The organism is Streptomyces lucensis JCM 4490 (assembly GCF_014650035.1).
In the GTDB taxonomy this organism is placed as follows: Bacteria; Actinomycetota; Actinomycetes; order Streptomycetales; family Streptomycetaceae; genus Streptomyces; species Streptomyces lucensis.
On record NZ_BMUE01000011.1, the window covers coordinates 166,053 to 222,960 of the forward strand.

General features: G+C 73.0%; 51 protein-coding genes (2 of these 51 only partly in view). 34 read left to right on the forward strand and 17 right to left on the reverse strand.

Annotated elements, in window-relative coordinates; all coding sequences use genetic code 11:
* On the reverse strand, positions 1-741 hold the start of the coding sequence (locus IE177_RS24210; protein ID WP_190017508.1) for an alkaline phosphatase D family protein. The gene continues 921 nt to the left of window position 1, outside the view; 741 of the gene's 1,662 nt are visible here — the first part of the coding sequence; it begins with the start codon at positions 739-741; its stop codon lies off the left edge, out of view.
* A 211-nt stretch (positions 742-952) separates the two neighbouring features.
* On the opposite strand from IE177_RS24210, the gene ppk2 reads away from it, so the two are divergent.
* Positions 953-1,960 carry a polyphosphate kinase 2 gene (gene ppk2 / locus IE177_RS24215; protein WP_190017594.1) on the forward strand — a complete coding sequence of 336 codons (1,008 nt, stop codon included), beginning with the start codon at positions 953-955 and terminating at the stop codon, positions 1,958-1,960.
* A gap of 87 nt (positions 1,961-2,047) precedes the next feature.
* On the opposite strand, the gene IE177_RS24220 is transcribed toward ppk2, so the two are convergent.
* A complete protein-coding gene (locus IE177_RS24220; protein ID WP_190017509.1) occupies positions 2,048-2,539 on the reverse strand; it encodes a hemerythrin domain-containing protein in 492 nt (163 codons plus the stop codon).
* A gap of 156 nt (positions 2,540-2,695) precedes the next feature.
* Between IE177_RS24220 and IE177_RS24225 the strand changes: the two genes are divergently transcribed.
* The 3 genes from IE177_RS24225 (at position 2,696) to IE177_RS24235 (ending at position 7,762) form a co-directional block, all read left to right on the forward strand.
* Positions 2,696-5,854, forward strand: coding sequence for a sacsin N-terminal ATP-binding-like domain-containing protein (locus tag IE177_RS24225; RefSeq protein ID WP_190017510.1), 3,159 nt, complete (start codon positions 2,696-2,698; stop codon positions 5,852-5,854).
* Between the two features lie 118 nt (positions 5,855-5,972).
* Entirely contained in the window at positions 5,973-6,731 is a 759-nt protein-coding gene (locus tag IE177_RS24230) for a calcium-binding protein (RefSeq protein WP_190017511.1), read from the forward strand.
* 200 nt (positions 6,732-6,931) lie between these two features.
* Positions 6,932-7,762, forward strand: coding sequence for a hypothetical protein (locus tag IE177_RS24235; protein ID WP_190017512.1), 831 nt, complete (start codon positions 6,932-6,934; stop codon positions 7,760-7,762).
* Positions 7,763-7,771: 9 nt separating this feature from the next.
* On the opposite strand, the gene IE177_RS24240 is transcribed toward IE177_RS24235, so the two are convergent.
* A complete protein-coding gene (locus IE177_RS24240; protein WP_190017513.1) occupies positions 7,772-10,168 on the reverse strand; it encodes an HAD-IC family P-type ATPase in 2,397 nt (798 codons plus the stop codon).
* A gap of 106 nt (positions 10,169-10,274) precedes the next feature.
* On the reverse strand, positions 10,275-10,541 hold the full coding sequence (locus tag IE177_RS24245; protein ID WP_190017514.1) for a DUF2530 domain-containing protein: 267 nt from the start codon (positions 10,539-10,541) through the stop codon (positions 10,275-10,277).
* Positions 10,542-10,688: 147 nt separating this feature from the next.
* Between IE177_RS24245 and IE177_RS24250 the strand changes: the two genes are divergently transcribed.
* A complete protein-coding gene (locus IE177_RS24250; RefSeq protein WP_190017515.1) occupies positions 10,689-12,140 on the forward strand; it encodes an NCS2 family permease in 1,452 nt (483 codons plus the stop codon).
* Between the two features lie 51 nt (positions 12,141-12,191).
* Here IE177_RS24250 and IE177_RS24255 read toward each other — a convergent pair whose 3' ends face one another.
* The gene (locus tag IE177_RS24255; protein WP_189985510.1) at positions 12,192-12,374 is read right to left on the reverse strand and encodes a ribbon-helix-helix protein, CopG family; all 183 of its coding nucleotides are present in this window, start codon (positions 12,372-12,374) and stop codon (positions 12,192-12,194) included.
* A 154-nt stretch (positions 12,375-12,528) separates the two neighbouring features.
* Between IE177_RS24255 and IE177_RS24260 the strand changes: the two genes are divergently transcribed.
* Complete coding sequence (locus tag IE177_RS24260; RefSeq protein WP_030642980.1) at positions 12,529-12,966, forward strand: MarR family winged helix-turn-helix transcriptional regulator; 438 nt, start codon at positions 12,529-12,531, stop codon at positions 12,964-12,966.
* 28 nt (positions 12,967-12,994) lie between these two features.
* Positions 12,995-14,329, forward strand: a complete 1,335-nt coding sequence (locus tag IE177_RS24265) for an MFS transporter (protein ID WP_229816241.1) — start codon at positions 12,995-12,997, stop codon at positions 14,327-14,329.
* 20 nt (positions 14,330-14,349) lie between these two features.
* On the opposite strand, the gene IE177_RS24270 is transcribed toward IE177_RS24265, so the two are convergent.
* Together IE177_RS24270 and IE177_RS24275 are read right to left on the reverse strand one after the other, a co-directional pair.
* Positions 14,350-14,865, reverse strand: coding sequence for a GNAT family N-acetyltransferase (locus IE177_RS24270; RefSeq protein WP_190017517.1), 516 nt, complete (start codon positions 14,863-14,865; stop codon positions 14,350-14,352).
* Between the two features lie 66 nt (positions 14,866-14,931).
* Positions 14,932-15,516, reverse strand: a complete 585-nt coding sequence (locus IE177_RS24275; RefSeq protein ID WP_190017518.1) for a Uma2 family endonuclease — start codon at positions 15,514-15,516, stop codon at positions 14,932-14,934.
* A 105-nt stretch (positions 15,517-15,621) separates the two neighbouring features.
* On the opposite strand from IE177_RS24275, the gene thpR reads away from it, so the two are divergent.
* On the forward strand, positions 15,622-16,194 hold the full coding sequence (thpR, locus tag IE177_RS24280) for an RNA 2',3'-cyclic phosphodiesterase (RefSeq protein WP_190017519.1): 573 nt from the start codon (positions 15,622-15,624) through the stop codon (positions 16,192-16,194).
* Between the two features lie 122 nt (positions 16,195-16,316).
* Here thpR and IE177_RS24285 read toward each other — a convergent pair whose 3' ends face one another.
* Both IE177_RS24285 and IE177_RS24290 read right to left on the reverse strand, forming a co-directional pair.
* Positions 16,317-17,309: an aldo/keto reductase gene (locus tag IE177_RS24285; RefSeq protein ID WP_190017520.1), complete on the reverse strand. Its 993-nt coding sequence runs from the start codon at positions 17,307-17,309 to the stop codon at positions 16,317-16,319.
* A 127-nt stretch (positions 17,310-17,436) separates the two neighbouring features.
* Positions 17,437-17,922 (reverse strand): carboxymuconolactone decarboxylase family protein, encoded by a 486-nt coding sequence (locus IE177_RS24290; protein ID WP_190017521.1) that lies wholly within the window; start codon positions 17,920-17,922, stop codon positions 17,437-17,439.
* Between the two features lie 173 nt (positions 17,923-18,095).
* Between IE177_RS24290 and IE177_RS24295 the strand changes: the two genes are divergently transcribed.
* Complete coding sequence (locus tag IE177_RS24295) at positions 18,096-19,034, forward strand: RNA polymerase sigma-70 factor (RefSeq protein WP_190017522.1); 939 nt, start codon at positions 18,096-18,098, stop codon at positions 19,032-19,034.
* Between the two features lie 12 nt (positions 19,035-19,046).
* Here the strand turns inward: IE177_RS24295 and IE177_RS24300 are convergent, their stop codons facing one another.
* The gene (locus IE177_RS24300) at positions 19,047-19,637 is read right to left on the reverse strand and encodes a Uma2 family endonuclease (RefSeq protein WP_190017523.1); all 591 of its coding nucleotides are present in this window, start codon (positions 19,635-19,637) and stop codon (positions 19,047-19,049) included.
* A gap of 88 nt (positions 19,638-19,725) precedes the next feature.
* Positions 19,726-20,409: a GDSL-type esterase/lipase family protein gene (locus IE177_RS24305; protein ID WP_190017524.1), complete on the reverse strand. Its 684-nt coding sequence runs from the start codon at positions 20,407-20,409 to the stop codon at positions 19,726-19,728.
* Positions 20,410-20,497: 88 nt separating this feature from the next.
* On the opposite strand from IE177_RS24305, the gene IE177_RS24310 reads away from it, so the two are divergent.
* Entirely contained in the window at positions 20,498-21,481 is a 984-nt protein-coding gene (locus IE177_RS24310) for a TolB-like translocation protein (protein WP_190017525.1), read from the forward strand.
* 142 nt (positions 21,482-21,623) lie between these two features.
* Here IE177_RS24310 and serC read toward each other — a convergent pair whose 3' ends face one another.
* On the reverse strand, positions 21,624-22,742 hold the full coding sequence (gene serC, locus IE177_RS24315) for a phosphoserine transaminase (RefSeq protein WP_190017526.1): 1,119 nt from the start codon (positions 22,740-22,742) through the stop codon (positions 21,624-21,626).
* Between the two features lie 157 nt (positions 22,743-22,899).
* Between serC and IE177_RS24320 the strand changes: the two genes are divergently transcribed.
* From IE177_RS24320 to IE177_RS24370, 11 genes are all read left to right on the forward strand, one after another.
* Positions 22,900-25,794, forward strand: coding sequence for an FAD-binding and (Fe-S)-binding domain-containing protein (locus IE177_RS24320; RefSeq protein ID WP_190017527.1), 2,895 nt, complete (start codon positions 22,900-22,902; stop codon positions 25,792-25,794).
* 192 nt (positions 25,795-25,986) lie between these two features.
* On the forward strand, positions 25,987-26,925 hold the full coding sequence (locus tag IE177_RS24325) for an EamA family transporter (protein ID WP_190017528.1): 939 nt from the start codon (positions 25,987-25,989) through the stop codon (positions 26,923-26,925).
* A gap of 321 nt (positions 26,926-27,246) precedes the next feature.
* Complete coding sequence (locus tag IE177_RS24330) at positions 27,247-28,041, forward strand: TIGR03084 family metal-binding protein (protein ID WP_190017529.1); 795 nt, start codon at positions 27,247-27,249, stop codon at positions 28,039-28,041.
* Positions 28,038-29,714 carry an acyclic terpene utilization AtuA family protein gene (locus IE177_RS24335; RefSeq protein ID WP_190017530.1) on the forward strand — a complete coding sequence of 559 codons (1,677 nt, stop codon included), beginning with the start codon at positions 28,038-28,040 and terminating at the stop codon, positions 29,712-29,714. Before IE177_RS24330 ends, IE177_RS24335 begins: the two co-directional genes overlap by 4 nt.
* Positions 29,711-31,309 carry an acyl-CoA carboxylase subunit beta gene (locus tag IE177_RS24340; RefSeq protein ID WP_190017531.1) on the forward strand — a complete coding sequence of 533 codons (1,599 nt, stop codon included), beginning with the start codon at positions 29,711-29,713 and terminating at the stop codon, positions 31,307-31,309. Before IE177_RS24335 ends, IE177_RS24340 begins: the two co-directional genes overlap by 4 nt.
* A gap of 8 nt (positions 31,310-31,317) precedes the next feature.
* Positions 31,318-33,177, forward strand: a complete 1,860-nt coding sequence (locus IE177_RS24345; protein WP_190017532.1) for an acetyl/propionyl/methylcrotonyl-CoA carboxylase subunit alpha — start codon at positions 31,318-31,320, stop codon at positions 33,175-33,177.
* Positions 33,174-34,364 carry an acyl-CoA dehydrogenase family protein gene (locus tag IE177_RS24350; protein ID WP_190017533.1) on the forward strand — a complete coding sequence of 397 codons (1,191 nt, stop codon included), beginning with the start codon at positions 33,174-33,176 and terminating at the stop codon, positions 34,362-34,364. The genes IE177_RS24345 and IE177_RS24350 overlap by 4 nt, the downstream gene beginning before the upstream one ends.
* A gap of 60 nt (positions 34,365-34,424) precedes the next feature.
* Entirely contained in the window at positions 34,425-35,993 is a 1,569-nt protein-coding gene (locus IE177_RS24355; protein ID WP_190017534.1) for a 4-coumarate--CoA ligase family protein, read from the forward strand.
* Complete coding sequence (locus IE177_RS24360) at positions 35,990-36,727, forward strand: enoyl-CoA hydratase family protein (protein WP_190017535.1); 738 nt, start codon at positions 35,990-35,992, stop codon at positions 36,725-36,727. The genes IE177_RS24355 and IE177_RS24360 overlap by 4 nt, the downstream gene beginning before the upstream one ends.
* A 4-nt stretch (positions 36,728-36,731) precedes the next feature.
* Positions 36,732-37,331 carry a TetR/AcrR family transcriptional regulator gene (locus IE177_RS24365; RefSeq protein WP_190017536.1) on the forward strand — a complete coding sequence of 200 codons (600 nt, stop codon included), beginning with the start codon at positions 36,732-36,734 and terminating at the stop codon, positions 37,329-37,331.
* Between the two features lie 281 nt (positions 37,332-37,612).
* A complete protein-coding gene (locus IE177_RS24370; RefSeq protein WP_190017537.1) occupies positions 37,613-38,644 on the forward strand; it encodes an isopenicillin N synthase family dioxygenase in 1,032 nt (343 codons plus the stop codon).
* 136 nt (positions 38,645-38,780) lie between these two features.
* Here IE177_RS24370 and IE177_RS24375 read toward each other — a convergent pair whose 3' ends face one another.
* Positions 38,781-39,881, reverse strand: coding sequence for a citrate synthase 2 (locus IE177_RS24375; protein ID WP_190017538.1), 1,101 nt, complete (start codon positions 39,879-39,881; stop codon positions 38,781-38,783).
* 166 nt (positions 39,882-40,047) lie between these two features.
* Between IE177_RS24375 and pdxH the strand changes: the two genes are divergently transcribed.
* Positions 40,048-40,734, forward strand: a complete 687-nt coding sequence (pdxH, locus tag IE177_RS24380) for a pyridoxamine 5'-phosphate oxidase (protein WP_190017539.1) — start codon at positions 40,048-40,050, stop codon at positions 40,732-40,734.
* 9 nt (positions 40,735-40,743) lie between these two features.
* Here the strand turns inward: pdxH and IE177_RS24385 are convergent, their stop codons facing one another.
* On the reverse strand, positions 40,744-41,616 hold the full coding sequence (locus IE177_RS24385) for a winged helix-turn-helix transcriptional regulator (RefSeq protein WP_190017540.1): 873 nt from the start codon (positions 41,614-41,616) through the stop codon (positions 40,744-40,746).
* Between the two features lie 175 nt (positions 41,617-41,791).
* On the opposite strand from IE177_RS24385, the gene IE177_RS24390 reads away from it, so the two are divergent.
* The 5 genes from IE177_RS24390 (at position 41,792) to IE177_RS24410 (ending at position 46,677) form a co-directional block, all read left to right on the forward strand.
* Complete coding sequence (locus tag IE177_RS24390; protein ID WP_190017541.1) at positions 41,792-42,601, forward strand: ABC transporter permease; 810 nt, start codon at positions 41,792-41,794, stop codon at positions 42,599-42,601.
* A 2-nt stretch (positions 42,602-42,603) separates the two neighbouring features.
* Complete coding sequence (locus IE177_RS24395) at positions 42,604-43,590, forward strand: ABC transporter ATP-binding protein (RefSeq protein WP_190017542.1); 987 nt, start codon at positions 42,604-42,606, stop codon at positions 43,588-43,590.
* Positions 43,587-44,417, forward strand: coding sequence for an ABC transporter permease (locus IE177_RS24400; RefSeq protein ID WP_190017543.1), 831 nt, complete (start codon positions 43,587-43,589; stop codon positions 44,415-44,417). Before IE177_RS24395 ends, IE177_RS24400 begins: the two co-directional genes overlap by 4 nt.
* 312 nt (positions 44,418-44,729) lie before the next feature.
* Positions 44,730-45,182 carry a GNAT family N-acetyltransferase gene (locus IE177_RS24405; protein ID WP_190017544.1) on the forward strand — a complete coding sequence of 151 codons (453 nt, stop codon included), beginning with the start codon at positions 44,730-44,732 and terminating at the stop codon, positions 45,180-45,182.
* Between the two features lie 112 nt (positions 45,183-45,294).
* Entirely contained in the window at positions 45,295-46,677 is a 1,383-nt protein-coding gene (locus tag IE177_RS24410; protein WP_190017545.1) for a PAS domain-containing protein, read from the forward strand.
* 78 nt (positions 46,678-46,755) lie between these two features.
* Here IE177_RS24410 and IE177_RS24415 read toward each other — a convergent pair whose 3' ends face one another.
* The gene (locus tag IE177_RS24415; protein ID WP_190017546.1) at positions 46,756-47,511 is read right to left on the reverse strand and encodes an SIS domain-containing protein; all 756 of its coding nucleotides are present in this window, start codon (positions 47,509-47,511) and stop codon (positions 46,756-46,758) included.
* A 231-nt stretch (positions 47,512-47,742) separates the two neighbouring features.
* Here IE177_RS24415 and IE177_RS24420 point away from each other — a divergent pair, with 231 nt between their 5' ends.
* The 3 genes from IE177_RS24420 (at position 47,743) to IE177_RS24430 (ending at position 50,484) form a co-directional block, all read left to right on the forward strand.
* Complete coding sequence (locus IE177_RS24420) at positions 47,743-48,435, forward strand: iron-dependent transcriptional repressor DtxR (protein WP_190017547.1); 693 nt, start codon at positions 47,743-47,745, stop codon at positions 48,433-48,435.
* Positions 48,436-48,724: 289 nt separating this feature from the next.
* Positions 48,725-49,594: an alpha/beta fold hydrolase gene (locus IE177_RS24425; protein WP_190017548.1), complete on the forward strand. Its 870-nt coding sequence runs from the start codon at positions 48,725-48,727 to the stop codon at positions 49,592-49,594.
* The gene (locus IE177_RS24430; protein WP_190017549.1) at positions 49,591-50,484 is read left to right on the forward strand and encodes a class I SAM-dependent methyltransferase; all 894 of its coding nucleotides are present in this window, start codon (positions 49,591-49,593) and stop codon (positions 50,482-50,484) included. Before IE177_RS24425 ends, IE177_RS24430 begins: the two co-directional genes overlap by 4 nt.
* Positions 50,485-50,541: 57 nt before the next feature.
* On the opposite strand, the gene IE177_RS24435 is transcribed toward IE177_RS24430, so the two are convergent.
* Positions 50,542-51,207, reverse strand: a complete 666-nt coding sequence (locus tag IE177_RS24435; protein ID WP_190017550.1) for a bifunctional DNA primase/polymerase — start codon at positions 51,205-51,207, stop codon at positions 50,542-50,544.
* Positions 51,208-51,464: 257 nt separating this feature from the next.
* On the opposite strand from IE177_RS24435, the gene IE177_RS24440 reads away from it, so the two are divergent.
* Both IE177_RS24440 and IE177_RS24445 read left to right on the forward strand, forming a co-directional pair.
* Positions 51,465-52,850: an NsdA family TPR-like regulatory protein gene (locus IE177_RS24440; protein WP_190017551.1), complete on the forward strand. Its 1,386-nt coding sequence runs from the start codon at positions 51,465-51,467 to the stop codon at positions 52,848-52,850.
* A gap of 201 nt (positions 52,851-53,051) precedes the next feature.
* A complete protein-coding gene (locus IE177_RS24445; RefSeq protein ID WP_190017552.1) occupies positions 53,052-54,665 on the forward strand; it encodes a hypothetical protein in 1,614 nt (537 codons plus the stop codon).
* A gap of 37 nt (positions 54,666-54,702) precedes the next feature.
* Here the strand turns inward: IE177_RS24445 and IE177_RS24450 are convergent, their stop codons facing one another.
* Positions 54,703-56,025, reverse strand: a complete 1,323-nt coding sequence (locus IE177_RS24450) for an ABC transporter substrate-binding protein (protein WP_190017553.1) — start codon at positions 56,023-56,025, stop codon at positions 54,703-54,705.
* Between the two features lie 117 nt (positions 56,026-56,142).
* On the opposite strand from IE177_RS24450, the gene IE177_RS24455 reads away from it, so the two are divergent.
* Both IE177_RS24455 and purU read left to right on the forward strand, forming a co-directional pair.
* Positions 56,143-56,643 (forward strand): SCO4402 family protein, encoded by a 501-nt coding sequence (locus IE177_RS24455; protein ID WP_190017554.1) that lies wholly within the window; start codon positions 56,143-56,145, stop codon positions 56,641-56,643.
* Between the two features lie 63 nt (positions 56,644-56,706).
* A protein-coding gene (gene purU / locus IE177_RS24460) for a formyltetrahydrofolate deformylase (protein WP_190017555.1) crosses the window boundary here: on the forward strand, positions 56,707-56,908 show its 5' portion. 677 nt of this gene lie beyond the right edge of the window; 202 of the gene's 879 nt are visible here — the first part of the coding sequence; it begins with the start codon at positions 56,707-56,709; its stop codon lies off the right edge, out of view.

Genomic DNA, 56,908 nt, shown 5'->3' on the forward strand with positions numbered 1-56,908 from the left:
GACCCAGTAGGACATCAGGCCGCTCAGCAGCCGTTCCTGCCACCAGCCGGTGGCGCGCATGTCGGCGAGCCAGGAGGCGGAGGTGTTCCAGTCGTCCACGATGTCGTGGTCGTCGAAGATCATGAAGCTGGGCACGGTGGACAGCAGCCAGCGGATCTCGGGGTCCAGCCAGGACTCGTAGTAGAGGTGGCTGTACTCCTCGTAGTCGGCGACCTGGCCGCCGGGCGCCTCGTCGAGATCGCGGCGGCCGGCGAGCCAGCGCCGGGTCTCCTCGGAGGTCTCGTCGGCGTAGACCTGGTCGCCCAGGAGCAGCAGGACGTCGGGGCGCCCGGCCTCCGGGCCGGCCGCCAGCCGGGTGGCGAGGCTGTCGAGGGCGTCGGGGCCCACGCGGTCCTTGCCGTCGGCCGGGGGCGCGGCCCAGCGGCAGGAGCCGAAGGTGACACGCACGGTGTCGCCGGCGGCCGGTGTCCGGATGACCGACGGCGGGAAGGGGGAGCCGGGCAGGGGCCAAACCGTGGTGTCGTCGAGGAGCACCTCGTACGACGGCGCGGTGCCCGGCCGCAGCCCGGTGACCGTGACCAGCGCGTAGTGGTGCCCGGCCACCAGGAAGGTGGGGGCCTCGCCCCCCGCACCGTCCGAGCAGCGCACCCGTGCCGTGCAGGGCGCGCTCGTCTCGACCCAGACGGTCGCGCACGAGCCGTCGGTGTACCTCAGCAGTGGTCCCAGACGCAGTTCGGCCATGTGATCGCTCCTGCCTCGCACCGCGGAAAGGAAACGACCGTAGACCGTGGAAGGCGCGGGCGGCAGACCTCGTCCGCGGCCGGTTCGTGCGTCTGGGAGGGCCCCGGGTGGGCACGCGGAGGGCGAGCGTGATCGTGGCCCGGTGGGTGACCAGGCCGGAGAGGCGGTGGGTGTGGTGGCCGAGCACGAGCAGGCGGCCGAGGAGGACGGGATGCAGGCGCGTGGGAACGACCTGCTGCGAGGGCTCGAGGTGGACGACCGGCAGCCGGAGCGGCCGGTGCTCCTCGACGCCGACGGCCGGCCGATCGAGACCTGGCGGGAGAACCACCCCTACGACCGCAGGGTCGGACGGCGCGAGTACGAGCGGACGAAGCGTGTCCTGCAGGTCGAACTGCTCAAACTGCAGCGCTGGGTGAAGGACACCGGCCAGCGGATCGTGGTGGTCTGCGAGGGACGGGACGCGGCCGGCAAGGGGGGCACCATCCAGCGGTTCACCGAGCGGCTCAACCCCCGCGGGGCCCGGGTGGTGGCGCTGGAGAAGCCGACAGAGCGGGAGGCGGGGCAGTGGTACTTCCAGCGGTACGTGACCCATCTGCCGGCCCGCGGCGAGATCGTCTTCTTCGACCGCTCCTGGTACAACCGGGCGGGAGTCGAACGGGTCATGGGCTTCTGCACGGAGGCCGAGTACCGGCAGTTCCTCGGCCAGGCCCCGATGTTCGAACGGCTGCTCACCGAGGACGGCATCTCGCTGGTGAAGTTCTGGTTCTCGGTGTCCCGGGCCGAGCAGCGCACCCGGTTCGCGATCCGCCAGGTCGACCCGGTGCGCCGCTGGAAGCTCTCTCCCACCGACCTCGCCTCGCTCGACCGCTGGGACGACTACACGACGGCCAAGGTCGCCATGTTCCGGGCGACCGACACGCCGTACGCGCCCTGGACGGTCGTGAAGAACAACGACAAGCGGCGCGGCCGGCTGGAGGCGATGCGCAGCCTCCTCGACCGCTTCGACTACCCGGCCAAGGACCGCGAGGCGGTGGGCACCCCGGACCCGCTGATCGTCGGTGCGGCGGCCACCCTGCTGGAGCCGGGCGAGGAGCCCGCGGCCCTGTCACCGACGCCGCTGGCCGGCCCGGGCGGCGGGCCCGGGAGCCATCCGGGCGGCGGACCCGGCACCAGGGAACCGTCCGGGCCGGCGGCGACGGCCGGCCGCGGCCACGCGTGAGGAGGAGGGATCCCGGCACCGCCTTCGCCGCCGGCCGCCCCGTCCGGGCGGCCGGCGGCGCGCGTCCGGCGGGTGGGCGGCCTGCGGTCAGGAGCCGACGAGGCGGCGCACGTTGTCGGCGGAACCGCAGCCGGCCTTCAGCTGACGCTCACGTTCCTCCAGGAACGCCGCGCCCAGTTCCTCGCGCCGCCGCATCGCCACGTTCTCCCGCGCTCCGTTGAGGATGGTCCGTTCCTCCTCGTCGGCGTGGTGGGTGACGGCCTCCACCAGTGCCTCCAGCTTCTCGTCCCAGTCCCCGGAACCGGGCTCCCCCACCTCGAGGAGGTCCAGCAGGGCCTTGTTGCCCTCGTCGTGCTCGTGCTCGCCGTGCTCCACCTCCTCGTCGTCGATGTTCTTGTACCGCTTCAGGGCGGGATAGACCTCGGCCTCCTCGGCCAGCGCGTGCGCGATCAGCAGGTCGGCGAACTCCCGCAGTGCGGCCGCTCGGTCGGCCTCGACGCTGCGCATCCGGCGGAAGAGCTCCTCCATGCGCCGGTGGTCTTCGAGGATCAGCTCGACCACGTCCTGTGTCCGGGCCATCAGACAGCACCACTTTCGAGCGAAGGGATCGGTCCAGCACCGCATACCCCCACCGCCCCCGCTGATGACCTCCCGCACGGGCGCCCACCCCCGCGCCTGCGGCCGTTCACCCGCCCGCGCTGTACCTTCGTCCTCACGTCGACGAGGAGAGTGAACGTGAGCAAGTACGTGCGGCCGGCGGCCGAGGGCGCCGACCCCTTCGGCACCGCCCGTCTGCGTCGCGGTGTCCTCGACGCCTGGGCGACCAGCCCCGCCCGCTTCCGCGAGGACGCCAACGCCGAGGAGGACCTCGTCCTCGGTGGGTACCGGGACCGGCTCGTCGTCGAGCTGGCCCAGAACGCCGCCGACGCCGCGGCCCGCGCGAAGGCCCCGGGCCGGCTCCGCCTCACCCTCCGCGACGGCGTCCTCGTGGCCGCCAACACCGGCGCCCCACTGGACGCGGCCGGGGTCGAGTCGCTGTCCACCCTGCGGGCCTCCGCCAAGCGGGACGTCCAGGAAGGGCACGGCGCCGTCGGCCGGTTCGGCGTCGGCTTCGCCGCCGTGCTCGCCGTCACCGACGAACCGGCGGTCGTCGGGCGGCACGGCGGCGTCCGCTGGTCCCTCGCCGAGGCGCGGGAGCTGGCCGCCGGCACCGCCCGGCACAGCCCGGGCCTCGGCGACGAGATCCGCCGCAGGGACGGTCACGTGCCGCTGCTGAGGCTGCCGCTCGCCGCCGAGGGCTCCGCCCCCGACCCGTACGACACCGCTGTGATCCTGCCGCTGCGGGACACGGCCGCCACCGACCTCGCCGAGCGCCTGCTGCACGCCGTCGACGACGCCCTGCTGCTCGCCCTGCCGGGCCTGGAGGAGGTCGTCGTGGAGGTCGGCGGCGAGGCCCCGCGGACCCTGCGCCGCCGTGCGGAGGGCGCCGTGACCGTCGTGGAGGACACGCGCGAGGGCACGACCCGGTGGCGTACGGCCACCGCGCACGGGCCGCTCACCGCGGACCTGCTCGCCGACCGGCCCGTGGAGGAGCGGCTGCGCCCCCACTGGTCGGTGACCTGGGCCGTGCCGGAGGACGAGGGCGGCCGCCCGGTGCGGCCCCGTACCGCTCCCGTCGTGCACGCGCCCACGCCCAGCGACGAGCCCCTCGGCGTCCCCGCGCTCCTCATCGCCTCCTTCCCCCTGGACACCACCCGGCGGCACGCGGCCCCCGGCCCGCTCACCGACTTCCTGGTGCGGCGCGCGGCCGACGCCTACGCCGAACTGCTCGCCGGCTGGCGGCCGGTGACCGACGGCGTCATCGACCTCGTACCCGGGCCGCTCGGCCGGGGCGAGCTGGACGGGGCCCTGCGGCAGGCGGTCCTGGAACTGCTGCCGCGCACCGCGTTCCTGCCCCCGGCCGTCGGGCCCGAGGCGGACGAGGACCTTCCCGAGGCGCTGCGCCCGCGGGACGCGGAGGTGGTGGAGGGGGCCGGGGCGGACACCGTCCGGGTGCTGGCGGAGGTGCTGCCCACCCTGCTCCCGGCCGGCCTGGAGCGCCGCGCCGAGCTGCGCACCCTGGGCGTCGCCCGACTCCCGCTCGCCGACGCCGTCGACCGGCTCGCCGGGCTGGAGAAGGACCCCGACTGGTGGTGGCGGCTCTACGACAGCCTCGCCGGGGTCGACCCGGACCGGCTGTCCGGGCTCCCGGTGCCGCTGGCCGGGGGTGCCTCCCAGGCTTTCGGCACCGGGGGAGGGCGGACCGCCATCGGACCCCGGCAGGTGCTGCTGCCCACGCCGGACGGCGCCCGGATCGACGCGGACGTCCTCGGGCGGCTCGGACTGAAGGTCGCCCACGAGGACGCCGCGCACCCGCTGCTGGAGAAGCTGGGCGCGCTGCCCGCGACCCCGCGTGCGGTGCTGACCACCCCGCAGGTGCGGGCCGCCGTGGCCGCCTCCCTGGACGACGGGGGCGGCATCGGCTGGGAGGAGGACGCGCCGGACGCCGAGGAGCTGGCCGACGCCGTGCTCGGCCTGGTGCGGGACGCGGCCCTGGAGCCCGGCGACGAGCCGTGGCTGGGGGCGCTCGCGCTGCCCGACGAGGACGGGGAGCTCGCCCCGGCGGGCGAACTCGTGCTGCCCGGGAGCCCCTTCGCCCGTGTGATCCGCGAGGGCGAACTGGCCGCCGTGGACGCCGGCCTGGTCGAGAAGTGGGGCCGGCAGCCGCTCACCGCCTGCGGGGTGCTGGCGGACTTCGCGCTCGTCCGCGCCACCGACGTCGTCCTGGACCCGGACGAGCTGGACCCCCGCGAGGGTGACTTCGCCGAGCCGGACGACGCGGGACTGCTGGACGCGGTGGACGTGTGGTGCGAGGACGTGCTCGACCGGTTCCCGGACAGCCCGGTGCCCCCGGTCGCCACCGAACTCGTCGCCGTCCGCGACCTGGACCTGGTGGACGACGACCACTGGCCCGAGGCCCTCGCACTGCTGGCCAGGCCGCCGCTGCGGGACGCCCTCGTCCAGCCCGTGCGCGTCCTGCTGCACGACGGTACCCACGAGGTCGTACGGCCGTACACCGCGTGGTGGCTGCGCGGCCACCCGGTGCTGGACGGCCGCCGCCCGGCCGGCCTGCTCGCCGCGGGCGGCGACCCGCTGCTGCGGGGGCTGTACGACGAGGCCGACGCCACCGGGTTCGAGGACGAGCAGGTGCTGCGGGCGCTCGGTGTGCGGACCTCCGTCGGCACGCTGCTGGCCGAGCCCGGCGGCGCCGCCGAGCTGCTGGACCGGCTCGCCGACCCGGAGCGCCCGGTCACCCCCGCGCAGCTGCACGGGCTGTACGGCGCGCTGGCCGAGCTGGATCCGGACCAGGTGACCCTGCCGGACGAGGTGCGGGCCGTGGTCGACGGGCGGGTCGAGGTCGTGGACGCCGCCGAGGCGGTCGTGGTCGACTCGCCCGACCTGCTGCCGTTCACCTCGGGAGTGCCGCTGCTGCCGGTACGGCCGTCCCGCGCGGCCGAGCTGGCCGAACTGTTCCAGGTGCGCAGGCTCAGCGAGTCCGTCACCGGCGAGGTGCACTCCGAGGGCACGGAGCACGACGTGCCGGCCGCGGTACGGGTGCTGCTCGGGCCGCGTACGCCGGAGACGTACGTGGAGCACGACGAGCTGGTGGTGGACGGCGTCGGGATCGACTGGCGGCTGACCGACGACGGCGTGCTGCACGCGGCCACGCTGGAGGGGGTCGCCGCGGGCCTCGCCTGGGCGTCGCGCCAGTGGCCGCGCCGCTTCGAGGTCGCGGCCCTGCTGGAGGACCCGTCCCGCACGGAGGAGCTGGCACGGGACCGCTGGTTCGACTGAGCGACCTTCACAACTCCCTTACCGGATTCACCAGTTCCGTACAACCGTTCCCCTGTGTGCCGGATCTGATCACCGGGAGCCGACCGGCTCCCCGATCACTTCGCACGCAGGGGAACACATGCGTATTCGCGCCTCTGTCGCCGTCATCGGCGGCGCTCTGGCCCTGTCCACCCTCGCCGCACCGGCCGCGCAGGCCGACGGCGGCTTCGGTGACACCAAGATCACCAAGGTTGTCGTGGACGGCGACAACAAGGTGTCCATCGGCACGTCCGGCGCCGTGACCATCAAGGTCAGCGTGACGGCCACCGACGACTCCGGCATCAAGGGCGCCCAGCCGTTCGACCTCTTCGGCCCCGACAACGGCATCGAGACGACCGGCAAGCCCACGTGCGCCGTCGTCGACGCCACCACCTCCACCTGCACCGCCTCGGTGAAGATCGACCCGAAGGTCGACTACCTCACCAACAAGAACGCCGGCACCTGGTACGTCTCCGCGTGGGTCGACGGCAAGGACGACGACTTCGTCCAGAAGGACAAGGCCGGCTCCTTCTGGTTCCAGCGCGCCGCCAAGCTCACCGCCAACGCCTCCCCGGAGCCGGTGAAGAAGGGCAGGACCGTCACGGTCACCGGCGCCCTCACCCGCGCCAACTGGGAGTCGCTGAAGTACGGCGGCTACGGCTCGCAGTCGGTCAAGCTCCAGTACCGCAAGAAGGGCTCCAGCACCTACACCACGCTGAAGACCGTCAAGGCGGACTCCAGGGGCAACCTGAAGACGACGACCACGGCCACGGCCGACGGCTACTACCGCTTCTCCTTCGCGGGCAACTCGAGCACCGCCGCCGTCGGCGCCACGGGTGACTACGTCGACGTGCGCTGACTCGGCACGCCGTTCCGGCCCCGGGGGGCGACGCCCGCCCTACGGGGCCGGAACGTTTCCTCTCACTTGCGTCATGAGCTGGTAATCGCGGAACAAAAAATGGCCGGGAACGATCCCCGCCGTACAACCGGAGGCACCCCTCGCAGATCTGATCACGCGAGTCGACCGACTCCCCGATCTCTTCTCCCTCAGGGGAACGCATGCGCATTCGTGCCACCGTGGCCGCCGTCACCGGCGCCCTGGCCCTCACCGCCCTCGCCGTCCCGGCCGCACACGCCACCGGTTCGAGCGGCACGCCGTACACGTTGAACGTCAGCTTCTCGAACCTGAAGATCGCCAAGGCGATCAAGGTCGGCACCACCAACAAGGTCAGCACCACGTACACCTACACGCTGACCCACGGCTCGGACGTGGACGTCACCGAGCCCGACTTCTACAGCGACGCCTACCTCTACCGCGGCTCGCTGGACGCCCCGAGCGACACGCTGGAAGGTGACGACTTCGCCACCTGCAAGGTCGCCACGTCGACCACCGCCACCTGCACCGGCACCGTCGACCTCTACCCGGGCGAGGGCGAGCTGCGGACCACCGACGCCGGCAGCTGGTCCGTCGCCGCCGAGGCCTTCGCCTTCAACGGCCAGAACCAGGACGACCCCGACATGAGCAAGGTCGGCTTCAAGGAGCAGGGCGGCCTCGCCACCACGGCCCTGCAGCGCTACTCCAAGCTCACCGCGAACGCGGGCCCGGAGCCGGTCACCAAGGGCAGGACCCTCACCACCACGGGCAAGCTGTCCCGGGCCAACTGGGACGACGGCCTGTACCACGGCTACACCAACCAGCCGGTCAAGCTGCAGTTCAAGAAGGCGGGCACGAGCACCTACACCACCGTCAAGACGGTCTACTCCGACTCTTCCGGCAACCTGAAGGCCACCGCCACCGCCCAGTACGACGGCTACTGGCGCTTCAGCTTCGCGGGCACCTCGACCACCCCGGCGGTCAGCGCCACGGGCGACTACGTCGACGTGCGGTAGCGCCCCGTCCTACTGCGGCACTCGGCGGTCGATCCACGTCCACACGAGCTCCAGGACGGCCGCCGCCACCGCCGCCACGCCGACCGCCGTCCACGGCATGGTGATGCCGACCAGCTTGAGGGCGAAGAAGTCCTGCAGGGCCGGCACGGCGAGGACGAGCAGGAACGACGCGCCCATCGCGGCCACCAGGACCACCCGCCACCACGTGTAGGGGCGGGCGATGATCGCCAGCACCCACATGGAGATCAGGAACAGGGTCAGGGTGGCCGCGCTGGTCTCCGCGTCCAGGGCGCCGGGACCGGTGTAGTGGTGCCGGGCCAGCAGGTAGACCGCGAACGTCGCCGCTCCCGCCACCACACCGCCGGGGACCGCGTACCGCATCACCCGGCGCACGAAGTGCGGACGGGCCCGTTCCGTGTTGGGCGCCAGGGCCAGGAAGAAGGCCGGCACGCCGATGGTGAGGGTGGACAGCAGGGTCAGGTGCCGGGGCAGGAAGGGGTACTCCACCTGCCAGCACACCACCAGCAGCGCCAGCAGCACCGAGTAGACGGTCTTGACCAGGAACAGGGTCGCCACGCGCGTGATGTTGCCGATCACCCGGCGGCCCTCGCCCACCACCGACGGCAGGCTCGCGAAGCTGTTGTCCAGCAGGACGATCTGCGCGACCGCGCGCGTCGCCTCCGAGCCCGAGCCCATGGCCACACCGATGTCGGCGTCCTTCAGCGCGAGCACGTCGTTCACGCCGTCGCCCGTCATCGCGACCGTGTGCCCGCGCGACTGCAGCGCGCCGACCATGTCCCGCTTCTGCCGCGGGGTGACCCGCCCGAACACCGTGCCCGCGTCCAGCGCGGCCGCCATCCCGGCCGGGTCGGCGGGCAGCCGCCGGGCGTCCACCGCGCCGCCGTCCAGCCCCAGCTTGGCGGCGACCACGCCCACCGACACCGCGTTGTCCCCGGAGATGACCTTCGCGCGGACGTCCTGGTCCGCGAAGTAGCGCAGGGTGTCGGCCGCGTCGGACCGCAGCCGCTGTTCGAGGACGACCAGGGCGGTGGGGCGGGCGTCGCGGGCCGGCTCGGGGGCGTCGAGGTCGCGGTGGGCCCGGGCCAGCAGCAGGACGCGCAGCCCCTCTTCGTTGAGGCGCTCGGTCTCGGCGAGGGCCGGGTGCCCGGACTCGAGGAGGACGTCGGGGGCGCCCAGCAGCCAGGTGCTGGTCTCGCCGTCACCCTCGCTGAACGCGGCCCCGCTGTACTTGCGGGCGGAGGAGAACGGCAGCGACTCGACGCACCGCCACTCCTCGCTGTCGGGACAGGCGTCGATGATCGCCTGGAGCGAGGCGTTGGGGTGCGGGTCGGACTCGCCGAGGGCGCCGAGCACCTTGCGTACGTACGTCTCGTCGGCCCCGTCCAGCGGCCGCAGCGCAGTCACGTCCATGCCGCCCTCGGTGAGCGTGCCGGTCTTGTCCAGACAGACGGTGTCGACGCGGGCCAGCCCCTCGATCGCCGGCAGCTCCTGCACCAGGCACTGTTTCCGCCCGAGCCGGATGACCCCCACGGCGAAGGCGACGGAGGTGAGCAGCACCAGCCCCTCGGGGACCATCGGCACGATTCCGCCGACCGTGCGGGCCACCGCGTCCTTGAACCCGTTGTTCTTGACCACGAGCTGGGTGACGACCAGGCCGATCGCCGCCGGGACCATCATCCAGGTGACGTACTTGAGGATCGTGGAGATGCCGGTGCGCAGCTCGGAGTGGACGAGGGTGAAGCGCGAGGCCTCCTCGGCGAGCTGGGCCGCGTAGGCCTCGCGGCCCACCTTGGTGGCCTGGAACGCGCCGCCGCCCGCGACCACGAAGCTGCCGGACATCACACGGTCGCCGGGGCGTTTGACGACCGGGTCGGCCTCGCCGGTGAGCAGCGACTCGTCGACCTCCAGGCCCTCGGCCTCCACGCACGCCCCGTCGACCACGATCTTGTCGCCGGGGCCGATCTCCACCAGGTCGTCCAGGACGATCTCATGGGACGCCACCTCGGTGGCGACCCCGTCCCGCCGCACCGTCGGCCGGGCCTCCCCGATCACCGCGAGCGAGTCGAGGGTCTGCTTGGCGCGCCACTCCTGGACGATGCCGATGGCGGTGTTGGCGATGATCACGAAGCCGAACAGGCTGTCCTGGATCGGCGCGACGAACAGCGTGACGAGCCAGAGCACACCGATGATCGCGTTGAACCGGGTGAAGACGTTCGCGCGGACGATCTCGGCCACGGACCGGCTGCTGCGCACCGGCACGTCGTTGACCTGCCCGCGCGAGCGCCGCTGCGCCACCTCGGACGCGGTCAGCCCCCCTGGCCGGACCCGGGGCCCGGCCAGGGGATGGGCGGGGTCGAGCTCGGCACCCGTATCGGTATGGCTCATGCATTCGACGGTACGTGCCCGTGTGCCCCGCCACCCGCCGGAGTGAGCCGATTTCCGACCTGGGAAGGAGGGGTTCCCCGCGCGGTGTCCTGCGCTGGTTGTACCGCTACCCCGCGGCCGCGGCCTTCAGCGCCGCGTCCCTCTTGATCGCCGCGTCCCTCCTGCGCACGTACCAGATGCCGATCAGCCCCAGTCCGCCGCCGGCCAGGCAGGTCCACAGCCACCACAGGACCCCGTGGTCGTCGAACCAGCCGTAGAAGGGCAGCTGGACGAGGAAGAGCACGAACCACACGATCGTGCCGCCGGTGATGGTGGCGACCACGGGCCCCTCCAGGGGCTCCGGCGCCTCGTGCTTGGGGGTCCACTTGGCCATGCGCACAGCTTAAGGGCCGCCGTGGTCTACGCGCGGAGATAGCGATCTGCCACTCATACGTTCATACTGAAACCGTTTGTCTTTGACCGCTTCTGATCGTAGGAAAGTCCAACAGGCTCGGGGGAACCCGTTGGGATGAGGTCCCGCATGTCCACCTCGGCACCCGCCAAGGCCCCCACCCCCGAGAAGCCGGGTGGCCCGGCCGCCTTCGGCCCCCTCGACCGCTACTTCCGCATCTCCGAGCGCAGCAGCACGATCGCCCGGGAGATCCGGGGCGGGTTCGCCACGTTCTTCGCGATGGCGTACATCATCGTGCTGAACCCGATCATCCTCAGCAGCGCCAAGGACATGAACGGGCACCACCTGGACAACGCCCAGCTGGTGACGGCGACGGCGCTGACGGCCGCGTTCACCACGCTGCTGATGGGCGTCATCGGCAACGTGCCGATCGCGCTCGCCGCCGGCCTCGGCGTGAACTCGGTCGTCGCGCTCCAGCTGGCGCCCCGGATGACCTGGCCGGACGCCATGGGCATGGTCGTGCTGGCCGGTTTCGTGGTGATGCTGCTGGTCGCCACGGGCCTGCGCGAGCGGGTGATGAACGCCGTGCCGTTCGGTCTGCGCAAGGCGATCGCGATCGGCATCGGCCTGTTCATCATGCTGATCGGCCTGGTCGACTCCGGCTTCGTCACCCGCATCCCGGACGTCGCCCAGACCACCGTCCCGCTCCAGCTCGGCGTGGGCGGCCACCTCACCGGCTGGCCGGTGCTGATCTTCGTCCTGGGCACGCTGCTCACGTTCGCGCTGATCGTGCGCAAGGTGCCGGGTGCGATCCTGATCTCGATCGTCGCCATGACCGTCCTCGCGATGATCGTCAACGCGGTCGCGACCATCCCGTCCTGGGGCCTGACGGTCCCGAAGTGGCCCGGCAACCCGGTCGCCACCCCCGACTTCGGCCTGATCGGCCAGGTCAGTCTCTTCGGCGGCTTCTCCAAGGTCGGCGTGCTGACCGGCGTCCTCTTCGTCTTCACGGTCCTGCTGTCGTGCTTCTTCGACGCGATGGGCACGATCATGGGCATCAGCGACGAGGCCAAGCTGACCGACGCCGAGGGCTACATGCCCGGCATCAACAAGGTCCTCTTCGTCGACGGCCTCGCGGTCGCGGCGGGCGGCGCCAGCTCCTCCTCCGCGACGACCGCGTTCGTGGAGTCCACGGCCGGCGTCGGCGAGGGCGCCCGCACGGGCCTCGCGAACGTCGTCACCGGCGCCCTGTTCGCGGTGGCGCTGTTCCTGACCCCGGTCGCCACGATGGTCCCGTCCCAGGCGGCCACCCCGGCGCTGGTCGCGGTCGGCTTCCTGATCCTGTCGAACTCGATCAAGGAGATCGACTGGGCGGACTACACGATCGCCATCCCGGCCTTCGTGACGATGCTGATGATGCCGTTCACCTACTCGATCACGAACGGCATCGGCATGGGCTTCATCACCTTCACCGTGCTGCGCCTGGCCGCCGGGCGGGCCAGGGAGATCCCGGCCGCGATGTACGTCGTCTCGGCGGTCTTCGCCTTCTACTACCTGATGCCGGCCCTGGGCCTGACCTGACCGGCCCCGTCCGGGAGGCCGGGCGCCACGTCACGTCCGGGTGGCCCGGCGTCACGTGACGCCGTAGAACCTCTCGGTCTCCTCGACGGCGGTCTGGAACCGTTCGTCGAAGTCGTCGCGGATGAGCGTGCGGACCACATAGTCCTGCACGCTCATGCCTCTTTTCGCCGCGTGGTGCCGGAGCCTTTCGAGCAGCTCCCCGTCGATGCGCAGGCTGAGCACGGTGGTCCCCATGCGTACGAGGGTCGCCACATCCGGCCATCCCGGCGTCACTTTCCGGAATCGACTCACTCGTTCGGGTGATCATCGAGCGCAGTGGCCAGGGTCACGGGCGCGGTGTGCGTGTCCCGTTGGTCTTTAGCCAGGGTAATGAGTTAGGCTAAAGAACATGCCGGACCTCACCCATGGCGACGACGCGGCCGCCGTGAACGCCCTCCGCTCCGCCGTGATGCGGCTGTCCCGTCGGCTCAAGCACCAGCGGGTCGACGAGTCGCTGAGCCCCACCGAGATGTCGGTGCTCGGCACCCTCGCGCGCTGCGGCTCGGCCACCCCGGGCGAGCTGGCCCGCAAGGAGCACGTGCAGCCGCCGTCGATGACCCGCATCGTCGCGCTGCTCGAAGCCAAGGGCCTGGTCCGGCTGGAGCCGCACCCGGAGGACCGGCGCCAGAAGGTCGTCACCCAGACCGAGCAGGCCGAGGCGATGCTCGAGGAGAGCCGCCGCAAGCGCAACGCGTTCCTGGCGGGCCTCGTCGAGGGCCTGGACGAGGACGAGTGGGCCGCCCTGCGCGCCGCCGCCCCCGTGCTGGAGAAGCTCGCCCACCTGTAAGCACACCTATCTAGGAGGCGAACCACTTTTGAGTACGGGACCCGGAGCAGCTTCCGCACCCGCACCGTCCACCACCCGCGAGCCCCGCTCCATGTTCAGCTCGCTGAAGGTCCGGAACTACCGGCTCTTCTTCCTCGGCCAGGTCGTCTCGAACACCGGCACCTGGATGCAGCGCATCGCCCAGGACTGGCTCGTGCTCAGCCTCACCGGCTCGTCGGCGGCCGTCGGCATCACCACGGCCCTGCAGTTCCTGCCGATGCTCCTGTTCGGCCTGTACGGCGGCGTCCTGGTCGACCGCCTGCCCAAGCGACCCACCCTGCTGGTCACCCAGTCGGCCATGGCCGTCACGGGCCTCGCGCTCGCCTTCCTGACCCTCTCCGGGCACGTCCAGGTCTGGCACGTCTACGTCGCCGCCTTCGCCGTCGGCCTCGCCACGGTCGTCGACAACCCGGCCCGGCAGTCCTTCGTCTCCGAGATGGTCGGCCCCGGCCAGCTGCAGAACGCGGTCAGCCTCAACTCCGCGAACTTCCAGTCGGCCCGGCTGGTCGGCCCCGCGGTCGCCGGCCTCATGATCACCGGGGTGGGCACCGGCTGGGCCTTCCTCGCCAACGGCCTGTCCTTCGCCGCGCCCATCGCCGGCCTGCTCCTGATGCGGGCCCACGAACTGCACGTCGTCGAGCGGGCGCCGCGCGGCAAGGGCCAGCTGCGGGAGGGGCTGGACTACGTGGCGAAGCGGCCGGAGCTGATCTGGCCGATCGTCCTGGTCGGATTCATCGGCACCTTCGGCTTCAACTTCCCGGTGTGGCTGTCCGCCTACGCGGACGACGTCTTCCACTCCGGCGCCGGCTCCTACAGCCTCTTCAACACCCTGATGGCCGTCGGCTCCCTGGGCGGCGCCCTGCTGGCCGCCCGGCGCGGCACGGCCCGGCTGCGCGTCCTGATCGCCGCCGCGCTGGCCTTCGGCACGCTGGAGACCGTGGCGGCGGTGGCCCCGTCGTACTGGCTCTTCGCGCTGCTCATGATCCCGATCGGCGTCTTCGGCCTGACCGTGAACGTCACCGCGAACACCGCCGTGCAGATGGCCACCGACCCGGCCATGCGCGGCCGGGTGATGGCCCTGTTCATGATGGTGTTCATGGGCGGAACGCCGCTGGGCGCGCCGGTCGTCGGCTGGGTCACCGACACCTACGGCGCCCGGATCGGCTTCGCCCTCGGCGGTGTGGTCTCGGCCGTGGCCGCGGCCACGATCGGCCTGATCCTGGCCCGCGTCGGCGGGCTGCGCCTCGCGGTGGGCTGGCACCGCGGCCACCCGCGGGTCACCTTCGTCCCGCGCGAGCGCGAGGCGCTGGCGACCGCCGCCTGAACGTCCCGTCCCGGGGGGTCCTACAGGACCCTCCGGGCCAGTACCTGTCCCGGCCACTCGTCCTCGCCGTGGGTGTAGGGCTCGGTGCGGATGAAGCCGTTGCCCTCGTAATAGGCGACCAGCTTGCCGTCGTCGCCCGCGTAGCAGTCGACGCGCAGCAGCGAGATCCCCGCCCGCCGGGTCACCTCGACCGCGTGGGCGAGCAGCGCCGCACCGGCGCCCAGGCCCTTGAAACGGCGGTCGGTGGCGAACAGGTGGATGTACCGCTCGGGCTCGTCCGCGGGCTCCAGATAGGGTCCCGGGCCCTTGCTGAGGGTAAGCGTGGCCGCCGGGGTGCCGTCTATCTCGGCGAAGTAGGGCGTGCCCTCGGCCGCGTACCGCTGCACCAGCTCCACCGCCCGGTCACTGCCCGACCAGGACTCCGTCCCCCACTGCCGGGTGCGCCCCTGGGAGACCAGCCACTCCACGGCGCTGTCGAGCATGCCGAGGATGAGCGGAGCGTCGTCGGGGCCGCCTTCACGAATCCTGATCGTCATGATCTACATCATGCACATGCCCGTTTTGGCGCGGTGGGGGTTTTTCCGGCGGCCGGTGCCGGGCGCTCAGTCGCGGGGGAACTCGTCCGTCTTGAGGACGAGACCGACTGGGGTGCCCAGGAGGTCGAGCTCCTCGCCGAAGTCGGCCTTCGCCTCGCGGGCGTACCGGCCGTCGTTGGGGTGGGTGCAGACGAGGCACTCGCCTTTGTACGGGTCGGCGATGACGTACACGGGAACCTCGGCCTTGGCGTAGGCGGTCTTCTTCGAGCCGTAGTCGTTGGCGGCGGTGCCCCCGGAGATGACCTCGGCGACGAAATCGACATCCGAGCACCGCCAGCGGCCCTCCGTCTTGACTGCGCCCTCCGCGATCACCGGCACGTCGGTCGCGAACCCGTTGAGGTGTCCCGGGTAGTCGATGCGCACGTCGGACATCACGCGCCTGCGGGGGTACTTGGCCCGCAGCTGCTCGACGATGTCCAGGACGATCTCCCAGTGGGTGTCCCGCTGTGGCGACACGAAGACGGTCCCCTCGACGATCTCGACCTTGTATCCCTCGGGGACGGGCATCTTCTCGAGCCGCTCGAACATCTCGTCGAGCGTGATCGTATTGTCGCTCTCGGCCATCGCGATCCTGTCTTCGAGGACGGTCATCGTGGCGTTCCTCCCCGGCTGCCCCACGAGCGTGCGCAGCCGCGCGGTACAACGATACGCACGGTCGCCCGGTCACCCCGGGACGTGCGGCGGGAGACTGGCGGCATGAGACTCTTCGCCGCCGTACTGCCCCCGGACGACGTCACCGACGCGCTCGCCCGTGAGGTCGCCGCGTTGCGCGGGCTCCCCGGGGCGGACGGTCTGCGCTGGACCGGGCGCCCCGGCTGGCACTTCACGCTCGCGTTCTACGGCGAGGTCGCCGACGAGCTGGTGCCCGGCCTGACGGACCGCCTGGCCTGGGCCGCCCACCGTGCGGCCCCCTTCGGGCTGGCACTCGCCGGCGGCGGTCAGTTCGGGCACGGCAGGGCGCTGTGGGCGGGGGCCACGGGAGACGTGGAGGCCCTGCGGCTGCTGGCCGGCCGGGCGGAGTCGGCGGCCCGCAAGGCGGGGGTCCCGATGAGCGGGCACCGTCGCTACCAGCCCCACCTGACGGTGGCCCGCAGCCGGGACGCCGTCGACGTACGGCCCCACGTGGACCTGCTCAGGGAGTTCACCGGCCCGGCCTGGACCGTCACCGACCTGGCGCTGGTGCGCAGCCACCTGCCGAGGTCCGGGGTGCCGGGGGAACAGCCCCGGTACGAGACGGTCGGCCGCTGGGCACTGGGCGGGGCCGGTTAGTCTCGGACACGTGGACCCGAAAACCCGGAACCGGATCATGGCCGGTGCGCTTGTTCTGATGTTCGTACTGGTGGCTGTGGCGGCGGCAGGCAGGTAGCGCCGCGCCGCCGCCGTGCCGCCCCCTACCAGGCGAACGCCTCCGGCGACGGCCCCGGGCCCGGGAAGATCTCGTCCAGGCCGCTCAGCAGCTCCTCGCTCAGCTCCAGCTCCACCGCCCTGAGCGCCGACTCCAGCTGCCCGGCGGTGCGCGGGCCGACGATCGGACCGGTCACGCCGGGCCGGGTCAGCAGCCATGCCAGCGCGACCTCGCCGGGCTCCAGGCCGTGCTTGTCGAGCAGGTCCTCGTAGGACTGGATGCGGGCGCGGGCAGCGGGGTCGCCCAGGGTGTCGGCGGCCCGCCCGGAGGCGCGGCGACCGCCCTCCACCTGCTTCTTCAGCACTCCGCCGAGCAGACCGCCGTGCAGCGGCGACCAGGGGATGACGCCGAGGCCGTAGTCCTGCGCGGCCGGGATGACCTCCATCTCGGCGCGGCGCTCGAAGAGGTTGTACAGGCACTGCTCGCTGACCAGGCCGATGGTGCCGCCGCGCCGGGCCGCGATCTCGTTGGCCTGGGCGATCTTGTAACCGGGGAAGTTGGAGGATCCGACGTAGAGGATCTTGCCCTGCTGGACGAGGGTGTCGATCGCCTGCCAGATCTCCTCGAAGGGTGTGTTCCGGTCGACGTGGTGGAACTGGTAGAGGTCGATGTAGTCGGTCCGCAGGCGCTTGAGGCTGGCGTCCACCGCCCGCCGGATGTTCACCGCGGAGAGCTTGTCGTGGTTGGGCCAGGCCTCGCCGTCGGCGCCCATGTTGCCGTAGACCTTGGTGGCGATGACGACCTTCTCGCGCCGCTCGCCGCCCTTGGCGAACCAGTTGCCGATGATGGACTCGGTGCGTCCCTTGTTCTCGCCCCAGCCGTAGACGTTGGCCGTGTCGAAGAAGTTGATGCCGGCGTCCAGCGCCGCGTCCATGATGGCGTGGCTGTCGGTCTCCTCGGTCTGCGGCCCGAAGTTCATCGTCCCGAGGACGAGTCGGCTTACCTTGAGTCCCGTGCGTCCAAGCTGCGTGTACTTCATGGTCCACCAGCCAACGGCTTGGAGTGCGCTCTAGGCAAGCGACTTGCGGGGCCGGGCGGTTGGGTCCCCTCGCCGCAAGCGGCGCACCGGCCCGGCCCGGGCCGGGCGACCCGGGCCGGAGCGCCGGTCAGTCGCGCATGGCGTCGAACATGCCGGCCTCGTAGGACCCTCCCCGCTGGTGCACCAGCACGGCCAGCCGGTTGGCGGCGTTGATCAGGGCGACCAGGCAGACCAGCGCGGCGGTCTGGTCGTCGTCGTAGTGCTTGCGCAGCCCGGCCCACGTCTCGTCGGACACGCCGAGGTGGGCGTCGGCGAGTCGGGTGCCCTCCTCGGCGAACGCCAGGGCGGCGCGCTCGGCCTCGGTGAACACGGTGGACTCCCGCCAGGTGGCGACCAGGTGGAGCCGGACCGCGGCCTCTCCGGCGGCCGCGGCCTCCTTGACGTGGAAGTCCACGCACCAGCCGCAGCCGTTGATCTGGCTGGCGCGCAGCGCCACCAGCTCCTGGGTGGTCTTCGGCAGCGGCGACTGCTCGATCACCTGGCTCGTGTTGGCGAACCGCTTGGCGAACTTGGCGCTGATCTCGTTCTCGAACAGGTTGAAGCGGGCGTCCATGATCTCGTCCTCACTCGTGGTGTCGCATCGGACGAACACGGGATGCCGCCGGGCCGCCGCCTGTGACGGGCCGGGGATGTGACGTGAGTCACCGTGCGAGGGTGTCACGGAGCCGCGACGACCGGCGTCCTGTGCGCGGGGGACGGTCGACAGCGGACGGACGGGAGCAGCCGGTGAACAGTGAGAACAGCGCGGCCACGCGGGGTGCGGCGGAGCGGCCCGGCGGCGGACACGCCGATCCGGCCACCGAGGCGTTCGTCGCCCACCGCAACCTGCTGTTCACCGTCGCCTACGAGATGCTCGGCTCGGCCGCCGACGCGGAGGACGTGCTCCAGGAGACCTGGTTGCGCTGGGCGGGCGTCGACCTCGGCACGGTCCGCGAGCAGCGGGCGTACCTGGTCCGCATCACCACCCGCCAGGCGCTCAGCCGCCTGCGCGCACTGGGCCGCCGCAAGGAGTCCTACGTCGGTTCCTGGCTCCCCGAGCCGCTGCTGACCGCGCCCGACGTGGCCGAGGACGTCGAACTGGCCGACAGCGTCTCGATGGCGATGCTGCTCGTCCTGGAGACGCTCGCGCCGACGGAGCGGGCGGTGTTCGTGCTGCGCGAGGTGTTCGACCTCGGATACGACGAGATCGCCGAGGCCGTCGAGAAGAGCCCGGCCGCGGTCCGCCAGATCGCGCACCGCGCACGGGCCCACGTCGCCGCGCGCCGGCCGCGCGGGACCGTGTCCCCGGCCGAGACCCGCGACGCGCTCGACGCGTTCCAGCGGGCGACCGAGACGGGCGACCTGCAGGGTCTGCTCGACGTCCTCGCGCCGGACGTCGTCCTCCTGGGCGACGGCGGCGGCGTCAAACAGGCCGTCCTGCGGCCCGTGCTGGGCGCCGACAAGGTGGCCCGCCTGCTGCTCGGCGGACTGGGCAGGATCGTCGCCGGGCTGTCACTGGAGCGGACGCACGTCAACGGCTGCCCGGCCCTGCTGGTCCGGCTCGACGGCGAGATCGACACCGTGGTGGCGGCCCACGTCGAGGGCGGCCTCATCACCGGGCTCTACGCCGTGCGCAACCCGGCGAAGCTGTCCCACATCGAACGGGAGACGGCCCTGCGCCGCTGAGCCGGAGCGGCCTCAGTCGCGGGGGAAGTCCTCGGTCTTCAGGACGAGGTCGACCACGGTGCCGCTCAGGTCGACGTCGGTGCCGAAGTCCACCGCGGTGCGGTTCTCGTAGTCGCCGTCCTCGGGGTCGGTGTAGACGAAGCAGCGGCCCTGGTAGGGATCGGCGACGACGTACACGGGGACCCCGGCCTCCGCGTAGGCGAGCTTCTTCGGGCCGTAGTCGTTGTGGGCGGTGGCCTGGGAGACGACCTCGGCGACGAACTCGACGTCCTCGTACCGCCAGTGGCCCTTGTCGTCCTTCTTCGCGGAGTCGCGGAGTTTGGCGATGTCGGGGCAGAAGCCGTTCCGGTACCCGGGGAAGTCGATACGGACGTCCGAGAACACCTTGTCCATCCCGAACTTCTCCGCGACGGCTGCTGCGATACGGAAGACGATTGCCCAGTGAGTGTCCCGCTGTGGCGTCATGAAGATGCTGCCCCCGACGATCTCGACCCTGAATCCTTCGGGGACGGGCATCCGCTCGAGACGCTCGAACCATTCGTCCAGGCGCTCGGTGTCGGCGTCGGCGTCGGCCATCGCGATCCTGTCTTCGAGGATGGTCATCGTGGCGCTCCTCCCCGGCTGCCCCACGCGCAGGTGCAGCCGCGCGGTACAACGATACGCACGGTGACCGGGTGAGGCCGGTGCTCGGTCAGCCCGTTCCGGCCGCGTACGCCCGTCCGATACCCCACGCCTCCCACATCGCCGCGGCGAACGCCCCGGCGATCCGGTGCTCCCCGCTCGCGTTGGGGTGCGTGCCGTCGTAGGTGTCGGTGTGGATGTCGTACGCCTGCGGGGGCGACGCCAGCAGGATCGGTGAGCGGGGTTCGTCCAGGTCGGCGACCGCCTTCGCGAGCAGCTCGTTGAACAGCGTCACCTGGGTGGCGAAGGAGTCGTCCGCCTCGGCCCGGATGTTGGGGATGACCGGCAGCAGCACCATGCGGACGCGCGGGTCGGCCTCCCGTGCCCGCGCCACGAACGCCGTCACGTTCTCCGCCGTCTGCTCGGCGTTCGTGTAGAAGCCCAGGTCGATCAGGCCCAGGGAGACCAGCAGGACGTCGGCGCGGTGGGCCCTGACCGCGTCGCCGATCAGCGGGGCCATGTGCAGCCAGCCCTCGCCCCAGCCGGACAGGTGGGCGCGCGGGAAGCCGGGGTCGGCGTAGGCCAGGGACACCGGTGCGTCGGCCGTCTTGTCGTACAGCTCCTCGCGCGGGCCGACGAAGGTGAACGGGCCGCCGTACGTCGCGCGCAGGTGCTGCCACAGCCGGTAGCGCCATGTGTGTTCGCCCGCGCTCCCGATCGTCATCGAGTCGCCTACGGGCATGAACCTGAGCATCCGCTCATGATGGACGATCACCGGTGTCCATGGGATGTGAGGCCCACCACGTCCCGCGAACCACCGGCGGGGATGGCAGGCTTGGGTCATGCGTCGATCGTTCGCCGTCCTCGCCGGGATCCTGCTCACCGGTGCCTGCGCGTTGCCCGCCTCCGCCGCCGACGGCGGTGACGGCGGTGCCGACCAGGGGTTCCCGATCAAGGACCCGCGGATCACCGAGTCCAGCGGGCTCGCCGCCTCCCGTCTGCACCCGGGCATCTACTGGACGCACAACGACAGCGACGACGGGCCGTACCTGTACGCCGTGGACAGCCGGACCGGGAAGACCGTCGCCCGGCTCACCCTGCGCGGCATCGGCGCCCCGCGCGACGTCGAGGCCGTCTCCATCGGGCCGCACGACGAGATCTACGTCGGCGACATCGGCGACAACTTCGGCGGCAAGTGGCCGTACGTGTGGATCTACCGGCTGCCCGAGCCGAAGGTGCTCAAGGACCAGACGGTCACCGCCAAGCAGTACGTCGTGAAGTACGAGAACGGGCCGCGGGACGCCGAGTCGCTGATCGTGCACCCGAAGACCGGGCGCGTGTACATCATCGACAAGAAGGAGGACGGGGGGCACCTGTACGAGGGTCCCGCCACCCTCTCCACCTCCGGCGCGAACGTCTTCCGGCCGGTCGCCGCCGTCGACCTCTGGGCCACCGACGCCGCGTTCTCCCCGGACGGGCGACAGCTGGCCGTGCGCGGCTACTTCGGCGGGATCTACTACGACTGGAACGGCGGCCGGATCAAGCGCAAGGGCTCGCTTGCAGTGCCTTTACAGGGTCAGGGCGAGTCCCTCAGCTACTCGGCCGACGGATCCCGGCTGATGTACGGCAGCGAGGGCGACGGCAGCTACGTGCAGGCGAAGGACGCCCCGGGCCGTCCCGCCTCCGGTTCCCCCTCGGCCGACGACGGTGCCGGTTCCTTCGCCGGTGACCCGATGGGGGGCGCGAGCCTGAAGGTGGGGGCCGCCGTCGTCGCCGCCGGGGTGGCCGTGCTCCTCGGCCTGCGGCTGCTGCGCCGGCGGCGCTGAGCGCCGCCGCGCGGACCGACCGGCGCGGACGCGGGGACCAACGGGGGCGGACGCGGGGACCAACGGGGGCGGGGTGCGGTCACATGGGCGAGGGCGCCCGGCACGGTGTGCGGCGGGCGCCCTCGGCGTCGTGTGCGAGAGGTCAGAGCTTCTCGATCACGTAGTCGACGCACGCGGTCAGCGCCTCGACGTCCGCCGGGTCGATCGCCGGGAACATCGCGATGCGCAGCTGGTTGCGGCCGAGCTTGCGGTACGGCTCGGTGTCCACGATGCCGTTGGCGCGCAGCGCCTTGGCGACGGCCGCCGCGTCGATCTCGTCGGAGAAGTCGATCGTGCCGATGACCTGGGAGCGCTTGGCCGGGTCGGACACGAACGGCGTCGCGTACTTGGACTCCTCCGCCCAGGTGTACAGCCGGGTCGAGGAGTCCTTCGTGCGGGCGGTGGACCAGGCGAGGCCGCCCTGGCCGTTGAGCCACTCCAGCTGCTCGTTGAGCAGGAACAGGGTGGCGAGGGCCGGGGTGTTGTACGTCTGGTTCTTGCGGGAGTTGTCGATCGCCGTGGGCAGCGAGAAGAACTCCGGGACGTGCCGGCCGCTCGCGTGGACGCGCTCGGCGCGCTCGATCGCGGCCGGGGAGAAGACGCCGATCCACAGGCCGCCGTCGGAGGCGAAGGACTTCTGCGGGGCGAAGTAGTAGACGTCGGTCTCGGCGACGTCGACCGGGAGGCCGCCCGCGCCGGAGGTGGCGTCCACCAGGACGAGCGCGCCCTCGTCGGCGCCGGCCACGCGCTTGATCGGCATGGCGACACCGGTGGAGGTCTCGTTGTGGGTGAAGGCGTAGACGTCGACGCCCGCCTCGGCCCGGGCCTCGGGGTGGGTGCCGGGGTCGGCGGAGATGACGGTGGGCTCCGCCAGCCAGGGGGCGAGCTTCGCGGCCTTGGCGAACTTGGAGGAGAACTCGCCGAAGTTGAGGTGCTGGGACTTGTTCTCGATCAGGCCGTGGGTGGCGATGTCCCAGAAGGCGGTGGAGCCGCCGTTGCCGAGGACCACCTCGTAGCCCTCGGGCAGGGAGAACAGCTCCGAGATGCCCTCGCGGACCCTGCCGACCAGGTTCTTCACGGGAGCCTGGCGGTGGGAGGTGCCCAGCAGGGACGTACCGGTGGCGGCGAGGGCGTCCAGCGCCTCGGTCCGCACCTTGGAGGGGCCAGCGCCGAAGCGTCCGTCGGCGGGCTTGATGTCTGCGGGGATCTGGATGTCGGCCACGACTAGGAGGTTAGCCGCTGGGGATGACCGGCGTGGGCACCTGTCCGTCGGATGAGACGAGATCACCGGCACGTGGACTTGTGAGCTTGTACGACGGTACGGGCGGGGCTGTGGAAAAGTCTCGGTGACTGTCCGTGATCGGATGCATCCTGGACGCATGACAGATCTTGCGGGCGAACTGCGCGGGGCCGTGCGGGGCGAGGTCGCCTTCGACGCCGCCTCCCGGGCGCTGGTCACCATGGACGCCTCCAACTACCGGCGGGTCCCGGCGGGGGTGGTCGTGCCGCGCGACGCCGACGACGTGGCCGCCGTGCTGGAGGTGTGCCGGGCGCGCGGGGTGCCGGTGGTGGCGCGCGGCGGGGGCACGTCGATCGCGGGGCAGGCGACGGGGACGGGCGTGGTGCTGGACTTCACCCGGCACATGAACGCCCTGCTGGAGCTGGACCCCGGCAGCCGCACCGCCGTCGTGCAGCCGGGGCTGGTCCTCGACCGGCTCCAGGAGGCCGCCGCCCCGCACGGCCTGCGCTTCGGCCCCGACCCGTCCACCCACAGCCGGTGCACGCTCGGCGGGATGATCGGCAACAACGCGTGCGGCTCGCACTCGGTCGCCTGGGGCACGACCGCGGACAGCGTGCGGGAGCTGTCCGTGCTCACCGCGCGCGGGCAGCGGCTGCGGCTGGGACGGGACTGGGCGGGGGCGCCGGACGGCCTGCGGGAGCTGGCCGAGGCGGAACTGGCCCGGCTGCGCACGGGCTTCCCGGACCTGCCCCGCCGCATCTCCGGTTATGCGCTGGACGCCCTGCTGCCCGAGAACGGCGCCGACGTCGCCCGCTCCTTCTGCGGCTCCGAGGGCACGCTCGGCATCCTGACCGAGGCGGTCGTGGAGCTGGTGGAGGCGCCCGCCGCACGCGCCCTCGCGGTGCTGGGGTACGTCGACGAGAGCGCCGCCGCCGAGGCCGCCGCGGGTCTGCTGCCGTACCGGCCGCTGACGGTCGAGGGCATGGCGGCCGACCTGGTGCGCTCGCCGGCGGGGCTGCCGCGCGGCGGTGCCTGGCTGTTCGTGGAGACCGGCGGCCGGTCGCCGGCGCAGGCACGCGCGCGTGCCGAGGAGATCGTCCGCGCGGCCGACGTCGTGGACGCGCTGGTCGTGACCGACCCGGCCGTCCAGCGCGCCCTGTGGCGCATCCGGGAGGACGCGAGCGGCACGGCGACCAGGATGCCCGACGGCACCGAGGCCTGGCCCGGCTGGGAGGACTGCGCGGTGCCGCCCGCCCGGCTCGGCGCCTACCTGCGCGATTTCCGCGCCCTGCTCTCGGCCCACGGACTGCGCGGCACCCCGTACGGCCACTTCGGCGACGGCTGCGTCCACGTCCGCATCGACTTCGACCTGCTCACCCCGGACGGCGTCGGCCGCTTCCGCCGCTTCTCCGAGGAACTGGCCGACCTGGTGGTGGCGCACGGCGGCTCCCTGTCCGGGGAGCACGGGGACGGGCAGGCGCGCGCGGAGCTGCTGCCGCGGATGTACGGGGCGGGGACGGTACGGCTCTTCGAGCGGGCCAAGGGCGTCTGGGACCCGGACGACCTGCTCAACCCCGGCATGCTGGTCCGCCCGGCACCGCTCGACGGCAACCTCCGCTTCTCCGTGCTCCCGGACCGTCCGGTGGACGTGGCCTTCGGCTACCCGGCCGACGGCGGGGACTTCCGGGCCGCCGTCCGCCGCTGCGTGGGCGTCGCCAAGTGCCGTACGGCCACGGCGTCCGGGCCCGCCGTGATGTGTCCCTCGTTCCGGGCGACCGGCGAGGAGGAGCACTCCACCCGCGGCCGGGCCCGGCTGCTGCACGAGATGCTCGCGGGCGAGGTGGTCACCGACGGCTGGCGGTCCACGGAGGTCCGGGACGCCCTCGACCTCTGCCTGTCCTGCAAGGGCTGCCGCACGGACTGCCCGGTCGGCGTCGACATGGCCACCTACAAGGCGGAGTTCCTGCACCACCACTACGCCGGCCGCCGCCGCCCCGCCGCCCACCACAGCATGGGCCGGCTGCCGCAGTGGCTCCGCCTGGTCGCCCTCACCCGCACGGCCCCGCTGCTCAACGCCCTCGCGACGGTACGGCCGTTGCCGCAGCTGGCGAAGCGCCTCGGCGGGATCGCCCCCGAGCGGGAGATCCCCCGGCTGGCGCGGCGGACGTTCACCGGCTGGTGGCGGAAGAGGCGACCCGCCGAGGCACCGCGGTGCTCCGGTGGCGGCTCCGGCGAGCTGGTGGTGCTGTGGCCGGACACCTTCACCGAGCACCTGTCGCCGTCCGTCGGGCGGGCCGCCGTCCGCGTGCTGGAGGCCGCCGGGCTCGTGGTGGCCCTCCCGCCGACGCTGACCACGCGCGGGGCGGCCGTCGGGGACGGCAGGTCGGGGGCGGCGACCGCGCTGCTGACGGCCCGCCGGGCCCGCGTCTGCTGCGGCCTGACCTACGTCTCCACCGGCCAGCTCGACCGGGCCCGTACGGTGCTGCGCCGCACACTGGATTTGATGGAGCCGGTGCTGCGGGCCGGGGTCCCCGTCGTCGTCCTGGAACCGAGTTGTGCCGCAGCCCTGCGCACGGACCTGCCCGAGCTGCTGCACGACGACCCCCGCGCGGCCCGGCTCTCCTCGGCGGTCCTCACCTTCGCCGAGACGCTGGAACGGCACGCCCCCGACTGGACCCCGCCCGCCGTCGGCCGCCCGGTCGCCGGCCAGACGCACTGCCACCAGCACGCGGTCCTGGGCGACGCCCCCGACCGGCGGCTGCGCGAGGCCGCGGGGCTCACCGGCGAGCTGAGCGGGGGCTGCTGCGGCCTCGCGGGCAATTTCGGCTTCGAGAAGGGCCACTTCGAGGTGTCGCGGACCTGCGCGGAGGAACAGCTCCTGCCCTCGGTACGGCAGGCCCCGCAGGAGACGGTGATCCTGGCGGACGGCTTCTCCTGCCGCACCCAGCTGGAGCAACTCGCGGGGACACGGGGACACCACCTGGCGGAAATCCTGGCCAACGCCCTGGACCGGCAGGAGAGGGGAGGCGACTGACGGACGCGAGGCGACTGACGGACGCCCGCGGGAGGCCGGCGGTGCTCTCGGCCCGGTATCCGAGCACGGCTCGTCTCAGCATCCAGGACAGTCCCGTCAGGGGTTCACACTCCTGACGGAGTCCACTACCCTGGACTCATTAGTACAGCGAGCTGAACAAGATCCGATGCCGAGCAAGCCCAGGACCGCCCCGTGAGCACCCGCAGCGCCACCGCACCCTCGACGCAAGCCGCACCCTCCCCCTCCGGTGGTGCCCCGCGCCGCCTCGGCTCGCTCGGTCCGGTCGGGCTGGTGCTGGCCGGCGGCGTCTCGGTGCAGTTCGGCGGTGCGCTCGCGGTGACGCTGATGCCCCGCGCCGGCGCGCTCGGTGTCGTGACCCTGCGCCTGATCGCGGCGGCCGTAGTCCTGCTGCTGGTGTGCCGCCCGAAGTTCCGCGGCCACTCGCGCACCGACTGGGGCACGGTGATCGTCTTCGGTATCGCCATGGGCGCGATGAACGGCCTCTTCTACGAGGCCGTGGCCCGTATCCCGCTGGGCCCCGCGGTCACCCTGGAGGTCCTCGGCCCGCTGGCACTGTCCGTCCTCGCCTCCCGCCGCGCGGTCAACGCGATCTGGGCGTGCCTGGCCCTCGCGGGCGTCTTCCTGCTCGGCGGCGGAGGGTTCAGCGACCTCGACCCCATCGGTGTCGCCTTCGCCCTGGGGGCCGGCGCCATGTGGGCGGCGTACATCGTCTTCAGTGCGCGTACGGGGCGCCGCTTCCCGCAGGCGGACGGGCTGGCGCTGGCCATGGCCGTCGCGGCCCTGCTCTTCCTCCCCATCGGCATCGCGGAGGCCGGCGGCCGCCTGCTGGACCCCACCACCGTCGCCCTCGGCTCGGCGGTGGCCCTGCTCTCCTCGGTGCTGCCCTACACGCTGGAGCTCCTGGCCCTGCGTCGCCTGCCCGCCTCCACCTTCGCCATCCTCATGAGCCTGGAGCCGGCCATCGCGGCGACGGCCGGCTTCCTGATCCTCGGCCAGGCCCTGTCCGCCGCCCAGGCCGCCGCCATCGCCCTCGTGATCGCGGCGAGCATCGGCGCCGTACGGACCCAGGTGGGGCGCAGCAAGGTCCCGGTCCGGGCCCCGGAGGCCTGACCGCGGCGGGCGCACGCGGGCGCCGTGCGGCCTTTCCCCTCGCGCTGCTGCCCGGCGGGACCGGAACCGGGTACTTTTCCGGCCTGCCGCCCGGAGTGGGCGCACAACCTCGCCGGTGTCTCGCCGGACCGGGGAGGCCTGGTCATCGCCACCTGCCCGCGCGATCCGGGACACCCGGTCCGCCTCATCACCCGGGGAGCCGACTCCGCCGACTCCCCGCGCAGCTTCCGTCGCCGGCCGACCGCGGGCCTCCCAGGGCCTCCCGACAAAATCATGCAAGCATGCTTGATTGTTTCTGGAGCCGCTGCCATGCTCCCCCCTATGGCCGACCCGACGCCCGTCATCGACGACCTGCGTGCCGAGAGCGAAGAACTCGACCTGCTCACGGCTGAGTTGACTCCGCGGCAGTGGGCGCTCCCCACTCCCGCGCCCGGCTGGACCGTCGCCCACCAGATCGCCCACCTCGCCTGGACCGACCACTCGGCCCTGCTGGCCGTCACCGACGCCGGCGCCTTCCAGGCGCTGGTCGAGAAGGCGCTGGCCGCCCCCGGCACGTTCGTGGACGAGGGGGCGGAGGAGGGCGCCCGGCTCCCGCACGCCGAACTGACGGCGACCTGGCGTGCCGGGTGCGACGCCCTCCAGCAGGCCCTGCGCTCCGCGCCGCCGGGCGGCCGGTTCCCCTGGTACGGCCCACCCATGTCGGCCGCATCCATGGCCACAGCCCGTCTCATGGAGACGTGGGCCCATGGACTGGACATCGCCGAGGCCCTTGGTGTGGTGAGCCCACCCACCGACCGGATCAGACATGTGGCCCGACTCGGGGTGCGGACGCGTGACTTCGCCTATACGGTCCACGGACTCACGCCACCCGCCGAGGAGATCCGGGTCGAACTGCGCGCGCCCTCCGGTGACGTGTGGGCGTATGGTCCGGAGGACGCCGCCCAGCGCGTCACCGGCCCCGCCGTGGACTTCTGCCTCCTGGTCACCCAGCGCGCCCACCGCGCCGACCTCGCCCTGACCGCGGAGGGCCCGGACGCCGACCGCTGGCTCGGCATCGCCCAGGCCTTCGCCGGCCCGCCCGGCGCCGGACGTCCGCCGAAGGGTGCGAAGCGGTGAACACGCTGCGCATCGGCAACTTCTCCGGCTTCTACGGCGACCGCTCCGACGCCCTGCGCGAGATGCTGACCGGCGGCGCACTCGACGTCCTCACCGGCGACTACCTCGCCGAACTCACCATGCTCATCCTCGGCCGCGACCGGCTGAAGGACCCCGCCGCCGGCTACGCCCGCACCTTCCCGCGCCAGCTGGAGGACTGCCTCGGCCTCGCCCACGAGCGCGGGGTGCGGATCGTCACCAACGCCGGCGGCCTGAACCCGGCCGGACTCGCCGAGCGGGTGCGCGAGCTGGCCGGGCGGCTCGGCATCCCCCTGCGCGTCGCGCACGTCGAGGGCGACGACCTCGCAGCCGCCCACCCCGGCGCGCTCGCCGCCCACGCCTACCTCGGCGGCTTCGGCATCGCGGAGTGCCTGCGGGCGGGCGCGGACATCGTCGTCACGGGGCGGGTCACCGACGCGGCCCTGGTCACCGGGCCCGCCGCCGCCCACTTCGGCTGGGGTCCGGCGGACCACGACCGCCTCGCCGGCGCCGTCGTCGCCGGGCACGTGCTGGAGTGCGGGACGCAGGCCACCGGCGGCAACTACGCCTTCTTCCGCAAGGGGGACGTGCGCCGTCCCGGCTTCCCGCTCGCAGAGATCCACGCCGACGGCAGCTGCGTCGTCACCAAGCACCCCGGGACCGGCGGATTCGTCGACGTCGGTACGGTCACCGCCCAGCTGCTGTACGAGACCGGCGGCGGCCGGTACGCCGGGCCCGACGTCACCGCCCGGCTGGACACCGTACGGCTGAGCCAGGACGGGCCGGACCGGGTGCGGATCGAGGGCGTGCGCGGTGAGGCCCCGCCGCCGGCGCTCAAGGCCGGGCTCAACCGGCTCGGCGGGTTCCGCAACGAGGTCGTCTTCGTCCTCACCGGACTCGACGTCGAGGCCAAGGCGGCCCTCGTGCGCGAACAGCTCTCCGACGCGCTCGCCAAGTCGCCGCCCGGTGAGGTGCGGTGGGATCTCGTCCGCACCGACCGGGCCGACGCGGCCACCGAGGAGACCGCGAGCGCCCTGCTGCGGCTCGTCGTCCGCGACCCTGACCAGCAGGTCGTGGGCCGGGCACTGAGCGGGGCCGCTGTGGAGCTGGCCTTGGCGAGCTACCCGGGCTTCCATGTGCTGGCACCACCCGGAAAGGGCACCCCCTATGGGGTCTTCGAGGATGTGTACGTACCCCAAGGTGCCGTCGACCACATGGCCGTTCTCCACGACGGACGCCGTATCCCTGTGCCGGCACCACAGGAGACACATGAACTGGCCGACGTACCGCCCCAGCCGCTTCCCGACCCCCTCCCGCCCGGCCCCACCCGCCGCGCCCCCCTCGGCCTGGTCGCCGGAGCCCGCAGCGGGGACAAGGGCGGGAACGCCAACGTCGGAGTCTGGGCCCGTACCGACGACGCCTGGCGCTGGCTCGCCCACGAGCTGACCGCCGACCGCTTCCGGCAGCTGGTCCCCGAGAGCCGCGACCTGCCCGTCACCCGGCACCCACTGCCGAACCTGCGCGCCCTCAACTTCGTCGTCGAGGGCATCCTCGGCGCCGGCGTCGCCGCCCAGCACCGCTTCGACCCGCAGGCCAAGGCCCTCGGCGAATGGCTGCGCTCCCGCCACCTGGACATCCCGGAGATGCTGCTGTGACGGTTCTGAAGACCGCCCTGGACCCCGCCGCCCCCGACTACCGGGCCAACCGCGAGGCCATGCTCACCAAGGTCGCCGACCTGGAGGCCGAGCACGCCAAGGCGCTCGCCGGCGGCGGCCCCAAGTACGTCGAACGGCATCGCGGGCGCGGCAAACTGCTCGCCCGCGAGCGGATCGAACTGCTCCTCGACCCCGACACCCCGTTCCTGGAGCTGTCCCCGCTGGCCGCCTGGGGCAGCGACTACGCCGTCGGCGCCTCCCTGGTCACCGGGATCGGCGTGGTCGAGGGCGTGGAGTGCCTGATCACCGCGAACGACCCGACCGTACGCGGCGGCGCCAGCAACCCGTGGAGCCTGAAGAAGGCCCTGCGCGCCAACGACATCGCCCTCGCCAACCGGCTGCCCTGCGTCAGCCTGGTGGAGTCCGGCGGGGCCGACCTGCCGTCGCAGAAGGAGATCTTCATCCCCGGCGGGGCCGTCTTCCGCGACCTCACCCGGCTCTCCGCCGCCGGTGTCCCGACCATCGCCGTCGTCTTCGGCAACTCCACCGCCGGCGGCGCCTACGTCCCCGGCATGTCCGACCACGTGATCATGGTCAAGGAGCGGGCCAAGGTGTTCCTCGGCGGGCCGCCCCTGGTGAAGATGGCCACCGGGGAGGAGAGCGACGACGAGTCGCTGGGCGGCGCGGAGATGCACGCGCGCGTGTCCGGCCTCGCCGACCACTTCGCCGTCGACGAACCGGACGCCCTGCGCCAGGCGCGCCGCGTGGTCGCCCGCCTCAACCACCGCAAGGCACACCCCGATCCGGGCCCCGCCGAGCCGCCCCGGTACGACCCGGACGAACTCCTCGGCATCGTCCCCGGCGACCTGAAGACCCCCTTCGACCCGCGCGAGGTCATCGCCCGGATCGTCGACGCCTCCGACTACGACGAGTTCAAGCCGCTGTATGGCACGAGCCTCACCACCGGCTGGGCGAGTCTGCACGGCTATCCCGTCGGCATCCTGGCCAACGCCCGGGGCGTCCTGTTCAGCGAGGAGTCGCAGAAGGCCGCCCAGTTCATCCAGCTCGCCAACCAGCGCGACATCCCGCTGCTGTTCCTGCACAACACCACCGGCTACATGGTCGGCAGGGAGTACGAGCAGGGCGGCATCATCAAGCACGGCGCGATGATGATCAACGCGGTCAGCAACAGCCGCGTGCCCCACCTGTCCGTGCTCCTCGGGGCGTCGTACGGCGCCGGGCACTACGGCATGTGCGGCCGCGCCTACGACCCCCGCTTCCTGTTCGCCTGGCCCGGCGCCAAGTCCGCCGTCATGGGACCGCAGCAGCTCGCGGGCGTGCTCTCCATCGTCGCCCGGCAGTCGGCGGCGGCGAAGGGACGGCCGTACGACGACGACGCGGACGCGGCCCTGCGCGCCATGGTGGAGCAGCAGATCGAGTCGGAGTCGCTGCCGATGTTCCTGTCCGGGCGGCTGTACGACGACGGCGTCATCGACCCGCGCGACACCCGCACCGTCCTCGGCCTGTGCCTGTCCGCCGTCCACACCGCGCCCTACGAGGGTGCGCGCGGCGGCTTCGGCGTCTTCCGGATGTGAGGGACCACGTGATTTCGACCGTACTCGTCGCCAACCGCGGCGAGATCGCCTGCCGCGTCTTCCGCACCTGCGCGGACCTCGGCATCCGCACCGTGGCCGTGCACTCCGACGCCGACGAGAACGCGCTCCACGCGCGCGTGGCCGACGCGGCGGTACGGCTGCCGGGAGCGGCGCCCGCGGAGACGTACCTGCGCGGGGACCTGATCGTGAAGGCCGCCCTGGCCGCCGGCGCGGACGCGGTCCACCCCGGCTACGGCTTCCTCTCCGAGAACGCCGGCTTCGCCCGCGCCGTCCTCGACGCCGGCCTGACGTGGATCGGCCCGCCCCCTCAGGCCATCGAGGCCATGGCGTCCAAGACCCGCGCCAAGCGGCTGATGGGTCTCGCGCCCCTCGACGCGTCCGAGGTGACCGACGCCGGCCTGCCGGTCCTGGTGAAGGCCGCCGCGGGCGGCGGGGGGCGCGGCATGCGGATCGTGCGCCGCCTGGACGAGCTGCCCGCCGCGCTGGAGGGCGCGCGCGCCGAGGCCGCGAGCGCCTTCGGTGACGGCGAGGTGTTCGTAGAGCCGTACATCGAGCACGGCCGGCACGTCGAGGTGCAGATCCTCGCCGACGCCCACGGCACCGTCTGGGCGCTCGGCACCCGCGACTGCTCCCTCCAGCGCCGCCACCAGAAGGTCATCGAGGAGGCCCCGGCGCCCGGCCTGACCGCGGGGCTCCAGGAGGAGCTGCACGCGCTCGCCGTGCGCGCCGCGCGCGCCGTCTCCTACACCGGCGCCGGCACGGTCGAGTTCCTGGTCGCCGACGGCCGCGCGCACTTCCTGGAGATGAACACCCGCCTGCAGGTCGAGCACCCCGTCACCGAGGCGGTGCTCGGCATCGACCTCGTGGCGGAGCAGATCCGCGTCGCGGAGGGCCGCCCGCTGGACGGCGAGCCGCCACGCGCGCGCGGCCACGCCGTCGAGGCCCGCCTCTACGCCGAGGACCCCGCGCGGGGCTGGGCCCCGCAGACCGGCACCCTGCACCGGCTCGCGGTACCGGCCGGCGTCCGCCTCGACACCGGCTGCGCCGACGGCGACACCATCGGCGTGCACTACGACCCGATGCTCGCGAAGGTCGTCGCACACGCGCCCACGCGCGCGGAGGCGGTCCGCAGACTCGCCGGCGCCCTCGACACGGCCGCCGTCCACGGCCCGGTCACCAACCGCGACCTGCTGGTGCGCTCCCTGCGGCACGAGGAGTTCACGTCCGCCCGCATGGACACCGGCTTCTACGACCGCCACCTGCCCGAGCTGACCGCACCGGCCGCCGATCCGTACGCCCCGCTCGCCGCCGCCCTCGCCGACGCCCACGGCCGCTCCCGCTTCGGCGGCTGGCGCAACGTCCCCTCGCAGCCGCAGGTCAAGCGGTACGAGATGGCGGGCGAGGAGCACGAGGTGCGCTACCGGCATACGCGGGAGGGCCTCGCGGCCGACGGGGTGCGGGTCGTGCACGCCGGCGCGTACCTGGTCGTCCTCGACGTGGACGGGGTGCGGCGCAGGTTCGAGGTGGCCCGGTACGGCGACCAGGTCCACGTCGGCTCCACCCGCCTCACCGCCCTGCCCCGCTTCCCCGACCCGGCCGCCCAGCTCGCGCCGGGCTCCCTGCTGGCGCCGATGCCGGGCACGGTCGTCCGCGTCGCCGACGGGCTGGCCGAGGGCGCCGCGGTCCGGGCCGGCCAGCCGCTGATCTGGCTGGAGGCGATGAAGATGCAGCACCAGATCCCGGCGCCCGTCACGGGCACGCTCGGCGCCCTGCACGTCAGGACGGGACAGCAGGTCGAGCCAGGAATGTTGCTGGCGGTCGTACACGAACTCCAGGAGTCCAGATGACCACCCTCATCGAGTCCGAAGAGCACAAGGCCCTCCGCTCAGCGGTCGCCGCCCTCGGCAGGCGCTACGGCCGCGACTACGTCACCCGCACCATCGCCGAGGGCCGCCACCCCACCGAACTCTGGGCGGAGGCCGGCAAACTCGGCTACCTCGGCGTCAACCTCCCCGAGGAGTACGGCGGCGGAGGCGGCGGCATCGCCGAACTCTCCATCGTCCTGGAGGAGCTGGGCGCCGCCGGGTCTCCCCTGCTGATGCTGGTCGTCTCCCCGGCCATCTGCGGCACGGTGATCTCCCGCTTCGGCACGGAGGAGCAGAAGCGGACCTGGCTGCCCGGCCTCGCCGACGGCACCCGCACCATGGCCTTCGGCATCACCGAACCCGACGCGGGCTCCAACTCCCACCGCCTCACCACCACCGCCCGCCGCGACGGCGCCGACTGGCTGCTCACCGGCCGCAAGGTCTTCGTCTCCGGCGTGGACCAGGCGGACGCCACCCTCGTCGTCGGCCGCACGGAGGACGCCCGCACCGGCACGCTCAAGCCCTGCCTCTTCATCGTGCCGCGGGATGCCGAGGGCTTCTCCCGGCACCGCATCGACATGGAACTCAACGCCGCGGAGAAGCAGTTCGAGCTGTTCCTGGACGACGTGCGGCTGCCCGGCGATGCGCTGGTCGGTGGGGGCACCTCCCACGCTTCCGGCAGTGGAGGAGAGGACGCCGGCCTGCTCCAGCTGTTCGCCGGACTCAACCCCGAACGCGTCATGACGGCCGCCTTCGCCATCGGGATGGGCCGGTTCGCGCTCGCGAGGGCCGTCGAGTACGCCCGCGACCGTACCGTCTGGAAGGCTCCCATCGGCACCCACCAGGCCATCGCCCACCCTCTGGCGCAGGCGCACATCGACCTGGAGCTGGCCCGGCTGATGATGCAGAAGGCGGCCCATCTCTACGACGCGGGCGACGACGCCGGGGCGGGCGAGGCCGCCAACATGGCGAAGTACGCGGCCGGGGAGGCCTGCGTGAAGGCCGTCGACCAGGCCGTGCACACCCTCGGCGGCAACGGGCTCACGCGCGAGTTCGGGCTCGCCCCGCTGATAACGGCGGCGCGCGTGGCTCGTATCGCCCCGGTGAGCCGGGAGATGATTCTCAACTACGTCTCCCACCAGACCCTGGGCCTGCCCAAGTCCTACTAGGTCTCCCGTCCGCCTCACCCGGACGAGAGCCCCAGGCCGCCGTAGCCGCTTGGAGGAACCGTGTTCCGCAGCGAGTACGCAGACGTCCCGCCCGTAGAACTCCCCATCCACGAGGCCGTCCTGGGCCGGGCCGCCGACTTCGGCGACCAGCCGGCCCTCATCGACGGCACGGACGGCACCACCCTCACGTACGAGCAGGTGGACCGGTTCCACCGGCGCCTGGCCGCCGCGTTCGCCGACGCCGGCGTCCGCAAGGGCGACGTCCTCGCCCTGCACAGCCCCAACACCGTCGCCTTCCCGACCGCCTTCTACGCGGCCACGCGCGCGGGCGCCTCCGTCACCACGGTGCACCCGCTCGCCACCCCGGAGGAGTTCGCCAAGCAGCTCGGCGACAGCGGCGCCCGCTGGATCGTCACCGTCTCCCCGCTGCTCGCGGCCGCCCGCCGCTCCGCCGAACTCGCGGGCGGCGTACGGGAGATCCTCGTGTGCGACAGCGCACCCGGGCACCGCTCCCTGATCGACCTCCTGGCCACCACCGCCCCCGAGCCCCGCGTCGGCTTCGACCCCGCCGAGGACGTCGCCGCGCTGCCGTACTCGTCCGGCACCACCGGCGTCCCCAAGGGCGTGATGCTCACCCACCGGCAGATCGCCACCAACCTGGCCCAGCTCGAACCCGCCGTCCCGGCCGGACCCGGCGACCGCATCCTCGCCGTCCTGCCGTTCTTCCACATCTACGGCCTGACCGCCCTGATGAACGCGCCCCTGCGCCAGGGCGCCACGGTCGTCGTGCTGCCCCGCTTCGACCTGGAGACCTTCCTCGCCGCGATCGAGACCCACCGCATCACCAACCTGTACGTCGCCCCGCCCATCGTCCTCGCCCTCGCCAAGCACCCGGCCGTCACCCGCTACGACCTGTCGTCGCTGAAGCACGTCATCAGCGCCGCCGCCCCCCTCGACGCCCGGCTCGCCCTCGCCTGCAGCGAACGCCTCGGCCTGCCCCCGATCGGCCAGGCCTACGGCATGACGGAACTGTCGCCCGGCACCCACGTCGTCCCCCTCGACCGCCTGCACGAGGCACCCGCCGGCACGGTCGGCAGACTGATCGCCGGCACCGAGATGCGGATCGTCTCCCTGGACGACTCCGGCAAGGACCTCGGCACCGGCGAGCGCGGCGAGATCCTCATCCGCGGACCGCAGGTGATGAAGGGCTACCTCGGCCGCCCCGACGCCACGGCCGCCCTGATCGACGCCGACGGCTGGGTGCACACCGGCGACGTGGGCCATGTCGACGCCGACGGCTGGCTGTTCGTCGTCGACCGGGTCAAGGAACTCATCAAGTACAAGGGCTACCAGGTGGCCCCCGCCGAACTGGAGGCCCTGCTGGTCACCCACCCCGGCATCGCCGACGCCGCCGTCGTCGGCGCCCCCGACGACTCCGGCAACGAGATCCCGCACGCCTTCGTCGTCCGCCGCCCCACCGCCGGCGAACTGACCGAGAACGAGATCCTGCTGTACGTCGCCGAACGCGTCGCCCCCTACAAACGCGTCCGCCGGATCACCTTCACCGACACCGTCCCGCGCGCCGCCTCCGGCAAGATCCTGCGGCGGCAGCTCAGGGAGCACGCATGAACGCACCCATCGGCCGCACACGCGCGCGTGCCGTCGAAACCCTCAGCCTCGACTCGGCCGGCACCCGCAACGCGCTCTCCGCGCCGCTCGTCTCCGGCCTCGCCGACGCCCTGACCGACTGCGGCAAGGACCCGGACGTACGGGCCGTCGTCCTCACCCACACCGGCACCACCTTCTGCGCCGGGGCCGACCTGCGCGACCCGCCCCACCCGGACGCGCTGGTGGGCCTGCTGCGGCAGATCGTCGAGCTGCCCAAACCGGTCGTCGCCCGGGTCACCGGACACGTCCGCGCCGGCGGCCTCGGCCTCCTCGCCGCCTGCGACATCACCGCCGCCGCCACCACGGCCACCTTCGCCTTCACCGAGGTCCGCATCGGCGTCGCCCCCGCCGTGATCTCCCTGCCGGTGATGCCGCGCGCCGACCCGCGCGCCCTGGCCCGCTACTACCTCACCGGCGAACGCTTCGGCCCCGCCGAGGCCGTGCGCCTCGGCCTGCTCACCGCGACCGCGGACGACGTCGACGAGGCCCTGGCCACCGTCCTCGACGGCCTGCGCCGCTCCTCGCCCCAGGCCCTGGCCGAGACGAAACGACTGCTCACGGCTAGGGTGCTGGAAACGTTCGACCGGGACGCGGCCGCCCTGACCGCGCTCTCGGCCCGGCTGTTCTCCTCCGCCCACGCCCGGGAGGGGATGACGGCCTTCCTGGAGAGACGGGACGCGGCATGGGTGGTGTGAGCACGTGAGCACGACGGCGGAACGCGACCGCGCGCCCAAGCAGGACCGCAGCCGGGCCACCCGGCAGCGGCTCCTGGAGGCCGCCGTGGCCTGCCTCGCCGAGCACGGCTGGGCGGGCTCCACGGTGTCCGTCGTCGCCGAACGCGCCGGCGTCTCCCGGGGCGCCGCCCAGCACCACTTCCCGACCCGCGAGGACCTGTTCACCGCGGCCGTCGAGTACGTCGCCGAGGAACGCTCCACCGCGCTCAGGGATTTGTTCCCGCACGGCGCCGCCGACCGCCGCGCCCTGCTGCGCGCCCTCGTCGACCTCTATACAGGCCCCCTCTTCCGGGCCGCCCTGCAGCTGTGGGTCGCCGCCTCCAACGAGGAGCAGCTGCGCGGCCGGGTCACCGAACTCGAGGCCCGCGTCGGCCGCGAGACCCACCGCATCGCCGTCGACCTCCTCGGCGCCGACGAGTCACGCCCCGGCGTCCGCGAGACCGTCCAGGGCTTCCTGGACATGGCCCGCGGCCTCGGCCTCGCCAACCTCCTCACCGACGACACCGCCCGCCGCGAACGTGTGGTGTCCCAGTGGGCGGCCCTGCTGGACGGGGCGCTGGGCTGAACCCCTCGCGCTCGGGGCGAGTCCTGACCGGTTCCGGGCGACCGACGCGCCGGGTGAGGTGGGTCACACGCGTATCCGGCGGGCCGCAGTACCCTTGCCCCATGCTTCCGATGCTCGTCCGACGCCGCCACGTGGACTACGTGCGCGTCACGAGCATGGGCTGTCGGCGCTTCTCCGCCTGACCCAGCCCCCTTCGCTCTTCTCACCTTCCTTTTCCGGCACCCGGGGGCCCGCCCCACCCCCGGCGGCGCCCTGTGCCCCGTAGACCCCGCGGACGCATCATGACCTCGCTCAGCGCGACGACCCCGTCGTACGACCAGCTCCCGATCATCGACCTGTCGGCCGCCGACCGCGGTCCCCAGGCCCGGGCCCTGCTCCACGCCCAGCTGCACAGCGCCGCCCACGACGTCGGCTTCTTCCAGCTCGTCGGCCACGGGGTGACCCGGGCCGAGACCGACGCGCTGCTCACCGCCATGCGTGCCTTCTTCGCCCTCCCCGAGGCCGACCGCCTGGCCCTCGACAACGTGGGCTCCCCGCACTTCCGCGGCTACACCCGCACCGGGGACGAGCGCACTGGCGGCTCCCGCGACTGGCGCGACCAGCTCGACATCGGCGCCGAACGCCCCGCCCGCGCCCCCGGCCCCGGCGAGCCCCCGTACTGGTGGCTCCAGGGCCCCAACCAGTGGCCCGCCGCCCTCCCCGAGCTGCGCACGGCGGCCCTGGCCTGGATCGACCGGCTCAGCGCCGTCGCCCAGCGCCTGCTGCGCGAACTGCTCACCGCCATCGGCGCCCCGGCCGGCTTCTACGACCCGATCTTCGGCGCCCACGCCCACCCGCACCTCAAGCTCGTCCGCTACCCCGGCAGCGCCGGCGACGGCACCGACCAGGGCGTGGGCGCGCACAAGGACTACGGCTTCCTGACCCTCCTGCTCCAGGACACGGTCGGCGGCCTCCAGGTCCTGCGCGAGGACGGCCGCTTCCACGACGTGCCGCCGATCGAGGGCGCCTTCGTGGTCAACCTGGGCGAACTGCTGGAGGTGGCCACCAACGGCTACCTCCTCGCGACCAACCACCGCGTGGTCAGCCCGCCCGGAGCCACCGAGCGCTTCTCGGTGCCGTTCTTCTACAACCCCCGCCTGGACGCGAGGATCGAGCCCCTGCCGTTCCCGCACGCGTCCGACGCCCCCGGCGTCACCGACGACCCGACGAACCCGCTGTACGCGGAGTACGGCTACAACGAACTGAAGGGCAAGCTGAGGGCGCACCCGCTGGTGGCGGAGCGGCACCACACGCGGCTGCTCACGCCGGCGTGAGCAGCGGGGGCCGCGGGACCGCACCGGCCGATACGGGGTCCCGCGGCCGCACCGCCCTGCCAGGCCGTGTCCGCGAAGTCGCGCCTGCGCCGCGACGCCCGCCCTGCGGGCGAACGACGCGACTTCGCGGACAGGCCTAGCGGGCGATGTCCGCGTACCCCGAGACGTCCTCCGGCCGACGCGGTCCCGGCCCCACGTACCGCGCCGAGGGCCGCACGAGGCGCCCCGTGCGCTTCTGCTCGAGGATGTGCGCCGACCACCCGGCCGTCCGCGCGCACGTGAACATCGACGTGAACATGTGGGCCGGCACCTCCGCGAAGTCCAGCATGATCGCCGCCCAGAACTCCACGTTGGTCGCCAGCACCCGGTCCGGCCGCCGGTTGTGCAGCTCCTCCAGCGCGGCCTTCTCCAGTGCCTCCGCGATCTCGAAGCGGGGGGCGCCCAGCTCCCGCGCCGTACGCCGCAGCACCCGCGCCCGCGGGTCCTCGGCCCGGTACACCCGGTGCCCGAACCCCATCAGCCGCTCGCCCCGGTCCAGGGCCTGCTTGACGTAGGCCTCCGCGTCCCCGGTGCGCTCGATCTCCTCGATCATCCCGAGCACCCGCGAGGGCGCGCCCCCGTGCAGCGGCCCGGACATCGCGCCGACCGCACCCGACAGCGCGGCCGCGACGTCCGCGCCGGTGGAGGCGATGACCCGCGCGGTGAAAGTCGACGCGTTCATCCCGTGCTCGGCGGCCGACGTCCAGTACGCGTCCACGGCCGCGACGTGCTTCGGGTCCGGCTCACCGCGCCAGCGGATCATGAACCGCTCCACGACCGACTGCGCCTTGTCGATCTCCCGCTGCGGCACCATCGGCAGCCCCTGCCCGCGCGCCGACTGGGCGACGTAGGACAGCGCCATGACGGCGGCCCGCGCGAGGTCCTCGCGGGCCTGCTCCGCGTCGATGTCGAGCAGCGGTTTCAGGCCCCACACCGGGGCGAGCATCGCCAGCGCCGACTGCACGTCCACGCGGATGTCGCCGGAGTGCACCGGGATGGGGAACGGCTCGGCGGGCGGGAGGCCGGGGTTGAAGGCGCCGTCGACCAGCAGCCCCCACACGTTCCCGAAGGACACGTGCCCGACCAGGTCCTCGATGTCGACGCCCCGGTAGCGCAGGGCACCGCCCTCCTTGTCGGGTTCGGCGATCTCCGTCTCGAACGCGACGACTCCTTCGAGCCCGGGTACGAAATCGGACATCAGGCGGCTCCTCGTGATGTGTCGGCTGCGGTCACCCCGGTGATGCCCCGGTGAACCGGTGGTCACCCGTACCGCCAGGGAACCAGCACCATAGCCCCCGGTGCCACACTTGGGGAGACCACACGACACTGAGTGCCAAGCGCGTTCGATACGGCAGGATGGCCGCGTGACCGACCGCGAACCCACCCTCGACCCGCTGCTGGACCCCGCCGCCATGCGCAAGCAGTACCGGGCCGCCGGCCTCGACGAGAGGGACCTCCCCGCGCACCCGATGGACCAGTTCGCCGGCTGGTTCGAGGACGCCGCGCGGGCGGCCCTGCACGGCACGCTCTACGAACCCAACGCGATGGTCGTCTCCACGGCGGACGCCGCCGGCCGCCCCAGCTCGCGCACGGTCCTTATGAAGCAGTTCGACACCGACGGCTTCGTCTTCTACACCAACTACGACTCCCGCAAGGCCCGCGACCTCGGGGAGAACCCCTACGTCTCCCTGCTCTTCCCCTGGCACCCGATCGCCCGCCAGATCATCGTCACCGGCGTCGCCCGCCGCACAGGCCGCGACGAGACCGCCGCCTACTTCCGCACCCGCCCGCACGGCTCCCAGCTGGGTGCCTGGGCCAGCGCCCAGTCCACGGTGATCGCCTCCCGCACCGAACTGGACGCCGCCTACGCCGACCTCGAGGCCCGCTACCCCGAGGACGAACGGGTCCCGGTCCCGCCGCACTGGGGCGGCTTCCGCGTCGCCCCCCAGACGATCGAGTTCTGGCAGGGCCGCGAGAACCGCCTCCACGACCGCCTGCGCTACGTCTGCCGGCCGGACGGCAGCTGGAAGGTCGAACGGCTCTGCCCGTGAGGCGGCGGGTCAGCCGCCGAGGACGGACGCCCGCGCCAGCGCGGTCGTGACCGCCCCCGGGATGTCGGTCACCGGGAACTGCGCGTGCCGCACGACGCGTTCCCGGTCCACCACCAGGACCGCCCGCTTCAGCCGCAGTGACTGACCCGCCCGGAACGTCGGCAGCCGCAGCGCCGCCGACAGCGCGAGGTCCATGTCCGACAGCAGCGGGAACGGAATCCGCTCCTCCGCCGCGAACACCCGCTGTTCGTCCGGCCGCTGGGTGCTCACCCCGCGCACCGCGACCCCGGCGGCCCGGAACGCGTCGTGGGCGTCCCGGAACAGCCGGTTCTCCAGCGTGCAGCCGACCGTGCCGGGGATGTCCGACCAGCCTTCTGGCAGCGGGCTCGGCCGGCCCGTCGCCGGATAGCAGAACAGCACCGTCGGACCGCCGCCCACCGGATCCAGCTCCCCGCCGGTGTGCGCGGGCAGGGTCAGCGCCGGTACCGCGGTACCGGGCAGGCCCGCCACCCGGTGCGCCTCGGCGGTGTCCGCCCCTGCCGACGCGGACAGCGAGCCGTCGCCGAGCAGCCAGCGGTCGGCCCAGTCCTGCATCGACACCAGCACCGGCAGCAGGGCCCGGCCGGACGGGCTGAGCCGGTACTCGTACCGGACCGGTCCCTCCTGGTACGGCACCTTCTCCAGGACCCCGCTGTCCACCAGGTGTCCCAGCCGCTCCGCGAGCACCTTGCGGGAGATGCCCAGCTCCGCCTGGAGCGCGTCGAAGCGGTGGTGGCCGCGTGCCGTCTCCCGCACCAGCAGCAGGCTCCACCAGTCGCCGATCACCGCCGCGGCCTGCGCGATCGCGCACGCCGCGTCCCGCTCGGGTACCTCTCGCGCCACGGCCGTCCTCCGTCCCACCCCGCACCGTCGCGAGGCACCATCCTGCCCACACCATCTTGCGCCACCAGGTCAGTTCCCGATAGAAACCTAAGCGAAATGAGTCAGTTCCCAAAGGGAACTCACTTGCCGGTCCCGTTCCGCCGAGGACCGTTCAGCCAACCGGGGGAGGAAACACGTGGCGACAGCCACCGCCTGGCGCACCGGCCGGGCCACCGCCTGGCGCACCTGGCAGACGACCAGACGCGCCTACCCATGGACCTACGCCGTCGGCACCGTCCTGCCCGCCGCGCTCACCATCGCGCTCGGACACCTCGCCTTCCACGCCATCGGCGCCGGCGAGACCGGCTCCGGCTTCCACGAAGGCCCCTACCTCGCCTACCTCGCGGTCGGCGCCACCGCCTACCAGTTCACCGTCCGGCTCATCCTCTGGTCGGCCAAGGCCCTCATCACCGAACAACGCCAGGGCACCCTGGGCGCCCTGCTCATCGCCCCCGCCGGCCGCCTGCCCTACCTGCTCGGCTTCACCGCCTTCGCCGTACTCAGCAGCGTCGCCGAGTTCCTCACCCTCGCGGTCGTCGTCGCCGCCCTCGGCATCACCATCCCCGTGGCCTCACCCCTCGGCGCGCTCGCCGGCGCCCTCGCGCTGATCACCGCCACCTTCGCGATGTCCGTCGGCCTCGGCGGCCTGATGATCGCCGCCGGTGAGGCACACATCTCCCAGAACACCCTCTTCTGCGTCCTCGGCCTGCTGTGCGGCTACACCTTCCCGCGCGCCTACCTGCCCGCCCCCGCGCAGTGGCTCGCCGACGCCCTCCCCACCACCGCCGCCATGGACGTCCTGCACGGCTCCCTCACCGGCGGCCGCACCCTCACCGACCTCGCCCCCCGCCTGGCCCTCAGCCTCCTGCTGAGCCTCGGCTACCTCCTCGCCGGCCTGCGCGGCCTCCCGCGCGCCGAAGCCCGCGCCGTGGAAAGGACCTACTGACCATGACCACCGGCATCCAGGTGCGCGACCTGCGCAAGGACTTCCCCGTCCGCGACCGCGGCCTCTTCGGACCCCGCACCGCCAAGACCGCCGTCGACGGCCTCGACCTCGACATCCCCGCCGGCCGCATCACCGGCCTGCTCGGCCTTAACGGCGCCGGCAAGACCACCACCATCAAGATCCTCGCCACCCTGCTCAGGCCCACCTCCGGCACCGTCCGCGTCGACGGCCTCGACACCGTCGCCGACGCCCGCGCCGTACGCCGCCGCATCAACCTCATCGCCGGCGGCGAACGCATGGTCTACACCCGCATGACCGGCCGCGAGAACCTCTGGTACTTCGCCCAGCTCTACGACGTTCCCAAACGGCAGGTGAGGACCCGCATCGACGACCTCCTCGCCCTCGTCGGCCTCACCAACGCCGCGGACACCCCGGTGGAGCGCTACTCCCGCGGCATGACCCAGCGCCTGGCCATCGCCCGCGGCCTCGTCAACGACCCCGCCTACCTGCTCCTCGACGAACCCACCCTCGGCCTCGACGCCCCCATCGCCCGCGACCTGCGCCGAGTGGTGGCCCGACTGGCCGCGGAGGGCACCGGGGTGCTGCTGACCTCCCACTACCTGGCCGAGGTCGAGGAACTCTGCTCACACGTCCACGTCATCGCCGACGGCCGCCACCTCGCCGCGGGCAGCCCCGCCCAGCTGAAGACCGCCACCGGCAGCCACGCCACCGTCCGCGTCACCGTCCCCAACCCCTCACCGGCGATCGCCGAGGTGGCCGCCCGCTTCGGCGCCACCCGCACCCCCGCCGACGACGGCGCCGAGGTCCTCACCCTGCGCCACCCCGACGACATCGCCGGCCCCCTGGCCGCGGCCGTCGTCCAGGCCGGCGGCTCCATCACCGCGCTCGACATCACCGAGGCAAGCCTCGAGGACGCCATCCTGACCCTGACGGACCGCACCGCCCGGACGGAGGCGGTACCGGCATGAGCGGCCTGCGCCCCGCCCTGCGGATCTTCGCCGCCGAGGCCCTCAAACAACACCGCCGCCTCTTCGGGCAGCCCCTCGTCGTCTTCTCCATGCTGGTCTGGCCGGTCCTGCAACTGGCGACGACCTACTACACCCTCCGCCCGGTGGCCACGGCCTCCCCGGCCGCCGCCCACTGGCCCCTGTCGGCGGACCCGCACCGCCTGCTGGCCTTCCTCGCCACCGGCACCCTGGCCTACGCCTTCTTCTTCTCCCTGGTCCAGTCGGCCTGGCACCTGTCCTTCGAGCGCACCACCGGCACCCTCGAACTGCTCTTCCTCTCCCCGGCCGGCCGCCTCACCCTGATGCTCGCCAACGGCGCCGGCGCCCTCGTCCAGAACGCCTGGCTCCTGACCTGCTTCACCGCGGCGGCCCTGCTCGGCTTCGGCACCCTGTCCGTGGCGGCGTGGTGGATGTACGGCGTCGTGATCCTCGCGCTTCTCGTCCCCGCGGTGGCCTGGGGCGCCTTCCTCAACAGCCTCCTGGTCTTCTCCCGCGACTCGGCGTTCCTCTACACGATCCTCGACGAACCCCTCTGGTTCGTCAGCGGCGTCCGCCTCCCCAACTTCGCCCTCCCGGCGGCCGTCCGGGTCATCGGCACGGCCTTCCCCCTGACCGCGAGCCTGACGGCGATCCGCGGAGCCCTCCTGAACGCCGAGCCCCTGTCGGCCCTGGCCCCTACCCTGACCTGGCTGACAGCCCTGAGCGCGCTGCTCCTGGCGGCGGCGGCGCTGCTCCTGCGCGTGGGAGAGGCCCGCTCGCAGCGGACCGGAAGGCTGACGCTGATCTGAGGGCGGCCGCCGTGAGAGGGGCCGCACAACGCAGACGACCCGCGAGCTCGGGTCCCCCGCCTGACGGCGGAGAAGCCGGCCGGACGTACCGGCGAGCTCGCGGGTCGGGTGACTGCTTGGGATTGGGCCGGCTGCACGCATCTTCCGCGCGCGGGTCCGGCACCGCACTTGATGTGGTGGCGGACTGCTAGCCCGCAGCCACCTCACGCGTCCGGTTCTCATACATCTGCCGAACCACCTCCCTTCTCGTGTAATCCACACCCTAGGAAATCGGGAGGAGGGGCTCAACCGTATTTAGGTACGTTCCCGTGTATGACCGAACTCCGGCTCGCCACCGTCGACGGCGAAGAGATGCTCGAGCAGTGGCGGTACATGCACAACGTGGTGGTGCCGCCTGCCGCGATGTCCCCGGAGGACGCCCGGGAGCGGCTCGGGCGGTACCGGCTCGTGAACGCCTATTCCGGGGACGCGCTCGTCGGGTGCTCCACAGTGCGGCCGCCGGAGGCCGGGGTGGCCACGGTCATCGCGCGGGTGCTGCCCGGGTTCCGGGGGCGGGGGTTCGGCGCGGCGCTCTACGCGGACGGGCTGGCGCACGCGCGCGGGGCGGGTGCCGAGGTGATCGAGACTTGTGTGCTGGCGGTGAACGAGGACGGGTTGCGGTTCGCCGGGCGGCACGGGTTCGTGGCGGCCGACCGGTATGTGCTGGACGGAGAGACCGACGAGTGGGTGGACCTGCGGCTTCCGCCGGGCGGCGCAGCGTATTGATTCCTGCAATCTTGCGGAACACGGTGTGTGCTGTGTCACGCTCCAGTTGAATGAAGGCCAGTGAGCGGATCGAGCGCCTGCGTGCGCGGACACAGCCTCCAGGGGGTCCAGGGTGAGTGCTTCCCGGCGGAGTGGGACCACGGACGAGCTGGGGCCGGGCGAGCCCGGTGAGCCCTGCGGCTCGGACCTGCTCGCCGCGCTGCTGGACGGCATGGACGCGGCTCTGTGCGCCTTCGACGCCGACGGGACCGTGACCCACTGGAACCGGGAGGCCGAGCGGATCCTGGGCTGGACCGCCGCCGAGGCCGTCGGCCGGCACGGGTTCGCCGGCTGGGCGGTGCGCAGCGCCGACGCCGAGGAGGTGCAGGCGCGGCTGATGTCCGTGATGCACTCGCCGGGACGCCAGGTGCACGAGTTCGCGCTGGTCACGAAGGACGGCGGGCGGGTGCTCGTACGGACCCAGTCCGCGGCGGTGCGTGGGCCGGACGGGAAGCCCGCCGGTGTCTACTGCGCGTTCAGCGAGGTGCACGCCCAGATCGACCTGGAGCGGTCGATCGCGCTGAGCGAGGCACTGCTGGAGGACGCGTCGTGGGGGGTCGTGCTCGTCGACGCCGATCTCCGGCCGGCCGTGGTGAACGCGCACGCGGCCCGTGCGCTGGGGACCGGGCGCACGTCCGCGCTGGGGCGGCCGCTCGGTGAACTCCTGGAGCAGGGCGTGGAGGAGCTGGAGGCCGCGCTCACGCATGTGCTGGCCGAGGGCGCGCCGCCCGCGCCCGCCGAGATGTGGGTGACGGTGCGTGCCCCGGAGGGCGGGCAGCGGCGCTGCTGGCGCAGCGGGTTCCTGCGGCTGGCCTCGCCGCTGGCGGAGGAACCGGTGCCGCTCGGGGTCGGCTGGCTGTTCCGGGATGTCACCGAGGCCAGGCAGGCCGAGCAGGAGGCGGCGCTGCTGCGGTTCCGTACGAACCAGCTGCATCGCGCGGCCAGGGCGGCCGCCGAGTGCGAGGACCCGGTGGAGGCGGCGACCGTCCACCTCGACTTCGCCCTGGCCGGCTTCGCCGACCACGCGCTCGTCGATCGGGTCGCGGGCGGCCCGCGCGCGGAGTGCGGGCAGGCGCCGGCTCCGGTGCGGCTGGTGCGGCTGGCCGCGACGCCCGCGGGAGCGCCCGGCCCGAGTCTGCTCACCGGCGCGGCGGGGTTGCCCGTGCGCTACCCGGCGGGGCATCCGGCGCCGCAGTGCGTGGAGCGGGCCGGGACCGTGCGCGCGGACGCCGGACCGGTGCCGGCGGAGCGGGCGCGGGAGTGGGCGCTGGAGCGGCAGTGGCCCGGCGACACGGTGCACGCGTTGTGCGCGGTGCTGCGCAGCAGGGGGCGGACGCTGGGCGTGGTGACCTTCCTGCGCGGGGCGGGCCGCAACCGGTTCGAGCGGCACGACACGGCCTACGCGGAGGATGTGGCAGGGCGTATCGCGGCGGCGCTGGACCTGGCGGGGGAGTAGTCCGCCCGCAGGGGGCCGGGATGCCCCGGGGGAGCCGGGATGCCCGGGCGAGCCGGGATGCCCCGGCCTTGCCCCGGCTCAGTGGCGGTAGTAGATCCGGTCGCCGTACTCCCGCATGACCCGGCCGTTCCACTCGTGGCCGCCGTCGACGTTGCCGGAGCGCAGGAGCGGGGGCTCGATGCCGCGCTCGGCCAGGGTGGCCGCGGTGGTCGCGACGACGGCCTGCATGAGGGCGGTGGTCACCACGGTGGAGGCGGGGGCGAAGGGCGCCGGGATGGTGTCGAGGGTGAGTTCCGCGTCGCCGACCGCGATCTTCGAGTCGAGGACGACGTCGCAGTGGTCCTTCAGGAAGGTGCCGGAGGAGTGCCGTGAGGTGGTCTGCGAGGCGTAGGCGACGGAGGTGACGCCGACGACCCGCACGCCGAGGGCGCGGGCGCCGACCGCCATCTCCACGGGCAGGGCGTTGCGTCCCGAGAGGGAGATGATCAGGAGGGCGTCGCCGGCGCGCAGCGGTGAGTTGTCGAGGACGGCGCTCGCGAGGCCGTCGACGCGTTCGAGGGCGGAGCCGAGGGTGGCCGGGTTGACGTCGACGCCGACGACGCCGGGCACGGCGAGCAGGTTCATCAGGGCGAGGCCGCCCGCGCGGTAGACGACGTCCTGGGCGGCGAGGGAGGAGTGTCCGGCGCCGAAGGCGAACAGGCGGCCGCCGGCCGCGACGGTGTCGGCGAGCAGCGTGCCGGCCGCGGTGATCGCCTCGGCCTCTTCCTCGCGGACCCGTTGCAGCAGGCCGATGGCGGCGTCGAAGAACAGGTCGGCAGGCGTGCCGTCGCTCATGCGGTGCCCCTTCGCAGCGTCTGTGTCGTGGATCACCGTGAGGTCTGGACCAGTGCGGTGTCAATACGGCGGGGTTCCTCGGCGGGCCCGCCCGCGGAACCGTCGGCGCTCCCCGTTTTCCCGGTACCGCCCGCTTGTCGGTGGGATCCGGCAGAATTGGTGCCAGGGCCAGCGCACGCGGCCGGGCTTCCGGCAGAGGTAGCTTCCGGCAGAGGTAATCGAGGGGCACGTATGTCCGGACTGATCGACACCACGGAGATGTATCTCCGCACCATCCTCGAACTGGAAGAGGAAGGCGTCGTTCCGATGCGTGCCCGCATCGCGGAGCGGCTGGACCAGAGCGGGCCCACGGTGAGCCAGACGGTGGCGCGGATGGAGCGCGACGGTCTGGTGTCCGTGGCCAGCGACCGGCACCTTGAGCTCACGGACGAGGGCCGCCGGCTCGCGACGCGCGTGATGCGCAAGCACCGGCTGGCGGAGTGTCTGCTCGTCGACGTGATCGGCCTGGAGTGGGAGCAGGTCCACGCGGAGGCGTGCCGCTGGGAGCACGTGATGAGCGAGGCGGTGGAGCGCCGGGTCCTGGAGCTGCTGCGTCACCCGACCGAGTCGCCGTACGGCAACCCGATCCCGGGTCTGGAGGAGCTGGGCGAGAAGGACGGCGCCGACCCGTTCCTGGACGAGGGTATGGTCTCGCTGGCCGACCTGGATCCCGGTACGGACGGCAAGACGGTCGTCGTCCGCCGTATCGGCGAGCCGATCCAGACGGACGCGCAGCTGATGTACACGCTGCGGCGGGCGGGTGTGCAGCCCGGTTCCGTGGTGAGCGTGACGGAGTCGGCGGGCGGGGTGCTGGTGGGCAGCGGGGGCGAGGCGGCCGAGCTGGTGGCGGATGTCGCCTCGCACGTGTTCGTCGCCAAGCGCTGATCGAGAGGGCCCCGGCGCCGTGTGGCGCCGGGGCCTGTCCTCCCCTGTGCTGACCCGGAGCCCCGAGCTCTCAGGGTCAGTCCCCCTCGGACCGTTTTTCCCCGAGCGGTCCGCCTCCCGCCAGAAGTGATCCCCTTGGCGGCGGCGATCATTCCTTGAGGGGTGTCACTCGAATGAGGGGTGTTGTCCGCAGAGGCAGTATTTTCGAAAAGGCATTCGATAGTCTGCGGCGGCAGTACGACGGCAGAACACCGGTACGAGGCAGGCGGAGCTGGGGGGTGCCAGGCCCATGGCACGGCGTATCGAGGTGACGGGAGCGGGCGGCGTGCGACTGGCCGCCTGGGAGTTCGCCGAGCCTCCCAAGGCGGACCCGGACCGGGCGGCACCGCAGGCCCCGGGGGTGCTGTTACTGCACGGCCTGATGGGCCGCGCCTCCCACTGGGCGGCGACGGCCCGCCGCCTCGCGGGACGGCATCGCGCCGTCGCCCTCGACCAGCGCGGCCACGGCAGGAGCGACAAGCCCCCCGAGTCCGCGTACACCCGCGAGGCGTACGTGGAGGACGCCGAGGCCGCCCTCGAGCAGCTCGGCCTCGCCCCCGCCGTCGTCATCGGCCACGCCATGGGCGCGCTGACCGCCTGGCAGCTCGCCGCCAAGCGCCCCGACCTGGTGCGCGGTCTGATCATCAGTGACATGCGGGCCTCCGCGCTCGGCGCGGCGTCGCAGCGCGAGTGGGCCGACTGGTTCCGGTCCTGGCCGGTTCCCTTCGCGACCCTCGCCGACGTCCGCAAGTGGTTCGGCGAGGACGACCCGTGGATCGAGCGCCCGACCCCTTCCCGCGGCGCCTTCTACGCCGAGGTGATGCACGAGCGCGACGACGGCTGGCGCCCCGTCTTCGAGCCGGAGCAGATGCTGAGGTCCCGGGAGACGTTCGTCTACGACGCGCACTGGGAGGAGCTGGCACAGGTCCGCTGCCCGGCCCTGGTGGTGCGCGCCCTGGACGGCGAACTGGGCCGCGCCGAGGCGCAGGAGATGGTGCGGGTGCTGCCCCAGGGCCAGTACGCCGAGGTGCCGGACGCCGGGCACCTCGCGCACTACGACCAGCCGGACGCCTGGCAGGCGGCGGTCGAACCGTTCCTGGAAGGGGTCCTGACCGGATGACGGCGGACACGAGCGGCCACGTGGTCACGGCGCCCCCCGCGGCCACCACAATCCCGGCAACCACGGCATCCGCATCGGCCACTGCCCGCCAGGAGGCGTTCCTGAAGGCCTTCCACGCCGAGCGTCCCGCGGTGACGGCTGAGGCGTTCGGCGGGGCCCGCACGGTGGACGGCCGCTCCGGCTACGAGATCCTGTGCGACCGCGTGTCCGGCCGCCGCCGCGTCCTCGACCTCGGCTGCGGCGACGGCCTGCTGCTGGACCTGCTCGCCCGCACCCCGGGCCGCCGGCTCGCCGGCGTGGACCTGTCCCCGCAGTCACTGTCCCTGGCCCGCCGCCGCCCGGCGCTGTCGGCGACCGCCCTGGTCGAGGCCCGGTCCCAGCAACTGCCCTTCGCGGAAGGCTGTTTCGACGCCTGCGTCTCCCACCTGGCGCTGATGCTCATGGCCGACGTCGAGCGGGTGATCGCCGAACTGGCCCGGGTGCTGGCGCCCGGTGGCCTGCTGGCCTGCGTGATCGGAGCGGGCGGCGGCGGGACGGGGTACGAGCTGCTCGGCGAGCTGCTGCCGCCGGCGCTGGCGCGGACACCGGCCGACCGGCGCATGCCCGCCCTGGGCGACCGGCGCACGCGGGATCCCGAGAGCCTCGGCGAACTGCTCACCACGGCCGGCTTCCACGAGCCGGAGCGGGAAACGGTGACCCTGGACCTGACCGCCCCGCCCGAGCAGGTGTGGGCGGCCCTCTCCGGCCTCTACGACTTCGCCGCCTTCGACAGGGACGCCCTGAACGTCGTCCGCGGGACCTTCCTCGCCCGTGCCGCCGGCCGCGTCACCCCGGACGAGCGGCTGTCCTGCCATTTCCGGGCGCACGTCGTCACGGCCGCCCGCCGCTGACGCGCGCCGCGGGCCCCGCCCTCCCGGTACCGGGCCTGCCCATACCGGGACCGGAACTCACCGGTCCCGTCCGCAGGCGTACGCGAGCGGTGAGATCAGCTCCTCCGCGTCCGGCAGCCAGCGGTTGGCCGGAGTCGGCCGGCAGGCCCACTGCGCGGCGCCTCGCGAGCCGAACCGTGTGGGCGGGGCGGCCACGTAGGAGCCCTCGCCCAGGATCGCCAGGTCCAGGGACGACAACGACCAGCCGAGCCCCCTTACCAGGGCCGGCACCTTGGCCGAGGCGCCCGGCAGGACGAAGAAGTGCATGCGCCGGTCGGGAGTCAGCGTGACCGGTCCGAGCGCCAGCTCCATCCGCTCCATGCGGGCCAGCGCGAGAAACCCCGCGGTCTCGGGGACGGACAACGCGTCGAAGGTCCGCCCCGTCGGCAGCAGGACCGACGCCGTCGGCCGGTCCTGCCACATCCGGCGGGCACCGCTCGCGCTGCCGGTCGCCTGCGCCGCCCAGTCGGGGCGCGTGGGGTGCGCACCCGGCGCAGGGCAGGAGGCGTCGCCGCACGAGCAGCGCTGCCTCCCGTCGACCGTTTCCAGCCAGGTGCCCGGAAACACGTCCCAGTGCCGTTCCTCGGCGTAGCGTACGGCGGCCTCCAGCAGCGACTGCCCGCGCTGCTGCGGAATCTGACCGGCCATCTGAGTGTTTCGGGCGCCCGCGATCGTCTCGTCCACGCCCCACTCAACTCCCGCGCCCACCTGGAGTTACGGCTGCGGCGCGCGCGGGGGAGGAGCACCGGGCCCGTGCCCGGGGCGCATGGGTGCACGGTCGGGGGCGCGCGGGGGGAAGCGGGCGTGAGGTGGGTAGCCAGGGTTGGGGTGGCATCGGCCGTTACCCCGGCAAACCGCACATGTCACGCATTGACGTTATGTCGGCTGGGCAGTGATCTTCCCGAAACGGTCACGCTCCAGGGGTTCGCAGGGGGTAGCACATGGCCGCAAGGCCTCTCGTGGCGAGGCAGCCGAACGAACGGCTGCAGGCACTCATCCAGGAAGCGGGGTGCTCGAACGCCGGGCTGGCCCGGCGGGTCAACATGTGCGGCGCCGAGCACGGTCTCGACCTGCGCTACGACAAGACGTCCGTGGCCCGCTGGCTGCGCGGCCAGCAGCCGCGGGGCCGGGCCCCGGCGATCATCGCCGAGGCGCTCGGGCGCAAGCTCGGCCGTACGGTCACGATCGACGAGATCGGCATGGCCAACGGCAAGAACCTCGCCTCGGGGGTCGGTCTCCAGTTCTCGCCGACGGTACTGGGGGCCATCGAGCAGGTCTGCGAGCTGTGGCGCAGCGACGTGGGGCGCCGGGACTTCCTGTCCGGCTCCTCCGTCGCCGCCTCCGCGCTGGTCGAGCCCAGCCGGGACTGGCTGATCTCGGTGCCGGACGCCCAGGTGGCCCGGCAGGCGGGCCCGCGCGTGGGCCAGTCCGACGTGGCGGCCGTACGGTCCATGACCCAGGCGCTGGTGGATCTCGACCACCAGTACGGCAGCGGGCATGTGCGCCCGGTCGTCGTGCACTATCTCAACAGTGTCGTCTCCGGGCTGCTCGCGGGCTCGTACCGGGAGGCGGTCGGGCGTGAACTCTTCGCGGCCGTCGCCCGGTTGACCGAGCTGGCCGGCTACATGGCGGTGGACACCGGGCAACCGGGCCTGGCCCAGCGCTACTACATCCAGTCGCTGCGGCTCGCTCAGGCAGCCGGGGACCGCGGTTACGGCGGGTACGTCCTCGCCGCGTCCATGAGTCACCTCGCCGCACAGCTCGGCAACCCGCGCGAGATCGCCCAGTTGGCGAGGGCGGCGCAGGAGGGCGCGCGCGGACAGGTCACCCCGCGCGTGGAGGCGATGTTCCACGCGGCCGAGGCGCGCGGGCACGCCCTGCTCGGCGACGTGCGCGCGGCGCAGACGGCGGGCGGGCGGGCGGTCACGGCGATGGAGGGCGCGGAGGCCTCCCGCGGCGACGACCCGGTGTGGATCAGGCACTTCGACGAGGCCTATCTGGCCGACGAGCTGGCGCACTGCCACCGCGACCTCGGGCAGGCCGAGGCGGCGGCCCGGTACGCGGAGCAGTCGCTGGCGGGGCATCCCGAGTCCCGGGCCCGCCGGCGCGCCATCGGCTATGTGCTGCTCGCCACGGCCCAGGTGCAGCAGCGGGAGGTCGAACAGGCCTGCAGCACCGGCATGAAGGCGGTGGAGCTGCTGGACACCCTCCGCTCCAACCGGGGCGCCGAGTACCTGGAGGACCTCCAGCAGCGGCTGGAGCCCTTCCGGGACGAGGCGGTGGTACGGGAGTTCGGGGCGCGCCTCGATCTCCAGCAGGCCGCGTGAACACCGGCCCCGCGAACGCGTGAACGTGCGGGAAACGGCACCCCGGTGCGCGCGGGGTGCCGTGAACAGTGCGCCACGGGGCGGTTCTGTTACTGCTGTCACAGGGAAGAAGATCGCGCCTTGAGCTGCGTGGCACCCGGCTCGGGGGACCCGGTAGCGTGAGCCGACGATTCACAAGGTCCCCCATTAGTAGGAGTCCCGGTGACGCAGAGTGGACAGGGCGAGGAGCCCTCGGCGCGGCCCGCGCGCGAAGGCATCGTGCTGCCCTCCGACGGAGGCGAGCCCCTGTTGCCGGGCATGACGGCACCCGCCCCGGCCCCGGCCGCCCCGGCGGGCGGGCAGGCATGGAACGGTTCCTGGGGCCCCGAGCAGCAGGCCCCCCGGCCCGGCCAGGGCTGGCCTCCGGCGACGGCCCAGCAGTGGGGCACGCCGGACGCCCGGCCCCCGGCCGCCGCGAACCCCGGCCCGATGCCGCCGGAGGGCGCCCCGGCGCAGTCGTACGGCGGCCCACAGCCCTCCTACGGCCCCGGTGACCAGCAGCCGCACCACGGCGGGCAGCCCGCGTACGGCGCGCCCGACCCGTACCGGCAGAACCCGCAGCATCCGCAGAACCCGCAGCAGTACGCCGCGCCCACCGGGCCGCTGCCCCCCGCGTACCCGGCGGCGAGCGCCCCCCTGCCCCCGACGGCCGACGGCGCGACGCAGTACATTCCGCCGGTCCAGGGCGGCCCCGAGGGCGCGACGCAGTACATTCCGCCGGTCCAGGCCGGCCCCGAGGGTGCGACCCAGTACATTCCGCCGGTCCAGGCCGACTCCGCCGACGGCGCCACGCAGTACATCCCCCCGGTGCCGGCCGGCGCGCTGCCCCCGGAGTCCGCCGGCGAGGAGACGCGGTACCTCGGCCGCACGCCGCAGCAGGCGGCGCCCGCGCACCCCGACGCGGAGGCCACGCAGTACATACCGCCCTACGCCGCCCAGGCCGACGGCGCCGACCGGCAGCCGCCCGCCGAGTTCGACAGCCTCTTCCGCGGCGGACCCGCGGGCGGAGAGGGCCCGGCCGGGTCCACCCAGCAGCTCCCGCGCGTGCCGGACGCCCACCCCGGCCCGGCGCAGTCGTCGTACGGCGAGCGCCATTCGTACGACGACCACCGGTCGTACGACGCGCACGACGGCGGCGGGCGGCGCAGCGGGCGTTCCCGGGTGCCGCTGATCGCCGCCATCGGGATCGGCATCGTCGTGATCGGCGTGGGCGCCGGTGCGCTGCTCGGCGGCGGGGGCGACAAGGACTCGGGCGGCGACGACAAGACGGTCGCCGCCGCGTCCCCCACCACCCAGGACTCCGCCTCGCCCTCCGCCGATCCCGCCCGGCAGCAGGCGGTCGCGCTGGACAAGCTGCTCGCGGACAGCGGCAGCAGCCGTGCCTCGGTGATCCAGGCGGTGACCGACGTCAGGCGGTGCGCCAACCTCGACCAGGCGGCCTCCAACCTGCGCGGCGCGGCCAAGCAGCGCGGCCAGCTGGTCACCCGGCTCGGCAAGCTGTCCGTGGACAGGCTGCCGAACAGCGGTGATCTCACCACCGCCCTGACCAAGGCCTGGCAGGCCTCCGCGGCGGCCGACAACCACTACGCGGCCTGGGCCGACCAGACCAAGGGCCGCAAGGGCTGCCACAAGGGTCAGGCCCGCGGCACCGGCCAGACCCAGGCCGGCGACCGGGAGAGCGGCACCGCCAGCGCGCAGAAGGTGAAGGCGGCCGCGCTGTGGAACTCGATCGCGACGAAGTACGGCCTGACCCAGCGCCAGCCCACCCAGCTCTGACGCGTCCCGCACGGCCGGGCCCGCCCGGCCGTGCGGCTCACTGCACGTCCGCGCTCTGCAGTGTCCTCGTCATGTCGGCGGTCTCGCCGCCGCCGACGTCCTCGCGGGCCGCGACCAGCTTGCCGTCCCGGACCACCTGCAGTGTCACGTCCGCGTTGACCAGCCGCGGCAGGCCGATCCCGGCGAGCTTGCTCTCGTAGGGCCAGTGCAGGGTCGGGGTGAGGCCGCCGGTGGAGACGCGCAGGTCGTCGTCGAGCGCGCGCCGCACGGTGTCCGCGCTCACTTCGCGGCCGCCGAGTTTCTCCAGGGCCGCCTTGAGCACGGTGTAGGCGATCCAGGTGGTCTGCACCCCGGCGTCGGCGGGGTCGATGCTGTTGTCGCCGAAGGCCTCCCGGTTGATCACCTTCTTCATCGGGTCCCAGCGCGCGTCGGACGCCGGCGGGTACCAGCCGGTGATGTACGCCCCCTCGTAGGGGCCGGACGCCCCGCCCGTGGCGTTGATCACGGTCTGGTCGACGCTGCCGAGCACGGTCGCGGTGCGGACCTCGGGGAAGTCCTCGCGGGCCCGCCGGAAGGAGTCCATGAAGGTGGTGGTGCGGTCGCCGAGCGCGGGCACCACACAGCCCTTCTTCCGCACGTCCTTGGTGGCGTAGCGCAGCGCCTGCTCGGCCTGGCCGCCGTACTCGGTGGCGTCCTCGGCGGCGAGCTGGTCGCCCGCGCTCGCGTGTCGGCCCGCCTTGAGCCCGGAGTCGAGCACGAGGGGCTGGACGTCTCCCGCGATGCTGTCGGGGCGGACCAGGGCGACGTTGCCGCAGGTGCCGGCGAGGGCCTTGCCCAGACCGGCCAGGAGGGCGGACTGGCCGCCGTTGACCGGGTAGGACATGGTGCCGGTGAACTCGTCGTTGGTGACGCCGTAGCCCCCGATGTAGGGGATGCCGGCGCCTTCCAGCGGGGCGAGGAAGGAGTCGCCGAACTGGCTGTAGGAGCCGACGACCGCCACCACGTCCTCGGCCGCCGCGCGCCTGGCGCACTTGGCGGCGCCGACGCTGTCGTTGTGGTCGTTGCAGGTCAGGACCTCGAGTCGGCGGCCGTCGATGCCGCCGCGGGAGTTGATCCACCGGGCGTAGGCTCGGGCCATGGCGGGCATGCCGGGCTTGTTGGTGGCGTCGGTGCCCTGGGGCGCCCAGGTCATGACCTTGATCGGACCGTCCCCGGAGCCCCCCGTGGCACCGGGGATGGCCCCGCATCCGGTGGCGAACGACGCACACAGGGCCAGGGCGCCCGCGGTCAGGGCGGTGCCTTTGCCGGGCTGCGTGAAGGAGGAGAGGAAGGTGCTGCGGAAGCGTCGCCTGCCGGTCATGCACACGCACGATTCCCCCACATCACTAACCCAGGAGTGACCATTGGTCAACGAACGGTGACATCGAGGTGAATTGGAGGGGCCGGTGAAACCGGTGTGGCGAGGAACGTACGATCGATGACCGTGCAAGGTACGGAGAACTCTTCCCGTCGTGGCCGTCGCTCCTCCACCATGGGCGGCATGCCCCTGAACGACATGCCGTGGTGGCGCTGGCGCAGCAACGTGCGCTCGGCGCTGCACATGCTCTCCGACCCGGTGTTCCAGCGGGACGTCTGGCTGGCCGGCGTCGACGGGTACGGCGACGTCACCGACGCCGTGTACCGGCTGGTGGAGGACACCTGGCTGGACAACTGGTCGGCGGAGAAGTACGTCGGCACGATATTCCGGGACTCCCAGGAGGCGGCGCTCGTCGACACCGCCGTCCTGCGCGTGCTGCGGATCATGCACCAGGTCGGCCCCGACGCCCCGGTCGACGCGTACCTCGACCACCAGGGGTGGCCGGAGGCGGTGCGGGCGGCACGCGACGCTCACGTCCGGATGTCGGTGAGCGACGGCGAGGACCCGGAGGCCGCACCGAAGACCCTCGAAGTGCTGAGGATCCTCACGCGGACCGCTTAGCCGGCCGGTCCGCGTGGCGGACGGCCGCCCCCGGGGCGGGACCGGTATGGGACGCTGTAGGGCATGAATGAGCAGTCTGCTGCCGCCGCACCGGCCGATCAGTACGTCCTGACGCTGTCCTGCCCGGACAAGCAGGGAATCGTGCACGCCGTGTCCAGCTATCTCTTCATGACCGGCTGCAACATCGCCGACAGCCAGCAGTTCGGCGACCGCGACACGGGCCTGTTCTTCATGCGCGTCCACTTCTCGGCCGAGACCCCGGTGA

Bases quoted from the DNA above. Each gene is read 5' to 3' on its own strand.
- ppk2 (WP_190017594.1), top strand. From the start codon at position 953: ATGCAGGCGCGTGGGAACGACCTGCTGCGAGGGCTCGAGGTGGACGAC.
- IE177_RS24220 (WP_190017509.1), bottom strand. From the start codon at position 2,539: ATGGCCCGGACACAGGACGTGGTCGAGCTGATCCTCGAAGACCACCGG.
- IE177_RS24230 (WP_190017511.1), top strand. From the start codon at position 5,973: ATGCGTATTCGCGCCTCTGTCGCCGTCATCGGCGGCGCTCTGGCCCTG.
- IE177_RS24235 (WP_190017512.1), top strand. From the start codon at position 6,932: ATGCGCATTCGTGCCACCGTGGCCGCCGTCACCGGCGCCCTGGCCCTC.
- IE177_RS24240 (WP_190017513.1), bottom strand. From the start codon at position 10,168: ATGAGCCATACCGATACGGGTGCCGAGCTCGACCCCGCCCATCCCCTG.
- IE177_RS24245 (WP_190017514.1), bottom strand. From the start codon at position 10,541: ATGGCCAAGTGGACCCCCAAGCACGAGGCGCCGGAGCCCCTGGAGGGG.
- IE177_RS24250 (WP_190017515.1), top strand. From the start codon at position 10,689: ATGTCCACCTCGGCACCCGCCAAGGCCCCCACCCCCGAGAAGCCGGGT.
- IE177_RS24255 (WP_189985510.1), bottom strand. From the start codon at position 12,374: ATGGGGACCACCGTGCTCAGCCTGCGCATCGACGGGGAGCTGCTCGAA.
- IE177_RS24260 (WP_030642980.1), top strand. From the start codon at position 12,529: ATGCCGGACCTCACCCATGGCGACGACGCGGCCGCCGTGAACGCCCTC.
- IE177_RS24270 (WP_190017517.1), bottom strand. From the start codon at position 14,865: ATGACGATCAGGATTCGTGAAGGCGGCCCCGACGACGCTCCGCTCATC.
- IE177_RS24275 (WP_190017518.1), bottom strand. From the start codon at position 15,516: ATGACCGTCCTCGAAGACAGGATCGCGATGGCCGAGAGCGACAATACG.
- thpR (WP_190017519.1), top strand. From the start codon at position 15,622: ATGAGACTCTTCGCCGCCGTACTGCCCCCGGACGACGTCACCGACGCG.
- IE177_RS24285 (WP_190017520.1), bottom strand. From the start codon at position 17,309: ATGAAGTACACGCAGCTTGGACGCACGGGACTCAAGGTAAGCCGACTC.
- IE177_RS24290 (WP_190017521.1), bottom strand. From the start codon at position 17,922: ATGGACGCCCGCTTCAACCTGTTCGAGAACGAGATCAGCGCCAAGTTC.
- IE177_RS24300 (WP_190017523.1), bottom strand. From the start codon at position 19,637: ATGACCATCCTCGAAGACAGGATCGCGATGGCCGACGCCGACGCCGAC.
- IE177_RS24305 (WP_190017524.1), bottom strand. From the start codon at position 20,409: ATGCTCAGGTTCATGCCCGTAGGCGACTCGATGACGATCGGGAGCGCG.
- IE177_RS24310 (WP_190017525.1), top strand. From the start codon at position 20,498: ATGCGTCGATCGTTCGCCGTCCTCGCCGGGATCCTGCTCACCGGTGCC.
- IE177_RS24320 (WP_190017527.1), top strand. From the start codon at position 22,900: ATGACAGATCTTGCGGGCGAACTGCGCGGGGCCGTGCGGGGCGAGGTC.
- IE177_RS24330 (WP_190017529.1), top strand. From the start codon at position 27,247: ATGGCCGACCCGACGCCCGTCATCGACGACCTGCGTGCCGAGAGCGAA.
- IE177_RS24350 (WP_190017533.1), top strand. From the start codon at position 33,174: ATGACCACCCTCATCGAGTCCGAAGAGCACAAGGCCCTCCGCTCAGCG.
- IE177_RS24360 (WP_190017535.1), top strand. From the start codon at position 35,990: ATGAACGCACCCATCGGCCGCACACGCGCGCGTGCCGTCGAAACCCTC.
- IE177_RS24370 (WP_190017537.1), top strand. From the start codon at position 37,613: ATGACCTCGCTCAGCGCGACGACCCCGTCGTACGACCAGCTCCCGATC.
- IE177_RS24375 (WP_190017538.1), bottom strand. From the start codon at position 39,881: ATGTCCGATTTCGTACCCGGGCTCGAAGGAGTCGTCGCGTTCGAGACG.
- IE177_RS24395 (WP_190017542.1), top strand. From the start codon at position 42,604: ATGACCACCGGCATCCAGGTGCGCGACCTGCGCAAGGACTTCCCCGTC.
- IE177_RS24400 (WP_190017543.1), top strand. From the start codon at position 43,587: ATGAGCGGCCTGCGCCCCGCCCTGCGGATCTTCGCCGCCGAGGCCCTC.
- IE177_RS24405 (WP_190017544.1), top strand. From the start codon at position 44,730: ATGACCGAACTCCGGCTCGCCACCGTCGACGGCGAAGAGATGCTCGAG.
- IE177_RS24415 (WP_190017546.1), bottom strand. From the start codon at position 47,511: ATGAGCGACGGCACGCCTGCCGACCTGTTCTTCGACGCCGCCATCGGC.
- IE177_RS24420 (WP_190017547.1), top strand. From the start codon at position 47,743: ATGTCCGGACTGATCGACACCACGGAGATGTATCTCCGCACCATCCTC.
- IE177_RS24425 (WP_190017548.1), top strand. From the start codon at position 48,725: ATGGCACGGCGTATCGAGGTGACGGGAGCGGGCGGCGTGCGACTGGCC.
- IE177_RS24430 (WP_190017549.1), top strand. From the start codon at position 49,591: ATGACGGCGGACACGAGCGGCCACGTGGTCACGGCGCCCCCCGCGGCC.
- IE177_RS24440 (WP_190017551.1), top strand. From the start codon at position 51,465: ATGGCCGCAAGGCCTCTCGTGGCGAGGCAGCCGAACGAACGGCTGCAG.
- IE177_RS24450 (WP_190017553.1), bottom strand. From the start codon at position 56,025: ATGACCGGCAGGCGACGCTTCCGCAGCACCTTCCTCTCCTCCTTCACG.
- IE177_RS24455 (WP_190017554.1), top strand. From the start codon at position 56,143: ATGACCGTGCAAGGTACGGAGAACTCTTCCCGTCGTGGCCGTCGCTCC.